Origin of the sequence: Escherichia sp. MOD1-EC6475, assembly GCF_003046645.1 — a bacterium.
GTDB classification, from domain to species: Bacteria; Pseudomonadota; Gammaproteobacteria; order Enterobacterales; family Enterobacteriaceae; genus Escherichia; species Escherichia ruysiae.
Genome location: NZ_PZKQ01000056.1, coordinates 1 through 57,671, shown reverse-complemented (window position 1 = coordinate 57,671; position 57,671 = coordinate 1). Strand labels below are relative to the sequence as shown.

Below are 57,671 nucleotides of genomic sequence, written 5' to 3'. Positions count from 1 at the left end.
GCTGGTGCAGGATATCGGCTCGGCATTAGCCAACAAACCGCCAGCATCGGACGCTGAGATCCAGTTGATTCGTTCGCGTCTGGTGCTTGGTAAAACGGTGGACGATCTCGACCTCGATATTGCGGTGAGCAAAAACACGTTCCCGATTTTCGGTGCGGGCTGGGATCGTCTGATGGGACGTCAGAATGAGACGGTGAAAGTGACCACCTTTAATCGCCCGAAAGAGATGGCGGATCAGGTGTTTACGCTTAATGTTCTGGACAACAAAAACTACACACTGAGTAGCGACGGCGGCTTTAGCGCCCGTGGGCAAGCGGGCCAGATGCTGAAAAAAGAAGGCGTCACGCTGATGGTTGAAGCCATTCACGCCAGCCCGGGCAGTGAGTTTACCGTCACCAAATACTCTACGTTGGGGATGATCAATCAACTGCAAAACAGCCTGACGGTAACGGAGAACGGCAAAGACGCTGGCGTACTGAGCCTCACTTATACCGGTGAAGATCGCGAGCAGATCCGCGACATTCTTAATAGCATCGCCCGTAACTATCAGGAACAAAATATTGAGCGCAAATCGGCGGAAGCGTCGAAAAGCCTCGCTTTCCTCGCACAACAGTTACCGGAAGTGCGCAGCCGCCTCGATGTCGCCGAGAACAAACTGAATGCCTTCCGTCAGGATAAAGATTCTGTCGATCTGCCGCTGGAAGCAAAAGCGGTGCTCGATTCGATGGTGAACATCGACGCGCAGCTGAACGAACTGACCTTTAAAGAGGCGGAAATTTCTAAGCTGTTCACCAAAGTTCACCCGGCGTACCGTACTTTGCTGGAGAAACGTCAGGCACTGGAAGACGAAAAAGCCAAACTTAACGGTCGCGTAACGGCAATGCCGAAAACCCAGCAGGAAATTGTGCGTCTGACTCGCGATGTCGAGTCTGGTCAGCAGGTCTATATGCAACTGCTGAATAAAGAGCAGGAGCTGAAAATCACCGAAGCCAGCACCGTAGGCGATGTGCGCATTGTTGACCCGGCAATCACCCAGCCAGGTGTACTGAAACCGAAGAAAGGGCTGATTATCCTTGGGGCGATTATCCTCGGCCTGATGCTCTCTATCGTGGGTGTGCTGCTGCGCTCGCTGTTTAATCGCGGCATCGAAAGCCCGCAGGTGCTGGAAGAACACGGTATCAGCGTCTATGCCAGCATCCCGCTGTCGGAATGGCAGAAAGCGCGCGATAGCGTTAAAACCATCAAAGGGGTTAAACGCTATAAACAGAGCCAGCTACTGGCGGTGGGGAATCCAACCGATCTGGCGATTGAAGCCATCCGCAGTCTGCGTACCAGCTTGCACTTCGCGATGATGCAGGCGCAGAACAATGTGTTGATGATGACCGGGGTTAGCCCGTCAATTGGTAAAACTTTTGTCTGTGCCAACCTGGCGGCGGTCATTAGCCAGACCAATAAACGGGTGCTGTTGATCGACTGCGATATGCGCAAAGGCTACACCCACGAGTTGCTGGGCACCAATAACGTCAATGGCCTGTCGGAAATTCTGATTGGTCAGGGCGATATTACTACCGCTGCTAAACCGACCTCTATTGCCAAATTTGACCTGATCCCGCGCGGTCAGGTGCCACCGAATCCTTCTGAACTGTTGATGAGCGAACGCTTTGCCGAACTGGTGAGCTGGGCGAGTAAAAACTACGACCTGGTGTTGATTGATACGCCGCCGATTCTGGCAGTGACCGATGCAGCAATTGTCGGGCGTCACGCCGGAACCACGTTGATGGTAGCGCGTTATGCGGTCAACACCTTAAAAGAAGTGGAAACCAGTCTGAGCCGCTTTGAGCAAAACGGTATTCCTGTGAAAGGGGTGATTCTGAACTCCATCTTCCGCCGCGCCAGCGCGTATCAGGATTATGGCTATTACGAATATAAGTCGGACGCGAAATAACGACACCTGCATTCGCATCGCCCCGTAGGCCGGATAAGGCGTTCACGCCGCATCAGGCAAGTAAACCAGCTCATAAGCCGGGAGAACAACCTATGAAAGACAATCCGCTGATCTCAATCTATATGCCGACCTGGAACCGCCAACAACTGGCGATTCGGGCGATAAAATCGGTCCTGCGCCAGGACTACAGCAACTGGGAGATGATCATCGTGGATGATTGCTCCACGTCCTGGGAACAGCTTCAGCAGTACGTCACCACCCTCAACGATCCGCGTATCACCTATATTCACAACGATATTAACAGCGGAGCGTGCGCGGTACGTAACCAGGCAATTATGCGGGCGCAAGGGGAATACATCACCGGGATCGATGATGATGATGAATGGACACCCAACCGCCTGAGCGTCTTCCTCGCCCATAAACAGCAACTGGTTACTCATGCGTTCTTGTATGCCAACGACTACGTTTGCCAGGGCGAAGTCTACTCCCAACCGGCAAGCCTGCCGCTGTATCCCAAATCACCCTATTCACGCCGCCTGTTCTACAAACGCAATATCATCGGTAACCAGGTTTTTACCTGGGCGTGGCGTTTCAAAGAAAGTTTGTTCGATACCGAACTGAAAGCAGCACAGGATTACGACATCTTCCTGCGGATGGTGGTGGAGTACGGCGAACCGTGGAAAGTGGAAGAGGCGACGCAGATCCTGCATATCAATCACGGCGAAATGCAGATCACCTCGTCACCGAAAAAATTCTCCGGATACTTCCACTTTTACCGCAAGCACAAAGACAAATTTGACCGCGCCAGCAAAAAATATCAGCTGTTTACCCTCTACCAGATCCGCAATAAACGCATGACCTGGCGGACTTTGTTGACGCTGCTGTCGGTGCGTAACGGCAAACGTCTGGCTGATGGCATACGGGGGCGCTAAAGATGCTGGAAGATCTGCGTGCCAATAGCTGGAGTTTACGCCCGTGTTGCATGGTTCTTGCCTATCGCGTTGCTCATTTTTGTTCGGTGTGGCGCAAAAAGAACGTCCTCAACAATTTGTGGGCGGCTCCGCTGCTGGTGCTGTATCGCATTATCACCGAAGGCTTTTTCGGTTATGAAATCCAGGCCGCCGCGACCATTGGCCGCCGCTTTACCATTCATCACGGTTACGCCGTAGTGATCAATAAAAACGTGGTAGCGGGGAATGATTTCATCATTCGCCACGGTGTCACTATCGGCAATCGTGGTGCCGACAACATGGCGTGTCCGCAAATTGGCAACGGCGTCGAACTCGGTGCCAACGTCATTATTCTGGGTGATATCACGCTTGGAAACAACGTCACCGTGGGCGCGGGCAGCGTGGTGCTCGATTCTGTCCCGGACAACGCGCTGGTGGTGGGAGAAAAAGCGCGAGTGAAGGTAATTAAATGAATATTCTGCAATTTAATGTGCGACTGGCGGAAGGCGGAGCGGCAGGTGTGGCGTTAGATCTCCACCAGCGCGCGCTGCAACAGGGGCTGGCGTCACATTTTGTCTACGGCTACGGCAAAGGCGGCAAAGAGAGCGTCAGTCATCAACACTATCCGCAGGTAATCAAACATACGCCTCGGATGACCGCGATGGCGAACATTGCGCTGTTTCGTCTGTTTAATCGCGATCTGTTCGGCAATTTCAATGAGTTGTACCGTTCTATTACCCGCACGTCGGGGCCGGTAGTTCTGCATTTTCATGTGCTGCACAGCTACTGGTTGAATCTTAACAGTGTGGTGCGCTTTTGCGAAAAAGTGAAAAACCATAAACCGGATGTCACCCTGGTCTGGACGCTGCACGACCACTGGAGCGTTACCGGACGCTGCGCCTTTACCGACGGTTGCGAAGGCTGGAAAACCGGCTGCCAGAAATGCCCGACGCTAAATAACTATCCGCCGGTGAAGATTGATCGCGCACACCAGCTGGTGGCGGGCAAACGCCAGTTGTTTCGCGAGATGCTGGCGCTGGGCTGTCAGTTTATTTCCCCCAGCCAGCATGTGGCTGACGCTTTCAATAGCCTGTACGGTCCAGGGCGCTGCCGGATTATCAATAACGGCATTGATATGGCAACCGAAGCCATTCTGGCGGAACTGCCACCGGTGCGCGAAACCCAGGGCAAGCCGAAAATCGCGGTGGTGGCGCATGACCTGCGTTACGACGGCAAAACTAACCAGCAACTGGTGCGCGAGATGATGGCGCAGGGCGACAAAATTGAACTGCATACTTTCGGTAAGTTCTCGCCGTTCAACGCTGGCAATGTGGTTAATCACGGCTTTGAAACCGACAAACGTAAGCTAATGAGCGCGCTCAATCAAATGGACGCGCTGGTGTTCAGTTCTCGCGTCGATAACTACCCGCTGATTTTGTGTGAGGCGTTATCGATTGGCGTGCCGGTGATCGCTACCCATAGCGATGCGGCGCGGGAAGTACTGCAAAAATCCGGCGGTAAAACCGTCAGTGAAGAAGACGTGCTGCAACTGGTGCAGTTAAGCAAACCGGAAATCGCGCAGGCAATATTTGGCACCACGCTGGACGAGTTCAGCCAGCGCAGCCGCGCCGCCTACAGTGGACAACAGATGCTGGAGGAGTATGTCAACGTCTATCAGAATCTGTAGCTACCTGTTGCTGCCGCTGATTTACCTGCTGGTTAACGTCAAAATCGCCCAGCTTGGCGAAAGTTTCCCCATTACCATCGTCACTTTTTTACCCGTCTTGTTACTGCTGTTTTTAGAGCGCATCAGCGTTAAAAAATTGATGATTGCCTTAGGGATTGGCGCGGGGCTCACGGCGTTTAACTATTTGTTTGGTCAGTCTTTGGATGCCAGCAAATACGTCACTTCAACCATGCTATTTGTCTATATCGTGATCATTATTGGCATGGTGTGGAGCATTCGCTTTAAAACCATTTCGCCACACAACCATCGCAAGATATTACGTTTCTTTTATCTGGTGGTCGGGCTGGTGGTGGCGCTGGCGGCGGTGGAGATGGCGCAAATTATTTTCACCGGTGGCAGCAGTATTATGGAGTCGATTTCGAAATATCTGATTTACAGCAATAGCTATGTACTGAATTTCATTAAATTCGGTGGCAAGCGCACGACAGCACTTTATTTCGAACCGGCATTTTTCGCTCTGGCATTAATCTCAATTTGGCTCAGTATCAAACAGTTTGGTATCAAAACACCTAAAACAGATGCTATGATTCTCGCAGGGATAATATTATCCGGATCGTTTTCAGGGGTTATGACCTTTATCCTGTTTTATTTGCTGGAGTGGGCATTTCAGTATCTGAATAAAGAGGCGATCAAGAAAAAGTTACCGTTAGCATTGATTTCTCTGTCTGTATTCCTGGTTGGTGTGGTAATCGCGTTTCCTTATATTTCCACCCGTCTGGGTGATTTAGGTACGGAAGGATCGTCATCGTATTATCGTATTGTCGGTCCGCTGGTGATGGTCGGTTATTCTTTGACCCATATTGACGGTGTAGTCAGATTTGGCTCACTTTATGAATATGTCGCATCATTCGGAATATTTAACGGTGCGGATGTCGGAAAAACCATAGACAATGGTTTGTATCTGCTGATTATTTATTTTTCCTGGTTCGCGGTGTTTTTATCGCTGTGGTACATGGGGAAAGTGATAAAAATGATGATCAACGCTTTTGGTGATAACCGCAATTTTCGCGTGCAATTATATCTTTTTACTCCGGTATCGCTGTTTTTTACCGGTTCGATATTTAGCCCAGAATATGCATTTTTAATCGTCTGTCCGTTTATTTTGCGAAAAGCGTTAAATATTACGAGGTAAGAATAAGAACATGTTGCTCAGCATAATCACTGTCGCGTTTCGTAACCTGGAAGGGATAGTCAAAACACACGCCTCGCTGGCGCATCTGGCGCAGGCGGACGATATCTGCTTCGAATGGATTGTAGTCGATGGCGGCTCCAACGACGGCACCCGTGAGTATCTGGAAAATCTCAATGGTATCTATAACCTACGCTTTGTCAGCGAGCCAGATAACGGTATCTACGACGCCATGAACAAAGGTATTGAAATGGCACAAGGCAAGTTTGCGCTGTTTCTCAACTCGGGTGATATTTTTCATCAGGATGCCGCAAATTTTGTTCGTAAGTTAAAAGTGCAAAAAGATAACGTGATGATCACCGGCGATGCGCTGCTGGATTTTGGCGACGGTCATAAAATTAAACGTAGCGCCAAACCTGGCTGGTATATTTATCACAGCCTGCCCGCCAGTCATCAGGCGATATTTTTCCCGGTATCCGGCTTGAAAAAATGGCGTTATGACCTGGAATATAAAGTTTCTTCAGATTATGCGCTGGCGGCCAAAATGTATAAAGCTGGTTATGCATTTAAAAAACTCAATGGCCTGGTGTCTGAATTTTCCATGGGTGGAGTATCTACCACCAATAATATGGAATTGTGTGCCGACGCGAAAAAAGTCCAACGGCAGATATTACATGTGCCTGGCTTCTGGGCAGAATTATCCTGGCATTTACGCCAACGTACTACCTCAAAGACGAAAGCCTTATATAACAAAAGCTGAATATAAGGGAAAACGATGCAGGATTTAAGTGGTTTCTCGGTACCGAAAGGGTTCCGGGGCGGCAACGCTATTAAAGTGCAATTGTGGTGGGCAGTACAGGCAACAATATTTGCCTGGTCGCCACAAATATTGTATCGCTGGCGGGCATTTTTATTACGTTTATTCGGCGCAAAAATAGGAAAAAACGTAGTTATTCGTCCGTCAGTAAAAATTACCTATCCGTGGAAATTAACCTTAGGTGATTACGCGTGGGTCGGCGATGAGGTCAATTTATATACCCTCGGTGAAATAACCATTGGCGCGCATTCGGTGATATCGCAAAAAAGTTATTTATGCACCGGCAGCCACGATCATGCAAGTCGACATTTCATCATTAACGCCACGCCCATTGTGATTGGCGAGAAATGCTGGCTGGCAACCGATGTCTTTGTTGCCCCCGGCGTCACGATTGGCGACGGCACCGTCGTGGGTGCGCGGAGCAGTGTTTTTAAATCGCTTCCGGCAAATGCCATTTGCCGGGGGAATCCCGCAGTGATGATACGCGAACGCGTTGAAACTGAATAAATTCAAAAAATACAGAGGAATAAGACATGTCAAAAGTCGCTCTCATCACCGGTGTAACCGGGCAGGATGGTTCTTACCTGGCAGAACTGTTGCTGGAGAAAGGTTACGAGGTGCATGGCATTAAGCGTCGCGCATCGTCATTCAACACCGAGCGCGTGGATCACATTTATCAGGATCCACACACCTGCAACCCGAAATTCCATCTGCATTATGGCGACCTGAGTGATACTTCCAACCTGACGCGTATTTTGCGTGAAGTACAGCCGGACGAAGTGTACAACCTGGGCGCGATGAGCCATGTCGCGGTTTCTTTTGAGTCACCGGAATATACCGCTGACGTTGATGCGATGGGCACGCTGCGTCTGCTGGAGGCGATCCGTTTCCTCGGTCTGGAAAAGAAAACCCGTTTCTATCAAGCCTCCACTTCTGAACTTTACGGTCTGGTGCAGGAAATCCCGCAGAAAGAGACCACGCCGTTCTACCCGCGCTCTCCGTATGCCGTCGCCAAATTGTACGCCTACTGGATCACCGTTAACTACCGCGAATCCTACGGCATGTACGCTTGTAACGGTATTCTCTTCAACCATGAATCCCCGCGCCGTGGCGAAACCTTCGTTACCCGCAAAATCACCCGCGCAATCGCCAACATCGCCCAGGGGCTGGAGTCGTGCCTGTACCTCGGCAATATGGATTCCCTGCGTGACTGGGGCCATGCCAAAGACTACGTAAAAATGCAGTGGATGATGCTGCAACAGGAACAGCCAGAAGATTTTGTTATCGCTACCGGCGTTCAGTACTCCGTACGTCAGTTCGTGGAAATGGCGGCAGCACAGCTGGGCATCAAACTGCGCTTTGAAGGCACGGGTGTTGAAGAGAAGGGCATTGTGGTTTCCGTCACCGGGCATGACGCGCCGGGCGTTAAACCGGGTGATGTGATTATCGCCGTTGATCCGCGTTACTTCCGTCCGGCTGAAGTTGAAACGCTGCTCGGCGACCCGACCAAAGCGCACGAAAAGCTGGGTTGGAAACCAGAAATCACCCTCAGAGAGATGGTGTCTGAAATGGTGGCAAATGACCTTGAAGCGGCGAAAAAACACTCTCTGCTGAAATCTCACGGCTACGACGTGGCGATCGCGCTGGAGTCATAAGCATGAGTAAACAACGAATTTTTATCGCTGGCCATCGCGGGATGGTCGGTTCCGCCATCAGGCGGCATCTCGAACAGCGCGGTGATGTGGAACTGGTATTACGCACCCGCGACGAGCTGAACCTGCTGGACAGTCGCGCGGTGCATGATTTCTTTGCCAGCGAGCGCATTGACCAGGTCTATCTGGCGGCGGCAAAAGTGGGCGGCATTGTCGCCAACAACACCTATCCGGCGGATTTCATCTATCAGAACATGATGATTGAGAGCAACATCGTTCACGCCGCACATCAGAACGACGTGAACAAACTGCTGTTTCTCGGATCGTCCTGCATCTACCCGAAACTGGCAAAACAGCCGATGGCAGAAAGCGAGTTGTTGCAGGGTACGCTGGAGCCGACCAACGAGCCTTATGCCATTGCCAAAATTGCCGGGATCAAACTGTGCGAATCTTACAACCGCCAGTATGGACGCGATTACCGCTCAGTCATGCCGACTAACCTGTACGGGCCGCACGACAACTTCCATCCGAGTAACTCGCACGTGATCCCTGCATTGCTGCGCCGCTTCCACGAGGCGACTGCACAGAATGCGCCGGACGTGGTGGTGTGGGGCAGCGGTACACCGATGCGCGAATTTCTGCATGTCGATGATATGGCGGCGGCGAGCATTCATGTCATGGAGCTGGCGCACGAAGTCTGGCTGGAGAACACCCAGCCGATGCTGTCGCACATTAACGTCGGCACGGGCGTTGACTGCACTATCCGCGAGCTGGCGCAAACCATCGCCAAAGTGGTTGGTTACAAAGGCCGGGTGGTTTTTGATGCCAGTAAACCGGATGGCACACCGCGCAAACTGCTGGATGTGACGCGCCTGCATCAGCTTGGCTGGTATCACGAAATCTCACTGGAAGCGGGGCTTGCCAGCACTTACCAGTGGTTCCTTGAGAATCAAGACCGCTTTCGGGGGTAATGATGTTTTTATGTCAGGAAGACTTTGCCACGGTAGTGCGCTCCACTCCGCTTGTCTCTCTCGACTTTATTGTTGAGAACAGTCGCGGCGAGTTTCTGCTTGGCAAAAGAACCAACCGCCCGGCGCAGGGTTACTGGTTTGTGCCGGGAGGGCGCGTGCAGAAGGACGAAACGCTGGAAGCCGCATTTGAGCGGCTGACGATGGCGGAACTGGGGCTGCGTCTGCCGATAACAGCAGGCCAGTTTTACGGTGTCTGGCAGCATTTTTATGACGATAACTTCTCCGGCACGGATTTCACCACTCACTATGTGGTGCTCGGTTTTCGCTTCAGAGTCGCGGAAGAGGAGCTGTTTCTGCCGGATGAGCAGCACGACGATTACCGCTGGCTGACGCCGGACGCGCTGCTCGCCAGTGACAATGTTCACGCTAACAGCCGCGCCTATTTTCTCGCTGAGAAGCGTACCGGAGTACCCGGATTATGAAAATACTGGTCTACGGCATTAACTACTCGCCGGAGTTAACAGGTATCGGCAAATATACCGGTGAGATGGTCGAATGGCTGGCGGCGCAAGGTCATGAGGTGCGGGTCATTACCGCGCCGCCTTACTACCCGCAGTGGCAGGTGGGGGAGAACTATTCTGCCTGGCGGTACAAACGTGAAGAGGGAGCCGCCACGGTGTGGCGCTGCCCGCTGTATGTGCCAAAACAGCCGAGCACACTGAAACGCCTGTTACATCTCGGCAGTTTTGCCGCCAGCAGTTTTTTCCCGCTGATGGCGCAACGTCGCTGGAAGCCGGATCGCATTATCGGCGTAGTGCCAACGCTGTTTTGCACGCCGGGAATGCGCCTGCTGGCGAAACTCTCTGGCGCGCGCACGGTGCTGCATATTCAGGATTACGAAGTGGACGCCATGCTGGGGCTGGGTCTTGCCGGAAAGGGCAAAGGCGGCAAAGTGGCACCGCTGGCGACGGCGTTCGAACGTAGCGGACTGCATAACGTCGATAACGTCTCTACCATTTCGCGCTCAATGATGAACAAAGCCGTTGAAAAAGGCGTGGCGGCGGAAAAGGTCATCTTCTTCCCCAACTGGTCGGAAATTGCCCGTTTTCAGCATGTTGCAGAGGCTGATGTTGACGCCCTTCGTAACCAGCTTGGCCTGCCGGATAACAAAAAAATCATTCTTTACTCCGGCAATATTGGCGAAAAGCAGGGGCTGGAAAACGTTATTGAAGCCGCCGATCGCCTGCGCGATGAACCGCTGATTTTTGCCATTGTTGGGCAGGGCGGCGGCAAAGCGCGGCTGGAAAAAATGGCGCAGCAGCGTGGACTGCGCAACATGCAATTTTTCCCGCTGCAATCGTATGACGCTTTACCCGCACTGCTGAAGATGGGCGATTGCCATCTGGTGGTGCAAAAACGCGGCGCGGCAGATGCCGTATTGCCGTCGAAACTGACCAATATTCTGGCGGTAGGCGGTAACGCGGTGATTACCGCAGAAGCCCACACAGAACTGGGGCAGCTTTGCGAAACCTTTCCGGGCATTGCGGTTTGCGTAGAACCGGAATCGGTCGAGGCGCTGGTGGCGGGGATCCGTCAGGCGCTCCTGCTGTCCAGACACAACACGGTGGCACGTGAATATGCCGAACGCACGCTCGATAAAGAGAACGTGTTACGTCAATTTATAAATGATATTCGGGGATAATTATGGCGCAGTCGAAACTCTATCCAGTGGTGATGGCAGGTGGCTCCGGTAGCCGCTTATGGCCGCTTTCCCGCGTACTTTACCCCAAGCAGTTTTTATGCCTGAAAGGCGATCTCACCATGCTGCAAACCACCATCTGCCGCCTGAACGGCGTGGAGTGCGAAAGCCCGGTGGTGATTTGCAATGAGCAGCACCGCTTTATTGTTGCGGAACAGCTGCGTCAACTGAACAAACTTACCGAGAACATTATTCTCGAACCAGCAGGGCGTAACACTGCCCCTGCCATTGCGCTGGCGGCGCTGGCGGCAACACGTCATAGCCCTGAGAGCGACCCGCTAATGCTGGTGCTGGCGGCGGATCATGTGATTGCAGATGAAGACGTTTTTCGCGCCGCCGTGCGTAACGCCATGCCGTATGCCGAAGCGGGCAAACTGGTGACTTTCGGCATTGTGCCGGATCTACCAGAAACCGGTTATGGCTATATTCGTCGCGGCGAAGCGTCTGCGGGCGAGCAGGATGCGGTGGCCTTTGCAGTGGCGCAGTTTGTCGAAAAACCGAATCTGGAAACCGCTCAGGCCTACGTGGCAAGCGGCGAATATTACTGGAATAGCGGTATGTTCCTGTTCCGCGCCGGACGTTATCTCGAAGAACTGAAAAAATATCGCCCGGATATTCTCGACGCCTGTGAAAAAGCGATGAGCGCCATCGATCCGGATCTCGATTTTATTCGTGTGGATGAAGAGGCGTTTCTGGCCTGTCCGGAAGAGTCGGTGGACTACGCGGTCATGGAACGCACGGCAGATGCGGTTGTGGTGCCGATGGATGCGGGCTGGAGCGATGTCGGTTCCTGGTCTTCATTATGGGAGATCAGCGCCCACACTGCCGAGGGCAACGTTTGCCACGGTGATGTGATTAATCACAAAACCGAAAACAGCTATGTGTATGCCGAATCTGGCCTGGTCACCACAGTCGGGGTGAAAGATCTGGTCGTGGTGCAGACCAAAGACGCGGTACTGATTGCCGACCGTAACGCGGTGCAGGATGTGAAAAAAGTGGTCGAGCAGATCAAAGCCGATGGTCGCCATGAGCATCGGGTGCATCGCGAAGTGTATCGCCCGTGGGGCAAATATGACTCTATCGACGCAGGCGACCGCTACCAGGTGAAACGCATCACCGTGAAACCCGGTGAGGGCTTGTCGGTACAGATGCACCATCACCGCGCGGAACACTGGGTAGTGGTGGCGGGAACGGCAAAAGTCACTATTGACGGTGATATCAAACTGCTTGGTGAAAACGAGTCCATTTATATTCCGCTGGGGGCGACGCATTGCCTGGAAAACCCGGGGAAAATTCCGCTCGATTTAATTGAAGTGCGCTCCGGCTCTTATCTCGAAGAGGATGATGTGGTGCGCTTCGCGGATCGCTACGGACGGGTGTAGCAGTTGAATAATCAACCGGATTAATTCTCCGGTAAATAACGACAAAAACAAAATTGGCCGCTTCGGTCAGGGTCAACTATTGCCTGAAAAAGGGTAACGACATGAAAAAATTAACCTGCTTTAAAGCCTATGATATTCGCGGAAAATTAGGCGAAGAACTGAATGAAGATATTGCCTGGCGCATTGGTCGCGCCTATGGCGAATTCCTTAAACCGAAAACCATTGTTTTAGGCGGTGATGTCCGTCTCACCAGCGAAACCTTAAAACTGGCGCTGGCAAAAGGTTTACAGGATGCGGGCGTCGATGTGCTGGATATCGGCATGTCCGGCACCGAAGAGATCTATTTTGCCACGTTCCATCTCGGTGTTGATGGCGGCATTGAAGTCACTGCCAGCCATAATCCGATGGATGACAACGGCATGAAGCTGGTGCGCGAAGGGGCTCGCCCGATCAGCGGCGATACCGGACTGCGCGACGTCCAGCGTCTGGCAGAAGCCAACGACTTCCCGCCTGTCGATGAAACAACACGCGGTCGCTATCAGCAAATCAATCTGCGTGACGCTTACGTTGATCACCTGTTCGGTTATATCAATGTCAAAAACCTCACGCCGCTCAAACTGGTGATCAACTCCGGGAACGGCGCGGCGGGGCCGGTGGTGGACGCTATTGAAGCCCGCTTTAAAGCCCTCGGTGCGCCTGTGGAATTAATCAAAGTGCACAACACGCCGGACGGCAATTTCCCCAACGGTATTCCTAACCCACTACTGCCGGAATGCCGCGACGACACCCGTAATGCAGTCATCAAACACGGCGCGGATATGGGCATTGCTTTTGATGGCGATTTTGACCGCTGTTTTCTGTTTGACGAAAAAGGGCAGTTTATCGAGGGCTACTACATCGTCGGCCTGCTGGCAGAAGCGTTCCTCGAAAAAAATCCCGGCGCGAAGATCATTCACGATCCGCGTCTTTCCTGGAACACCATCGATGTGGTGACTGCCGCAGGCGGTACGCCGGTGATGTCGAAAACCGGACACGCCTTTATTAAAGAACGTATGCGCAAGGAAGACGCCATCTACGGCGGCGAAATGAGCGCGCATCATTACTTCCGTGATTTCGCCTACTGTGACAGCGGCATGATCCCGTGGCTGCTGGTAGCCGAACTGGTGTGCCTGAAAGAGAAAACGCTGGGCGAACTGGTGCGCGACCGGATGGTGGCGTTCCCGGCAAGCGGTGAGATCAACAGCAAGCTGGCGCAGCCCGTTGAGGCGATTAACCGCGTCGAACAGCACTTTAGCCGCGAGGCGCTGGCGGTGGATCGCACTGACGGCATCAGCATGACCTTTGCCGACTGGCGCTTTAACCTGCGCTCCTCCAACACCGAACCGGTGGTGCGGTTGAATGTGGAATCACGCGGTGATGTGCCGCTGATGGAAGCGCGAACGCGAACTTTGCTGACGTTGCTGAACGAGTAATGTCATTACTTTCCCCCTCACTCTGACGCTCTACTGCCTGCGGAGAGAAGAGAGCACGGAACTTTCTTCTCCCCCTCGCCCCTTTGGGGAGAGGGCCGGGGTGAGGCGACAATAGAACAGGAACAACGATGACAAATCTAAAAAAGCGCGAGCGAGCGAAAACCAATGCATCGTTAATCTCTATGGTGCAACGCTTTTCAGATATCACCATCATGTTTGCCGGACTATGGCTGGTTTGCGAAGTGAGCGGACTGTCATTCTTCTACATGCACCTGTTGGTGGCGCTGATTACGCTGGTGGTATTCCAGATGCTGGGCGGCATCACCGATTTTTATCGCTCATGGCGCGGTGTTCGGGCAGCGACAGAATTTGCCCTGTTGCTACAGAACTGGACGTTAAGCATGATTTTCAGCGCCGGACTGGTGGCGTTTAACAATGATTTCGACACGCAACTGACAATCTGGCTGGCGTGGTATGGGCTGACCAGTATCGGACTGGTGGTTTGCCGTTCGTGCATTCGTATTGGTGCGGGCTGGCTGCGTAATCATGGCTATAACAAGCGTATGGTTGCCGTGGCGGGGGATTTAGCTGCCGGGCAAATGCTGATGGAGAGCTTCCGTAATCAACCGTGGTTAGGGTTTGAAGTGGTGGGCGTATACCATGACCCGAAACCGGGCGGAGTGTCTAACGACTGGGCGGGTAACCTGCAACAGCTGGTCGAGGATGCGAAAGCGGGCAAAATCCATAACGTCTATATCGCGATGCAGATGTGCGACGGCGCGCGAGTGAAAAAACTGGTTCATCAACTGGCGGACACCACCTGTTCGGTGCTGCTGATCCCCGACGTCTTTACCTTCAACATTCTCCATTCGCGCATTGAAGATATGAACGGTGTGCCGGTGGTGCCGCTGTATGACACGCCGCTTTCCGGGATTAACCGCCTGATTAAACGTGCGGAAGATATTGTGCTGGCAACGCTGATCCTGCTGCTGATCTCCCCGGTGCTGTGCTGCATTGCGCTGGCGGTGAAACTCAGTTCACCGGGGCCGGTTATTTTCCGCCAGACTCGCTACGGCATGGATGGCAAACCGATCAAAGTGTGGAAGTTCCGTTCGATGAAAGTGATGGAGAACGACAAAGTGGTGACCCAGGCGACGCAGAACGATCCGCGCGTCACCAAAGTGGGGAACTTTCTGCGCCGCACCTCGCTGGATGAACTGCCGCAATTTATCAATGTGCTGACCGGGGGGATGTCGATTGTCGGTCCACGTCCGCACGCGGTGGCGCATAACGAACAGTATCGACAGCTCATTGAAGGCTACATGCTGCGCCATAAAGTGAAACCGGGCATTACTGGTTGGGCGCAGATTAACGGCTGGCGCGGCGAAACCGATACACTGGAGAAAATGGAAAAACGCGTCGAGTTCGACCTTGAGTACATCCGCGAATGGAGCGTCTGGTTCGATATCAAAATCGTTTTCCTGACGGTATTCAAAGGTTTCGTTAACAAAGCGGCATATTGATATGAGCTTACGTGAAAAAACCATCAGCGGCGCGAAGTGGTCGGCGATTGCCACGGTGATCATCATCGGCCTCGGACTGGTGCAGATGACCGTGCTGGCGCGGATTATCGACAACCACCAGTTCGGCCTGCTTACCGTGTCGCTGGTGATTATCGCGCTGGCAGATACGCTTTCTGACTTCGGTATCGCTAACTCGATTATTCAGCGAAAAGAAATCAGCCACCTTCAACTCACCACGTTGTACTGGCTGAACGTCGGGCTGGGGATCGTGGTGTGCGTGGCGGTGTTTTTGTTGAGTGATCTCATCGGCGACGTGCTGAATAACCCGGACCTGGCACCGTTGATTAAAACATTGTCGCTGGCATTTGTGGTGATCCCCCACGGGCAACAATTTCGTGCGTTGATGCAGAAGGAGCTGGAGTTCAACAAAATCGGCATGATCGAAACCAGCGCGGTGCTGGCGGGCTTTACTTTTACGGTGGTTAGCGCCCATTTCTGGCCGCTGGCGATGACTGCGATCCTCGGTTATCTGGTCAATAGTGCGGTGAGAACGCTGCTGTTTGGCTACTTTGGTCGCAAAATTTATCGCCCCGGTCTGCATTTCTCGCTGGCGTCTGTTGCGCCGAACTTACGCTTTGGTGCCTGGCTGACGGCGGACAGCATCATCAACTATCTCAACACCAACCTTTCAACGCTGGTGCTGGCGCGTATTCTCGGCGCGGGCGTGGCGGGGGGATACAACCTGGCGTACAACGTGGCCGTTGTGCCGCCGATGAAGCTGAACCCGATCATCACCCGCGTGCTGTTTCCGGCGTTTGCCAAAATTCAGGACGACACCGAAAAACTGCGCGTGAACTTCTACAAGCTGCTGTCGGTGGTGGGGATTATCAACTTCCCGGCGTTGCTGGGGCTGATGGTGGTATCAAATAATTTTGTGCCACTGGTCTTTGGCGAGAAGTGGAACAGCATTATTCCGGTGCTGCAATTGCTGTGTATTGTGGGGCTGCTGCGCTCGGTGGGTAACCCGATTGGTTCGCTGCTGATGGCGAAAGCGCGGGTTGATATCAGTTTTAAATTCAACGTATTCAAAACATTTCTGTTTATTCCGGCGATTGTTATCGGTGGGCAGATGGCGGGCGCGATCGGCGTCACGCTCGGCTTCCTGCTGGTGCAGATTATCAACACCATTCTGAGCTACTTCGTGATGATTAAACCGGTGCTCGGTTCCAGTTATCGCCAGTACATCCTGAGCTTGTGGCTACCGTTTTATCTCTCGCTGCCGACGCTGGTGGTTAGTTATGCGCTGGGCGTGCTGCTGAAAGGGCAACTGGCGCTGGGGATGCTGCTGGCGGTGCAAATTACCGCAGGCGCGCTGGCGTTTGTGGTGATGATTGTGCTGTCGCGCCATCCGCTGGTGGTGGAAGTGAAACGCCAGTTTTGTCGCAGCGAAAAAATGAAAATGCTTCTACGGGCAGGGTGAAGTGTTGTTTTCGGTTCCGGCTCGGGTTTTGTAGGTCTGATAAGACGCGTCAGCGTCGCATCAGGCAAAAAACAGCAATGAAAACAACAAATACAACCTCACCTGGCATCAAATTTATGAGGAAAAAATGAAATTACTTATTCTTGGCAACCATACTTGCGGCAATCGCGGCGACAGCGCCATCCTGCGCGGCTTACTTGATGCCATCAACATCCTCAATCCACAAGCCGAAGTGGACGTCATGAGTCGCTATCCGGTCAGTTCTTCCTGGCTGCTTAATCGCCCGGTGATGGGCGATCCGCTATTCCTGCAAATGAAACAGCACAACAGCGCGGCGGGCGTTGTCGGGCGCGTTAAAAAAGTTCTCCGTCGCCGCTATCAACACCAGGTATTGCTCTCACGCGTCACCGACACTGGCAAGCTGCGCAATATCGCCATCGCCCAGGGATTCACCGACTTCGTGCGCCTGCTGTCAGGTTACGATGCCATTATCCAGGTCGGCGGATCGTTTTTTGTCGATCTCTACGGCGTGCCGCAGTTTGAACACGCGCTATGCACGTTTATGGCGAAAAAGCCGCTGTTTATGATTGGTCACAGCGTTGGCCCGTTCCAGGATGAGCAATTCAACCAACTGGCGAACTACGTTTTCGGTCACTGCGACGCGCTGATCCTGCGCGAATCGGTCAGCCTTGATCTGATGAAACGCAGCAATATCACCACCGCAAAAATCGAACATGGCGTCGATACCGCCTGGCTGGTCGATCATCACACCGAAGATTTCACCGCCAGCTATGCCGTTCAACACTGGTTGAATGTTGCCGCACAACGCAAAACCGTGGCAATTACTCTGCGCGAACTGGCACCGTTCGACAAACGCCTTGGCACCACTCAACAAGCGTATGAAAAAGCTTTTGCCGGGGTGGTCAATCGCATTCTCGACGAAGGCTATCAGGTGATTGCGCTCTCCACTTGTACGGGCATCGACAGCTATAACAAAGACGACCGCATGGTGGCGCTCAACCTGCGTCAGTACATCAGCGATCCTGCCCGTTACCACGTGGTGATGGATGAACTTAACGATCTGGAAATGGGCAAAATTCTTGGTGCCTGTGAACTTACCGTTGGTACGCGGCTGCACTCCGCCATTATCTCCATGAACTTTGCCACTCCGGCAATTGCCATCAACTACGAACATAAATCCGCCGGGATTATGCAACAACTGGGGCTGTCGGAGATGGCAATTGATATCCGTCATTTATTAGACGGCAGCCTGCAAGCGATGGTTGCGGATACCTTAGGCCAGCTTCCGGCGCTGAATGCACGACTTAGCGAAGCTGTCAGTCGCGAACGTCAGACGGGAATGCGGATGGTGCAGGCTGTGCTTGAGCGCATCGGGGAGGCGAAATGAAGGTCGGCTTCTTTTTACTGAAATTTCCGCTGTCGTCAGAAACCTTCGTCCTCAATCAAATCACTGCGTTTATTGATATGGGATTTGAGGTGGAGATTGTCGCGCTGCAAAAAGGCGACACACAAAACACCCATGCGGCATGGACGAAGTACAACCTTGCTGCCAGAACTCGCTGGTTACAGGACGAACCACGGGGCAAAGTGGCGAAGCTGCGTCACCGCGCAAGCCAGACCTTACGCGGCATTCATCGTAAAAATACCTGGCAGGCGCTCAACCTCAAACTCTATGGTGCCGAATCGCGGAACCTGATTTTGTCTGCCATTTGCGGCCAGGTCGCAACACCGTTTCGTGCCGATGTGTTCATCGCTCATTTTGGTCCAGCAGGAGTAACCGCTGCAAAATTGCGTGAACTGGGGGTGATTCGCGGCAAAATCGCCACAATCTTCCACGGCATTGATATCTCCAGTCGGGAAGTGCTCAATCATTACACTCCCGAATATCAACAACTGTTTCGCCGTGGCGACCTGATGTTGCCAATAAGCGATCTATGGGCGGGGAGATTACAAAAGATGGGCTGCCCGACGGAAAAAATCGCTGTATCGCGCATGGGCGTGGACATGACGCGCTTTAGCCCTCGTCCGGTTAAAGCGCCTGGAACACCGCTGGAGATTATTTCCGTTGCACGTTTAACTGAGAAAAAGGGCCTGCATGTGGCGATCGAATCTTGCCGTCAGCTCAAAGAGCAGGGCGTGGCATTTCGCTATCGCATCCTCGGCATTGGTCCGTGGGAGCGGCGCTTACGCACGCTCATCGAACAGTATCAACTGGAAGATGTGGTAGAGATGCCGGGCTTTAAACCGAGCCATGAAGTGAAAGCGATGCTCGACGACGCGGATGTCTTCCTGTTGCCATCGGTAACGGGCGCGGATGGCGATATGGAAGGGATACCTGTGGCGTTGATGGAAGCGATGGCGGTCGGCATTCCGGTCGTTTCCACTTTGCATAGCGGAATACCAGAACTGGTGGAGGCAGATAAATCTGGCTGGCTGGTGCCGGAAAATGACGCCTATGCACTGGCGCAACGGCTGGCGGCGTTTAGCCAACTGGATACAGACGAACTGGCTCCGGTCGTCAAACGTGCGCGCGAAAAAGTCGAACACGATTTTAACCAGCAGGTGATTAACCGAGAACTCGCCAGCTTGCTGCAAGCTTTATAGAGGAGAACGCATGTCATTTAAAACAATCTCCCGACGCACCTTCCTGACGGCAAGCTCCGCGCTTGCTTTCCTCCATACCCCTTTCGCCCGTGCACTTCCCGCCCGACAAAGCGTTAACATCAACGACTACAATCCGCACGACTGGATCGCCTCATTTAAACAAGCCTTTAGCGAAGGGCAAACGGTCGTCGTGCCCGCCGGATTTGTTTGCGACAACATTAACACCGGCATCTTCATCCCTCCCGGCAAAACGTTACACATCCTCGGTAGTTTGCGCGGCAACGGCAGAGGGCGATTTGTCTTACAGGACGGCAGCCAGGTGACAGGGGTGAAGGGCGGCAGTATGCATAACATCACCCTGGATGTGCGTGGCTCTGACTGCACCATCAAAGGGCTGGCGATGAGCGGCTTTGGTCCGGTAACGCAGATTTATATCGGCGGCAAAAACAAACGGATCATGCGCAACCTGACCATCGATAACCTGACCGTTAGCCACGCTAATTACGCTATCTTACGTCAGGGATTTCATAACCAGATTATCGGTGCCAACATCACCAATTGTAAGTTCAGCGACTTACAGGGCGACGCCATCGAATGGAACGTGGCAATCAACGACCGCGATATTTTAATTTCCGACCACGTAATAGAACGCATAAACTGTACTAATGGCAAAATCAACTGGGGTATCGGCATAGGCCTTGCGGGAAGTACCTACGATAATAACTATCCGGAAGACCAGGCGGTGAAAAACTTTGTCGTGGCGAATATTACAGGATCGGATTGTCGACAGCTGATCCATGTTGAAAATGGCAAACATTTCATTATCCGTAATATCAAAGCGCGTAATATTACGCCTGATTTCAGCAAGAAAGCCGGTATTGATAACGCCACTGTAGCGATATATGGATGTGATAACTTTGTTATTGACAATATAGATATGGTTAATAGTGCCGGGATGTTAATCGGCTACGGCGTCATTAAAGGCAAGTATCTCTCAATACCGCAAAACTTCAGACTGAATAATATTCATCTTGATAATACGGATCTTGCCTGGAAATTGCGTGGAATCCAAATCTCCGCAGGGAATGCTATCTCCTTTGTTGCGCTGACCAATATTGCGATGAAACGTGCTTCTCTGGAGCTACACAACAAGCCGCAGCACCTTTTTATGCGTAATATCAAGGTAATGCAAGAATCTTCGGTTGGCCCGGCATTGACCATGAACTTCGACTTGCGTAAGGATGTCCGTGGGACATTTATGGCAAAGAACGAAACGCTACTGTCACTGGTAAATGTTCATGCGGTAAATGAAACAGGACAAAGCTCGGTCGATATCGGCAGGATTAATCACCATGTCGTTAATGTGGAAAAGATAAACTTCAGGCTACCGAAACGGGAACGATAGATTTGCGACCATTCCTGGAAAAATGGCACCATACTTAAGAATAATGCTACTGCAATCCTGGACAAAGCGGCGTAACATCGGAAGGAAATCAGTAATCAATTCAGGGTAATTGATGCTGGCGAAAAAAATCGAACAAGCTATAATTCAGCAACCATTTTACAGGTGGATGAAATAATGACGAATTTAAAAGCAGTTATTCCTGTAGCGGGTCTTGGGATGCATATGTTGCCTGCAACTAAGGCGATTCCTAAAGAGATGCTACCCATCGTCGATAAGCCAATGATTCAGTACATTGTTGACGAGATTGTGGCTGCAGGAATCAAAGAAATCCTCCTGGTAACTCATGCGTCCAAAAACGCAGTCGAAAACCACTTCGACACCTCTTATGAATTAGAATCCCTCCTTGAGCTGCGCGTGAAGCGACAGCTGCTGGCAGAAGTACAGTCCATCTGCCCACCGGGCGTGACCATTATGAACGTGCGTCAGGGTGAACCATTAGGTTTAGGCCACTCTATTTTGTGTGCCCGACCGGCTATTGGTGATAATCCATTTGTCGTCGTGCTGCCCGATGTCGTTATTGATGATGCCAGCGCCGATCCGTTGCGTTACAACCTTGCAGCAATGATTGCGCGCTTCAATGAAACTGGTCGCAGTCAGGTATTGGCAAAACGTATGCCGGGAGACCTCTCTGAATACTCCGTCATCCAGACTAAAGAGCCGCTGGATCGCGAAGGTAAAGTCAGCCGCATTGTTGAATTTATCGAAAAACCCGATCAGCCGCAGACGCTGGATTCAGACATTATGGCCGTAGGCCGTTATGTGCTTTCTGCCGATATTTGGCCTGAACTGGAGCGCACTCAGCCTGGTGCATGGGGGCGAATTCAGCTAACAGATGCCATTGCTGAACTGGCGAAAAAACAGTCCGTTGACGCAATGCTGATGACTGGTGACAGTTACGACTGTGGTAAGAAAATGGGCTATATGCAGGCGTTTGTAAAATATGGGCTGCGCAACCTGAAAGAAGGGGCGAAGTTCCGCAAAGGCATTGAGAAGTTGTTAAGCGAATAACGAAAATCTGACAGGAAGTGTCGGTCAGTAAGAAATTAAAAACGGCAGTGAAGATTCATAGCATAAGTTTTGCGCATTGAATTTTCCTGCCGTTGTTTTTTTGTGAATTTCAATAATAACAATGAGTTAGCAAACGGGGTCGCGTCAAACTTTTCCAGGATTTTCCTTGTTTCTATGGCTGTTTGGTAAGACAATTAGCGTTTGAATTTTTCGGATTTTGCGCGAGTGAGTAACGCTCGTCACATCGTAGTCATGCACGCAGTGCTCTGGTAGCTGTTAAGCCAGGGGCGGTAGCGTGCACTAATGCCTCTATTAATCAATTCTGGAGCAGTCTATTTCACAGCATGCTCTATAGCTATATGGAATAAAAAAGTGAAGATACTTGTAACTGGTGGCGCAGGGTTTATTGGCTCTGCTGTAGTTCGTCACATTATAAATAATACGCAGGACAGTGTTGTTAATGTCGATAAATTGACTTACGCCGGAAACCTGGAATCACTCGCTGAAGTTTCTGATTCTGAACGTTATTCATTTGAGCATGCAGATATCTGCGATGCCGTAGCTATGGCGCGTATTTTCGCACAGCACCAGCCAGACGCGGTGATGCACCTGGCGGCAGAGAGCCATGTTGACCGTTCAATAACTGGCCCTGCAGCATTTATTGAAACCAATATTGTGGGTACTTATGTTCTATTAGAAGCGGCGCGCAATTACTGGTCTGCTCTGAATGATGAAAAGAAAAAAGGTTTCCGCTTTCATCATATTTCTACTGATGAAGTGTATGGCGATTTACCCCATCCGGATGAAGTAAATAATAACGAAGCGTTACCGCTATTTACGGAAACGACAGCTTACGCGCCAAGTAGCCCATATTCTGCTTCTAAAGCGTCCAGCGATCATTTGGTACGCGCATGGAAGCGGACTTATGGTTTACCGACCATTGTGACTAATTGCTCTAACAATTATGGTCCTTATCACTTCCCGGAAAAATTAATCCCATTGGTTATTCTGAATGCTCTGGAAGGTAAGCCATTACCTATTTATGGTAAAGGGGATCAAATTCGCGACTGGTTGTATGTAGAGGATCATGCTCGTGCGTTATATACCGTCGTAACCGAAGGTAAAGCGGGCGAAACTTATAACATTGGCGGACACAACGAAAAGAAAAATATCGACGTAGTGTTCACTATTTGTGATTTGTTGGATGAGATTGTACCGAAAGAGAAATCTTATCGTGAGCAAATTACTTATGTTGCCGATCGCCCAGGGCATGATCGCCGTTATGCAATTGATGCCGATAAAATTAGCCGCGAATTGGGCTGGAAACCGCAAGAAACGTTTGAGAGCGGTATTCGTAAAACGGTGGAATGGTATCTGGCTAATACAAATTGGGTTGAGAATGTGAAAAGCGGTGCTTATCAGTCGTGGATTGAACAAAACTATGAGGGCCGTCAGTAATGAATATCCTGCTTTTTGGCAAAACAGGGCAGGTGGGTTGGGAACTGCAACGTGCTCTGGCACCGCTAGGTAATCTGATTGCTCTTGATGTTCACTCCACTGATTATTGTGGCGATTTCAGCAACCCCGAAGGTGTGGCTGAAACTGTCAAAAAAATTCGCCCTGATGTTATTGTTAATGCGGCTGCTCACACTGCAGTAGACAAAGCGGAATCAGAATCGGATTTCGCACAATTACTTAACGCGACAAGCGTCGAAGCGATTGCAAAAGCAGCTAATGAAGTCGGAGCCTGGGTTATACACTACTCCACTGATTATGTTTTCCCAGGCAGCGGTGACACGCCATGGCTGGAAACGGATGCAACAGCACCGCTAAATGTCTACGGTGAAACCAAGCTAGCTGGGGAAAAAGCGTTACAAGAACATTGCGCAAAGCATCTTATTTTCCGTACCAGCTGGGTATACGCTGGTAAAGGAAATAACTTTGCCAAAACAATGTTACGTCTGGCAAAAGAACGCGAAGAGTTGGCTGTAATAAACGATCAATTCGGCGCACCAACAGGTGCTGAATTGCTGGCTGATTGCACTGCTCATGCCATTCGTGTGGCAGTAAACAAACCCGAAGTTGCTGGTTTGTACCATCTGGTTGCTGGTGGCACAACAACCTGGCACGATTATGCCGCTCTGGTATTTGAAGAAGCGCGCAAAGCGGGGATCAACCTTGCTCTTAACAAACTCAACGCCGTGCCAACAACGGCCTATCCCACACCAGCCCGTCGACCCCATAACTCTCGCCTCAATACAGAAAAGTTTCAGCAGAACTTTGCGCTTGTCTTACCTGACTGGCAGGTGGGCGTGAAACGTATGCTCAACGAATTATTTACGACTACGGCAATTTAACAAATTTTTGCATCTCGCTCATGATGCCAGAGCGGGATGAATTAAAAGGAATGGTGAAATGAAAACGCGTAAAGGTATTATTTTGGCGGGTGGGTCTGGTACTCGTCTTTATCCTGTAACGATGGCAGTAAGTAAACAGCTGTTACCTATTTATGATAAACCGATGATCTATTACCCGCTCTCTACACTGATGTTAGCGGGTATTCGCGATATTCTGATTATCAGTACGCCACAGGATACTCCCCGTTTTCAGCAATTACTGGGTGATGGTAGCCAGTGGGGCCTGAATCTTCAGTACAAAGTGCAACCGAGTCCAGATGGTCTTGCGCAGGCATTTATCATAGGTGAAGAGTTTATCGGTGGTGATGATTGTGCTCTGGTTCTCGGTGATAATATTTTCTATGGACACGACTTGCCGAAATTAATGGAAGCGGCTGTTAACAAAGAAAGCGGTGCAACGGTATTTGCTTATCACGTTAATGATCCTGAACGTTATGGTGTTGTGGAGTTTGATAATAACGGTACGGCAATTAGTCTGGAAGAAAAACCTCTGGAACCAAAAAGTAACTATGCGGTTACTGGGCTTTATTTCTATGACAATGATGTTGTGGAAATGGCGAAAAACCTTAAGCCTTCTGCGCGTGGTGAACTGGAAATTACCGATATTAACCGTATTTATATGGAACAAGGACGTTTGTCTGTCGCTATGATGGGGCGTGGTTATGCATGGCTGGATACAGGAACTCATCAAAGCCTTATTGAAGCAAGTAACTTCATTGCAACAATTGAAGAGCGTCAAGGGTTGAAAGTTTCTTGCCCGGAAGAGATTGCTTATCGTAAAGGATTTATTGATGCAGAGCAGGTGAAGATATTGGCCGAGCCGCTAAAGAAAAATGCTTATGGTCAATATCTGCTAAAAATGATTAAAGGTTATTAATAAAATGAACGTAATTGAAACTGAAATTCCTGATGTGCTAATTTTTGAACCAAAAGTATTTGGTGATGAACGCGGTTTCTTTTTTGAGAGTTTTAACCAGAAAGTATTTGAAGAAGCTGTAGGGCGGAAAATTAATTTCGTACAAGATAATCACTCGAGATCAGTTAAAGGTGTTTTAAGAGGGCTACATTTTCAAATAAAACCATATTCTCAAGCAAAATTAGTCCGATGTGTTAAAGGTGAAGTTTATGATGTTGCTGTAGATATACGACCTGAGTCAAGTACATACTGTAAGTGGGTCGGTGTATTTCTTTCTGCTCAAAATAAAAAACAATTATGGATACCTGAAGGTTTTGCACATGGTTTTGTAGTAGTGAGTGATGAGGCTGAGTTTTTATATAAAACTACTAATTATTATATGCCAAGTGCTGAAGGTTGTATCAGATGGGATGATCCAGTATTGAACATTGACTGGCCGATGAAAGCAAATGAGCTTATCCTGTCAGATAAAGATAAAAATGCTGAAAGATGTTTTTTTAAAAAGTAAGGGATACATATGATACCATTTAATAAGCCTTATCTTCAGGGAAATGAATTGACATATATTGCGGAAGCAGTGTCTAATGGCAAAATATCAGGTGATGGGATTTTCACCAAAAAGTGTCATGAGTTTTTTGAAAGGAAATACGGATTTAAGAAAGCTTTGTTGACCACTTCTTGTACAGATGCCCTAGAGATGGCTGCTATCCTTTTAGATATAAAACCTGGCGATGAAGTTATAGCTCCTGCTTATACCTTTGTTTCAACTGTCAATGCTTTTGCTCTCAGAGGTGCAAAAATAATTTTTGCTGATAGTTATGATGATAATCCAAATATGGATCCGGAATCTGTAAGCAATCTCATTACAAATAAAACGAAAGCAATAATTGTTGTACACTATGCCGGTGTAGCATGCGATATGGATAGATTTTTAGAGCTTTCGAAAGAATATAAAATTCATATCATCGAAGATGCAGCGCAAGCGATTGATTCTTATTATAAAGATAGACCATTGGGTAGCATTGGTACGTTTGGAACCTTTTCCTTTCATGAAACTAAAAATATAATTTCAGGAGAAGGAGGACTAATTGTTTTAAATAACGATGAATATTTTCATCGGGCAGAAATTATTAGAGAAAAAGGCACGAATAGAGCATCTTTTTTTAGAGGGGAAGTCAATAAATATGGATGGGTTGATATAGGCTCTTCGTTTCTCCCATCTGATATAATAGCTGCTTATCTTTATGCGCAATTGGAAAGTGTAGATGTTATACAAAATAAGAGAAAGGAATTGTGGAAAGAGTATTATAATAATCTAAAAGAGTTGGCCAACTCTGGATATATAAAACTACCGACAATACCTGAGTATGCTACCAATAATGCTCATATGTTTTATATTATATGCAGTGACCTTAAAAAACGCTCAGAACTTATTTCTTATTTAAAGGAGAGTGGAATACATTCCGTTTTTCATTACTTATCGTTGAACAAAAGTGAGTATTATTTAAGGCAAAATAAAAAAATCAGTTTGCAAAATAGTGATAAATTCGCTGATTGTCTGTTAAGGCTGCCAATGTATTATGAACTGGAGTGCAAACAAGTTAACTATATTTCTGAAAAAATAGCTGATTTCTTTAAAAAATATGCATGAAAATACTGTGGTGGTATTATAACCACCACGTTATATTGCTGGGGAAATTTTATACTATGAAAATGGTGTATGAATAGAGAATTTAAGCTTTTAATTTACATATATAGTGTAAGAATATATACGGCATTAGTGACGATTTTTTTAATCCCAATATTAATTGGAGAAATTGGGTTAGAGGCGTATGGTCTGATAGGTTTTTTTGCAGTGCTTCAAGCTTGCCTTAGTATTCTAGATGCGGGGTTAGGGGGAGTAATAACAAGAGAAGCAATAGTATCAAGGAAAAATCAAGAAACATATAAAAAATTTAATATTCTGTATAAGAAAATAGTTATATTTTTTATAGTGGTATCATTGTTATTAGTTACCTGTGGTTGGTGGGTAAGTGATCAATATAGTACTTCATGGTTAAATACAAAGCTTGATGAAGATGTTGTTATCTTTTGCACAACAGCGATGTTTTGGGTGTTCGCATTACGCTATATGCAAGGACCATTCCGTAGCATATTACTTTCAAATGAATCACAAATCATATTGACAACTATTAATCTATTTACCATCACACTATCTCAGCCATTGACTATATTTTTAATGAAATATCTAGATGAAGGGATTAAGTTTTATTTTTCTATGCAACTTATTTCATCAGCTATTGGCTGTGTTTCTATGGTGTTATATAGTGAGAAAATAAGGAGGAAAGTATTATTCTTATGTCCTCTCGAAGAGGATGGCATAAAATCTGATGATGCCTCTGTTAAAAAATTAATAGTTTTCGCATTACAATTATCAACGCTTTCCATTTTATGGGTTTTAGTTAACCAGTCAGACAAATTAGCACTAACAAAATACAGCACATTAACAGAATATGGTATTTATAGTGTCGCAGTATCTATCATAAGTGTGTTAGCTATATTGAGTGATCCGTTGAATCAGTATTTACAACCTAGATTAACAAGATATTATCATCAAAATAAGCTAAAAGAATATTCGAAATTATTTAGTAATGCATTAAGGTTTATATGTATATTAACAATACCTCTAAGTGTATTTTTATTTTTTTATAGCAAGGATGTTTTATTTATATGGAGCGGTGATGAAATATTATCAATTAAAGCTGCGAAGTATTTACCATGGTTATTTATAGGTGGGGTATTTTCAATATACTCTAATTTTGTGTTTTTATTATTATATAGTTTTGGTGAGTTAAGAAAGCACACAGTAGTGTATGCGTTATTTAGTCTTTTCGTAATTCCGGCAAATATCTTTTTGGCAAAACAATATTTAGGTCAAGGGACATCTATTTTCTTCGGTATTAGTTCTATGTTCTTATTTGTTTTATGGGGGGGGTATAATTTTGCAAAATTTTTCGTCAAAGGATTGCGGATCATATATATATATATCATTCCTTTATTTCTGATTGAAATCATATATTTCAAAGTTTCAACAGCTTTCCCGTATAATCATGCTGCAAAATGGCTTTTATTCATTCAATTATTTGGGGTTGGTTTAACAGGGCTTGTTTTGGCTATTATTTACTGCAAGTTGATGGATAAAAAAAATTCACAAGTAATATTAAAGATTGTAAACAAATGAATATATATATTTATGCAAGCTCATATGATGAAAATAGTGGTGGCTCTGTAGTCCTACATAGACTATGCCATATCATAAATAAATATAGTGTCCATAGTGCATATTTAGTTAAATTGGATCCATTTCATTATGGTAAAAAAACAATTAGAAAATATCTGTCAAAATTAAAATGGGAACTTTGTAATAAGTTCAAATTTAAAACTAATGATGATTGGAATACTCCTGTTTGGCACAAATTAAAAAATATTCCTTCAGATTCCGTGGTAATTTATCCGGAAATAATCAATGGTAATCCTTTAAAAATAAATAATGTCGTAAGATGGTTATTACATCAACCTGGTCATCATACTAATGTCATTGATTATGGAAAAAATGAACTATATTTTAAATTTAACTCAGCGATTCATGACTTTGATAATGATGGATCTTATACAGCATCAAATGAACTAAAGGTAATTTACTATCCAATTCAAATATACAATGAAAAGGTAAATCAAGAAAGGGATATAGAGTGTTGTTATCTTATACGGAAGGGGTTTTATAAAAAAAGCATCCATCCTCCTAAAGCAATAAAAATTGACGGATTAACTCATCAAGAAATAGCTGATATTTTTAGACGCTCACAGAAATTTATTTCATATGATGATTATACAGCATATTCTATATTTTCTGTTCTGTGTGGTTGTCCATCTTATGTAGTACCGACAGATGGACAAACTGTTAATGATTGGTATCCTGATGAAAGAGATCGTTATGGGATATCATATGGTTTTACTGATGAGCAAGCTAAATGGGCAGAAGAGACCAAAGATAGAGTTTATAGACATATAATAGATGAGCATAACAAATCAATAGATAGGGTGATTGATTGTTTACAAGAAATTGAATTTTTTTTTGGTAAAAATGGAACTACTAAGTAGTGGGTAAAAATTATTCATTTTATAACAATTGACTGTTTTTAGAAAAATAACATTTAAAAGAGTTAATATTGTATTTTATTAGTAGTATGCAAATAAGACAGGTAAAACATGATAGAACAAAATAAATGTATTATTGCAGTCGTGGTCCTTTTCAAACCTGAAATTGCACGCATACATGGATTGCTGAAAAGTATAATTATGCAAGTTGACAAGGTTGTTCTTATCGACAACACAGACGAGTCTAATTTAACAATACCTGATTCCGAGTTTGAGCCGTACGGAGAAAAAATTGAACATTATCGACTGAACAACAATCTAGGCATTGCAAAAGCTCAGAACATTGGAATTCATTATGCCGAAAAATCGAAAGCATCTCATATTTTATTTTTGGATCAAGACAGTATCGTTTCAGAAGGAATGGTTAAAAAATTGCTAATTAATGAGCGTGATCTTTTAAATAGTGGAAAACAAGTTGCTGCTTTAGGTCCAGCATTTAAGGATGAGAAAACTGGAAAAATAACAGGTGCAATTCATATTAGTCCATTTTATAAAACCACGGTATGTCATGGTGTTCATCCGTTAGAAACAGATTTTCTAATTTCTTCAGGGAGTTTGATTAGAATGGAGGTACTGCAAAAAATCGGATTCATGGATGAGGAGTTGTTTATAGATTTCGTTGACATTGAATGGTGCGAACGGGCGAAGAAAATGGGATTACGATCTTATGTTGTGCCTGATATTGTCATGATGCACAACATTGGAAATGAAGCAAAACGAGTATTGGGTAAAAATGTGATAATGCATAGTGATTTTAGGCATTATTTTATAGTAAGGAATTCAATTTATTTGATTCTTAAAGATAAACTTTCATTTAATCATCGTATATATTTATTTATCCGCTTGCCATTATTTATAGTTGTCCACACACTTAATTCATCTTCAAAGTTAAAAAAAATCAAACTGTTATTGACTGCAATAAAAGATGGTGTTGTAGGTAAAATGGGAAAAGGTTACTTCTCTAATTCTTGATAAATGTATTGGCAATGTAAACTAAACATTAATTTATAATGGCCATTTAATCTAATCATGAAATGAGATTGTAATGTTTTTATACCTCTCGATATTTATATGCATTTCTATTCTATCTTTTCTCCCGAACAAGAAATATTTGTTAAAAGCAATAATGATCTTTTTGTTTTTAATGTGTGCATTCCGTAGTGAGTTTGTCGATAGGGATTATACAAACTATATTACGCTAATTTTTGAGTCAGCAAATAACTTATTCTATCCAATAGAATTATCATTTAAACTAATAAGTTTTATTGCTGTTAATATTCTTGATGGATATTATTTTGTTTTTATTATTTTTGCGCTGATATCTATCTCTCTAAAATATAGTATAATAAAAAAATCTTCACCATTTTTACTGCTATCTGTACTTGTGTATTACTCAAATACATTTTTACTGCAAGATATGACTCAGATTCGAGCTGGAGTTGCAGGTGCTATAGTACTATATTCAGTATTACAATATGCAAAAAACAAAAATATCATGAGTTTTGTGATGTTGATTGTCCTCGCATCGACATTTCATATCACTGCATTGTTATTTTTTATTGTTCTTGCATTTGATACTAATGTAGTTAGCCGAAGGTATATCTTTATTTATTTCTTAACTTTAATTGGGGCATATTGTTGTTATTATTTAGGTGTCAATTTCATAACCTTATTAAGATATATCCCTGTTTCTTATGTACAATATAAATTTAGTGATTATATTAGCCAAGCCCAAGGTGCTGACTTTGTTCCTGTCAATATTTTCTCTGTAATGCAAATATTGCATTTACTTATAGTTATATTATCTTTTGTTTTTTCCAGGAAAAATATCTTATCTCATGATAAGGTGCTTTTTATCAAAATTTATTCATTATCTCCGCTTGCTTTCATTATATTATCTTCTATGCCAGTATTCGCTTTGCGCGTTAGTGAGCTTTTTGCTATTAGTGAAATCATTCTAATTCCATCCTTGCCCCTTCTTTTTAGACAAAAAAAGTTTGCAAAATTAGTGGTTATAGGAATATGTTTTATTATGTTTTATATTAATATATATCATCTTGAGATTTTAAATGAGTATTCGACATTGTAAGCTAAGAATATGCCATATGTGATTATGGCTATTGTTTGGCATCATTGATGGATACAAATCAAAATCAGTGTTAATAATGTGGAAAAAAATGAAATTAAAAAGCATGGCTGTTTTATTATCGAGTTATAATGGGGAGAAATATATTAAAGAACAATTGGACTCAATAATAAAATGCTATAGAGATTTCGATTTACATATTCATATAAGAGATGATGGTTCAGTTGATTCAACATGTGAAATTATTAAAGAGTATATATCAAAAAATAATTCTATATTTTTGTATGAGGGGGATAACGTTGGCGTCATAGCTAGTTTTTTGTGGTTGGTTGAGAATGTTGGAGATTATGACTATTACGCTTTTTGCGATCAGGATGATGTATGGGAACCTCTTAAATTGATTGCAGCTACAACTAATATTATGAAATATAAGCAGGATATAGCAATAGGGTATTGCTCCTCATATAACTATGTTGACAAACAATTAAATCATATCGGTCGTTATAATTCTCAGAGTAATTTTTCTTTAAACAATATTTTGATTGAAAATTGTGCGCCAGGCTGTACTTTTGTCTTTAACCAATCTTTACGTAAATTATACTTGGATATAAATGAAGCCAATATAGCCAATCGTATTGTTATGCATGATTGGTTTTTTTTAATACTGGCAAGAACATTTGGTCATCTAATATATGATTATAATAGCTACCTAAGTTATAGGCAGCATGATAATAACGTTGTAGGTATAAAGTCTGGTTTTAAGAACATTTTATGTAATAGATTAAAACAGTTCAAAAAATATAAGCCAAATGGGAGGCATCTTCTATCTCTTCAGATGGATTTAGTCTCCATATATTGTTTAAAGAATCATAAAGAAGCCGCATATGAAATAAGTCATGGTTTTGTAGCGTCTCAAGCAAGCTTGGTGAAAAGATTGAGGTATGTTTTTTCCGGGTATGTAAAAAGAGTTAAGTTCATTGATGATGTGCTTTTTAAAGTTTTGTTTATTATTGGATGGTTTAAGTAAGGATAAAAGATGCCTCGTAAAAAAATTTTGCTTGTCGCAAATACACTCTGGTCGATATACAATTTCCGAAAAGGATTAATAAAAAGTTTAATTGAAAAAGGATATGATGTTACCATCGTTGCTCCAGAAGATGACCATTTGAAAAAGATTGTCGATTTAGGGTGTAAATTTGAATCAATTTCTGTTTCCTCGCAAGGGAAAAACCCACTTAAAGATTTAATGCTATTATTAAAGCTAATAAAAATATATAAGAAAATAAAACCTCATTTTATTTTTCATTACACAATTAAACTAAATATCTATGGATCTATAGCTGCTGGTATTACGAATTGTAAATCTATAGCGGTAACTACAGGATTAGGGTTTGTATTTAATAAAGAAACACTTCTGACTAAATTCATAACTCAATTGTATGCTTTTTCTTTTCGCTTTGCAAAAGAGGTTTGGTTTCTGAATGAGGATGATAGAAATGTATTTCTGAGAAAAAGAATAATCAATGAGAGTAAATCATTTATTCTGGCAAGTGAAGGCGTTGATACTAGTTATTTCACCCCCAGCCAGGTTTCGTGCAAGACTAAATATAATGATAATATTACATTTCTTCTTATAGCTCGGATGCTATGGGAAAAGGGAATTGGTGTATATATTGATGCTGCTAATATTCTGAAGTCTGAGTTTCCTGGCATTAGATTCCAGCTGCTGGGTGCTTGCGATAGTCAAAACCCCGGAGCGATTACAAGACAGGAAATTGAAAATTGGCAAATTAAAGGTATTATCGAGTATTTAGGTGTTGAAAGTGATGTTAGACCGCACATAATTAGCGCAGATTGTATTGTTTTGCCTTCATTCTATAGAGAGGGGGTACCTCGTGTGTTGATGGAAGCTTCATCAATGTGTAAGCCAATAATTACCACAAACAATGTAGGTTGCAAGGACGTTGTAGTCGATGGTGAAACGGGATACCTTTGCAATGTACGTGATTATATTGGGTTAGCTAATGTAATGCGTAAACTTATTGAGCTCACTCCACAAGAAAGAGAAACTATGGGCAAAAAAGGGCGGGACTATATCATTAAAAATTTTGATGAAAGGAAAATAATAAAAATATACCATGATACATTAACAAAATATATGTCTTAAAGTGTGTTGAAAGTTTTATTTAAAAAATCCAATAGATAGAAATGTATCCTTGAACTGTTGGATATATGTTAAATTTTTTGCTTAAAAAATTTACCTCATGTCATGTGTATCTATAGCTTAAAAAGATGTGCTTTGGGTTAAAGTGAAATTTTTATGATATCATGGTTTTTTGAACTCGCAGTGGAAATTCAACTCAGTAGTTGAGACTAAAAAATATTTTTATTATGATTTTAATATAAAAGAGGATAAAAATGTCATTCTTATCAGATTCAGAACTCAGAAAAATAGGTTTTAAAAAACTTGGAAAAAATGTCAAAATAAGTGAAAAAGCATCAATTTATAACCCTGAAAAAATTGAGATTGGGGATAATTCTCGAATAGATGATTTTTGTCTGTTGTCTGGAAAAATATCTATAGGAAATAATGTTCATATTGCCGCATACTGTAATGTTGCAGGGGGAATAGAAGGCATTACATTTGATGACTTCTCTGGACTGGCATATGGTTGCCATGTCTTTTCTCAATCTGATGATTATACTGGACGTACTCTGACCAACCCAACGATTCCTAAAAAATATAAAAAAGAAATAATTAAGCAAGTTGTAATTGGCAAACATGTGATTGTTGGTACAAATTCATTAATTTTTCCCGGCGTAACAATTGAAGAAGGATGCTCAATCGGAGCTATGACAATGGTTACAAAGTCTACAAAAGCTTGGGGGTGTTATTTCGGGATTCCTGCAAAGAGAATAAAGGAAAGAAAAAAAGATCTGCTGGAGCTTGAACAACTCTTTCATAAAGAAAATAAATGAAAGCAAGTTAGTAGCTCTGTACAATATTTTAGATTTTTCTGTTTAGTTATTGGTTCCGAGAAGAGTTACGTAATGCTGTTTCTTGTATGTACTAGGGAGCCAGGAAAGATCATCAAGCGTACACTTGTTGCACTAAATAATTTGCATTTTATGTTCAATAATTGAAATATTCCTTATTACCTAAAACTGTTTTTCATAGCTTATATATGATCATATACTCCTTTCATAAATAAGGAGAACAAAATGGAACTTAAAACATTGATGTAACATATTTCTATTATCCCCGATTACAGACAATATTGGAAAGTAGAACATAAATTATCAGATATTCTACTGTTGACTATTTGTGCCGTCATTTCTGGTGCAGAAGGCCGGGAAGATATAGAGGATTTTGGTAAAACACATCTCGATTTTTTGAATCAATATGGTAATTTGGAAGTGGTATTCCTGTTCACGATACCATTGCCAGAATTGTATCCTGTATCAGTCCTGCAAAATTTCACGAGTGCTTTATTATGCTTTATTAACTGGATGCGTGACTGCCATTCCTCAAATGATAAAGACGTCATTGCAATTGATGGAAAAACGCTCCGGCACTCTTATGATAAGAGTCGCCGCAAGGGAGCGATTCATGCCATTAGTGCGTTCTCAACAATGCACAGTCTCGTCATCGGACAGATCAAGACGGATGAGAAATCTAATGAGATCACAGCTATCCCTGAACTTATTAACATGTTGGATATTAAAGGAAAAGTTATCACAACTGATGCGATGGGGTGCCAGAAAGATATTGCAGAGAAGATACAAAAACAGGGAGGTGATTATTTATTCGCTGTAAAAGGAAATCAGGGGCGGTTTAATCAATCCTTTGAGGAAAAATTCCCGCTGAAAGAATTAAATAATCCAGAGGATGACAGTTACGCAATTAGTGAAAAGAGTCAAGGCAGAGAGGAAATCCGTCTGCATATTGTTTGCGATGTCCCTGATGAACTTATTGATTTAACGTTTGAATGGAAAGGACTGAAAAATGATGAGTGTAGTCTCCTTTCGGTCAATAATAGCAGAGCAAAAGAATGAGCCAGAAATGACGGTCAGATATTATATCAGTTCTGCTGATTTAACAGCAGAGAAGTTTGCGACAGCGATTCGAAATCACTGGCACGTAGAGAATAAGCTGCACTGGCGTCTGGACGTGGTAATGAATGAAGACGACTGCAAAATAAGAAGGGGAAATGCAGCAGAATTATTTTCAGGGATAAGGCATATCGCCATTAATATTTTGACGAAAGATAAAGTATTCAAGGCTGGGTTAAGACGTAAGATGGGAAAAACAGCTATGGACAGAGACTACCTCGCGTCAGTCTTTGCGGGGAGCCAGCTTTCGTAATCTTGCTCTGGTGATACAATGCTGAATAAATAACATTAAAAATTTCAAATAAAATGGTTTAACCCAACATGAACTTTATGAGTATTATTAGAATAATTTTACCTTTCTGTATTTTTTTGAGTATTTTACTTTACTCTGGAAGGGCGGATTGTGTTTTTTTATTTACTATTGAATACACATTTACAAGTGTGGCAATCTTTCTGATAAAGAGAAAGTTTGTAAGTAATATTTTATGGGGAATTTATCTTTGCATTTTAGGTGTGCAGGCAGCGTCGCTATTTAGTTCAGGACAATATTTGATGCCTCTTGCCTTGTCGAATGCTGCAGAAATTGAATCCCTGGGTATTGGTGAGGTAATTAAAGTTTTTTTTGTTTTTATTTTATTTGTTATAGTTTCATTCATTACAATGCCTTCAGGTGCTCTAATCGAGCGTATTAAATATTATAAGTTTAACCTTCTCTGTATAGTATTATTGCTTGTGTGTTCTTTCATAAGTGCGGGACCAGTATATGCTTTTTATGAAACGGCAAAATTGTTCTATTTACAGCAAACCTTTAAGCCTAGTAAGAAGATCGGAGATGCAGGGAAATCTTTTTTAAAAACAAGTGTTTTTATTAACCCTATAGAAAATAACTACAATTTCAAAGGTCGTAATGTTATTGTAATATTTACTGAGGGATTTTCATCTGAAATTATGGGCAACGCCAAACCAGGAGCATTTTCAGTTACACCTAATTTAAATAAGTTATCTACTGAAGCACTAAGTTTTAAAAATTATTATAACCATACGGCTGCAACCTTTCGAGGGTTAAGAGGCCAGTTAACTTCGGGTTATCAATTTCGGGATGGTTTAACTGACGCTGGTACAGGTATTGCACAATTATCTAACACAGAAATTAATAATATTTACCTTCACCGTCAAACATCTTTACCGGATATATTAAAAGAGTATGGCTATAAAAGTTATTTTATAGCTTCCACCGAAAAAAATAGCCCACTCAATACAATGTTGAAGACACTCAATTTTGATAAAGTTCTTGGTATGGGTGATTTTATTGGTTACCAACGAGACAGAATGACGGATAAGCAAACATTTAATGCACTGCAATATTTTTTACGTTCTCAGGAAAATAAAAAAGAACACTTCTTTATTGGTGTCTATCCATCTGGTACTCATCATGGTCAAGATAGTCCAAATGAAAAATATTTTGATGGTAACAACCCGCTCTACAATAAATTCTATAACTATGATTTTCAGTTAGGGAAATTTGTTGACTTCTTTCGGCGTAGTTCATTTTATAATAATACATTATTAATAATAACGTCAGATCATTCAACATTTCCTTCGACAGAATATAAAAAAGCATTTAATAGCGATTCTCGTTACTTTGTAGGCGAAATACCATTTCTGGTTATTGGAGGAGATATCACTCCTGAAATTTTGGATGCAGACGGTAAAAATTCATTAAGCTTTGCGCCAACAATATTGCACATGTTAGGGATTCAGTATTCAATGAACTATTTTTTGGGATGTTCTCTTTTTGATAAGGAATGCACATCGCCATTTTCACATCTTTCTGCTATTGGTAGTGACTATTTCATTACAAGCAAAGAAAATCATGTTGAACTAATACCAAATAATAGTGATAGTGAATTAATAAAATTTGCTGAACGTTTTTATAATATCAGTGGATAAGTAGATAATTGGGTAAGAAACAATCGATGCCCTAGTTATGAAAAATATGACTGTAAAATAAGATATAAATTAAGCTATTCTTTATCTTAAATAAGCCGCAACCCCGCGGTGACCACCCCTGACAGGAGTAAACAATGTCAAAGCAACAGATTGGCGTCGTCGGTATGGCTGTGATGGGGCGCAACCTTGCGCTCAACATCGAAAGCCGTGGTTATACCGTCTCTATTTTCAACCGTTCCCGTGAAAAGACGGAAGAAGTTATTGCTGAAAATCCAGGCAAAAAACTGGTTCCTTACTATACGGTGAAAGAGTTTGTTGAATCTCTTGAAACGCCTCGTCGCATCCTGTTAATGGTGAAAGCAGGTGCAGGCACGGATGCTGCTATTGATTCCTTGAAACCATACCTCGATAAAGGCGACATCATCATTGATGGTGGTAATACTTTCTTCCAGGACACCATTCGTCGCAACCGTGAGCTTTCCGCAGAAGGTTTTAATTTCATCGGTACTGGTGTTTCCGGTGGTGAAGAGGGCGCGCTGAAAGGGCCTTCCATCATGCCTGGTGGTCAGAAAGAAGCCTATGAACTGGTTGCGCCAATCCTCACCAAAATTGCTGCCGTAGCTGAAGATGGTGAACCGTGTGTTACCTATATTGGTGCCGACGGTGCAGGTCACTACGTAAAAATGGTTCACAACGGTATTGAATACGGCGATATGCAGCTGATCGCGGAAGCCTATTCTCTGCTGAAAGGTGGGCTGAACCTTTCCAACGAAGAACTGGCACAGACTTTCACTGAGTGGAATAACGGTGAGCTGAGCAGCTATCTGATCGACATCACTAAAGATATCTTCACCAAAAAAGATGAAGACGGTAACTACCTGGTCGATGTGATTCTGGATGAGGCAGCTAACAAAGGTACTGGTAAGTGGACCAGCCAGAGTGCGCTGGATCTCGGTGAGCCTCTGTCACTGATCACTGAATCAGTGTTTGCACGTTACATCTCTTCTCTCAAAGAGCAGCGTGTTGCGGCGTCTAAAGTACTGTCCGGTCCGCAAGCACAACCTGCAGGCGACAAAGCTGAATTCATTGAGAAAGTTCGTCGTGCGCTTTATCTGGGTAAGATTGTTTCTTACGCTCAGGGCTTCTCACAGCTACGTGCCGCATCTGAAGAGTACAACTGGGATCTGAACTATGGTGAAATCGCGAAGATCTTCCGTGCTGGCTGTATCATCCGCGCTCAGTTCCTGCAGAAAATCACTGATGCTTACGCTGAAAATCCGAAGATCGCTAACCTGCTGCTGGCTCCGTACTTCAAACAAATTGCCGACGACTACCAGCAGGCATTGCGTGATGTAGTAGCCTATGCGGTACAGAACGGTATCCCGGTTCCGACCTTCGCCGCTGCGGTTGCCTATTACGACAGCTACCGTGCCGCAGTATTGCCTGCGAATCTGATCCAGGCACAGCGTGACTATTTCGGTGCGCATACTTATAAACGCATTGATAAAGAAGGTGTATTCCACACCGAATGGTTGGATTAATCTGATTTAATCAGTAATAAACTAAGGCCCGGCATTTATCGCTGGGCTTTTTTTTGCCATAAATCTTATAGACTAAATTTCATTGCTTAATATTAACTTAATAAATATTAGCTATTCTTATAAAGAAAATCTGAATTGTTTTTCGTTGCGTTGACCACTCATCACCGTAGCGTTAAAACTTTTAACTCTTATCAGGATGCTAAAAACATCATGATTCATAGTTAAGTTAATTCTGAGAGCATGAAATGAAAATCACCATTTCCGGTACCGGCTATGTAGGCCTTTCAAATGGGCTTTTAATCGCACAAAATCATGAAGTTGTCGCATTAGATATTTTACCGTCACGAGTCGCAATGCTGAATGATAGGATATCTCCTATTGTTGACAAAGAGATTCAGCAGTATTTGCAATCAGATAAAATATGCTTTAATGCCACTTTAGATAAAAATGAAGCTTACCGGAATACAGATTATGTGATTATCGCAACTCCGACTGACTATGATCCTAAAACTAATTATTTCAATACATCCAGCGTAGAATCAGTAATTAAAGATGTAACAGAGATAAATCCCCAGGCGGTAATGGTTATCAAATCCACGGTTCCGGTAGGTTTTACCGCCGCTATGCATAAGAAATACCACACCGAAAATATTATTTTCTCCCCAGAATTCCTTCGCGAAGGTAAAGCCCTTTACGATAATCTTCATCCTTCTCGTATCGTGATCGGCGAACGTTCTGAACGTGCAGAGCGTTTTGCCGCGTTATTACAGGAAGGGGCAATCAAACAAAATATTCCAACCCTGTTTACTGATTCAACAGAAGCTGAAGCAATTAAACTTTTTGCTAATACCTATCTCGCGATGCGTGTGGCGTACTTTAATGAACTGGATAGCTATGCAGAAAGTTTAGGATTGAACACACGTCAAATTATTGAAGGCGTTTGTCTTGATCCACGCATCGGCAACCACTACAACAATCCATCATTTGGTTACGGTGGCTACTGTCTACCGAAAGATACTAAGCAGCTGTTGGCAAACTATCAGTCTGTTCCCAATAATATTATCTCTGCCATCGTTGAGGCTAATCGTACCCGGAAAGACTTCATCGCCGATGCTATCTTGTCGCGCAAACCTAAAGTAGTTGGAATATATCGTCTGATAATGAAGAGTGGTTCGGATAACTTCCGCGCTTCGTCCATTCAGGGGATTATGAAACGGATCAAAGCTAAGGGTGTTGAAGTTATCATTTATGAACCAGTGATGAAGGAAGAATCGTTCTTCAACTCGCGACTGGAACGTGACCTCACAACGTTTAAGCAACAGGCTGATGTCATCATTTCTAATCGTATGTCTGAAGAGCTTAAGGATGTAGCAAATAAGGTCTATACCCGTGATCTTTTCGGTAGTGACTAACCTATTGTTACCATGATGGTTTTCTGTACACACGTCATTTAATGCTCGTGGAGTAATTCAGTATTTTTATTGTTACTCCTATGGCATTCATACAGATTATCGCTAAACTATGGCGACCTGAAATTTTCCGTCTGTTAGGGTAATGATGAGAGTTGAAAATAATAATATTCCTGGGCATAACCATGACCCGGAACAGATTGATTTAATTGATTTACTGATGCAGTTGTGGCGTGGGAAGGTGACAATCTTCATCACTGTTATTGTGGCAATCGCTCTGGCTATCGGATATCTGGCGGTCGCGAAAGAGAAATGGACGTCGACAGCCATTGTTACTCAGCCAGATGTGGGGCAAATTGCTGGCTATAACAATGCCATGAATGTTATCTATGGTCAGGCAGCACCGAAAGTGTCGGATTTACAGGAGGCGTTAATTGGTCGCTTCAGTTCTGCCTTCTCTGCATTAGCTGAAACGCTGGATAATCAGGAAGAACCAGAAAAACTGACCATTGAGCCTTCTGTTAAAAACCAGCCGTTACCGTTAGCTGTTTCTTATGTCGGGCAAACTGCGGCGGACGCACAGAAGAAGCTGGCTGAATATATTCAACAGGTTGATGACCAGGTGAATAAAGAGCTGGAAAAGGACCTGAAAGATAATATTGCTTTGGGTATGAAAAACCTGAAAGACTCTTTGAAAACGCAAGAAGTGGTGGCACAGGAGCAAAAAGATCTGCGTATCCGCCAGATTCAGGAAGCGTTGCAATATGCGAATCAGGCGCAGTTGGCAAAGCCACAGATTCAACAGACCGAAGACGTAACGCAGGATACGTTGTTCCTTCTGGGGAGTGATGCACTGGAATCGATGATCAAGCATGAAGCGACCCGTCCGCTGGTTTTCTCTCCTGGCTACTACCAGACTCGTCAAAACCTTTTGGATATCGAAAGCCTGAAGGTTGATGATCTTGATATAAATGCCTACCGTTACGTTATGAAACCCACACTGCCAATTCGTCGCGATAGCCCGAAAAAGGCCATCACACTGATTCTGGCTGTGCTGCTGGGCGGTATGGTTGGCGCGGGGATTGTGCTGGGGCGTAATGCGCTGCGCAATTACAACGCGAAATAATCTTTTTAGCTTTAAAGAAAACGGGCAGAGTGGTGACACCGTGCCCGTTTTTTGTTGCTGGATGTGACAAAAACATCACATCCAGTCAGCCCCAATTCACTGATGCCGCTTGCGTAAGTTCTCAATCACTGTCGTTAAATCCAGATCCTGATCCTGCAACAATACCAGCAGATGATACATCAAATCAGATGCTTCGTTGGTCAGTTCAAAGCGGTCATGTACCGTCGCGGCCAGTGCGGTTTCCACGCCTTCTTCGCCCACTTTCTGCGCAATGCGCTTGGTGCCGCTGGCATACAGTTTGGCGGTGTAGGAGGTTTCCGGATCGGCAGATTTGCGCTCGGCGAGCAGTTGTTCCAGTTGATACAGGAACAGCCACTGGTGAGCGGTGTTGCCGAAGCAACTACTTGTGCCTTTGTGGCAGGTTGGGCCGATGGGATTCGCCAGCACCAGTAGTGTGTCGTTGTCGCAGTCCGGCGCAATGCTCACTACGTTGAGGAAATTGCCCGACGTTTCGCCTTTGGTCCACAGTCGCTGCTTAGTGCGCGAGAAGAAAGTGACTTTGCCGCTTTCGATGGTTTTGTCTAAGGCTTCCGGGTTCATGTAGCCCAGCATTAACACTTCGCCGGATACCGCGTGTTGCACAATCACTGGCATCATCCCGTCGGTTTTTTCCCAGTCCAGTTCGCGACGTTGTTGTTCTGTTAACATATCCTGATCTCCACGCCCTGTGTTGCCAGGTACGCTTTTAATTCACCAATATTGATTATTTGTTTGTGGAATACGGACGCTGCCAGCGCGCCGTCAACGTCGGCATCGCGGAAGGCTTCGAGGAAGTGTTCCATAATGCCCGCGCCACCGGAGGCAATCAGCGGGACGTGGCAAACTTCACGCACTTTTTTCAGTTGTTCGAGGTCGTAACCGTTACGCACGCCGTCCTGATTCATCATATTAAGAACGATTTCTCCGGCACCGCGTTTTTGAACTTCCTGTACCCAGTCGAGCGTTTCCCATTGAGTGACGCGGGTGCGGTTTTCATCGCCGGTATATTGATTCACATGATATTTACCGGTTTCAGCGTCGTACCAGGTATCAATACCGACCACAATACATTGCACGCCAAAGCGATCCGCCAGGCGAGTAATTAATGTTGGGTCTGCCAGCGCAGGGGAGTTGATGGAAATTTTATCCGCGCCAAAGGAAAGAATTTTCGCGGCGTCATCCAGAGACTTAATCCCACCCGCCACACAGAACGGAATGTCGATCACTTCCGCCACGCGAGATACCCAGCTTTTATCTACCACACGTCCATCGCTGGAAGCGGTGATATCGTAGAACACCAGCTCGTCAGCGCCTTCTTCGGCGTAGCGTTTTGCCAGCGGCACGATATCGCCAATGATTTCATGGTTGCGAAACTGTACGCCTTTCACCACCTGACCATCACGAACGTCGAGACACGGGATTATGCGTTTTGCCAGCATGAGATGGCCTCCTTCACGGTGAATTTACCTTCCAGTAATGCCCGGCCAACTATTACGCCGCGCACACCAGTACCACGCAGAGCCGCGACATCATCAATGTCGCCAATGCCGCCGGAGGACTGAAATGCCACCTGCGGATATCTGGCGCATACTTCTTCATATAAAGAGACGTTTGAGCCGGCCAGCGTGCCGTCGCGCGAGATATCGGTACACAGCACATGTTTTAGGCCGACGGGCAGATAGGTTTCCACCAGTTGTTCCAGTGAAACGCCCGAGTTCTCTTGCCAGCCGCTCACTGCCACCTGTTTGTTGCCTTGCTCGTCAATGCGTACATCCAGCGCCAGCACCAGCGCATCGGCACCGAAGCGTTCAAACCAGCCTTTCACCATGTCGGGTGATTTCACTGCGGTGGAGCCGACTACGACGCGCGCAACGCCTGCTTCCAGTAATGCTGCCACGTCTTCTTCGCTACGCACGCCGCCGCCAACCTGCACAGGAACGTTAACGCCTGCGACCAGCGTTTTAATCAGGGGGATTTGGCGTTTAGCCGGATCTTTTGCCCCGGTCAGATCCACCAGGTGCAGCACTTCGGCACCCTGCGCGGCGTAATCCTGTAAGCGCGGCAGCGGGTCGTTACCGTAATCACGCTGTTTGCCGTAATCGCCCTGATGGAGACGCACCACGGTGCCGTCGATTAAATCTAATGCTGGAATAATCATTACATCTCCAGGAAGTTTTTCAGCAACTTAGCGCCAGCGGCACCAGAACGCTCCGGGTGGAACTGCACGCCGTAGAAGTTATCTTTTTGTACCGCAGCGGTGAACGGTTCGCCGTAGTTACACTGGGCGATGGTCCACGGATTGACCGGCATTGCGTAGCTGTGAACAAAGTAAAAGTACGCGCCGTCTTCAATTCCCTGAAAAAGACGGTTGCCCGCCTGCGGGTAAACGCGATTCCAGCCCATATGCGGCAGCGGCAGACCAAAGTCGGTCATTTTCGGTACATCTTCGTCGATGATGCCCAGCAAATCGACGCCGTTGCTCTCTTCGCTGCGTCGTCCCAGTAGTTGCATTCCTAAGCAGATGCCCAGCACCGGTTGGGTACAGGCCTTGATGAGATCAAACAGTTCGCGCTCACGCACCTGATCCATCGCCGCTTGTGCAGTGCCGACGCCGGGTAAAAAAAGTTTATCGGCCAGCAACACTACGTCCGGGTCACGGCTGACTTTCGGTTCATAGCCGTGACGCGCAATGGCTGACTTCACTGAGTTCAGATTGGCGCAGCCGGTATCAAGGATCACCACGTTCATCACAGCACTCCTTTCGACGAGGGCAGGGTGTCGCCTTCCACGCGGATGGCCTGGCGCAGGGTACGACCAAAGGCTTTAAAGAGACTCTCTACACGGTGGTGATCGTTTTTACCTTTGGTTTTCAGGTGCAGCGTCACGCCCATGGTGTATGAGAGCGAACGGAAGAAGTGTTCGATCATTTCAGTGCTGAGATCGCCCACGCGCTGGTAGGTAAACTCGGCTTTATATTCCAGGTGCGGGCGACCTGAGATATCCAGCGCGCAGCGGGCAAGGCATTCATCCATCGGCAGGACAAAACCAAAGCGGCAAATACCGCGTTTGTCACCAAGGGCAATTTTTAATGCTTCGCCCAGCGCCAGGCCGGTATCTTCGACGGTGTGGTGATCGTCGATATAGAGGTCGCCTTTGACGTTGATTTCCATACGGAAGCCGCCGTGGGTGGCAATCTGATCCAGCATGTGATCAAAGAAGCCAACGCCGGTGTTAATCTTGCTGCCACCTTCGCGATCCAGCCACACCTGAACGTCAATCTGCGTCTCTTTGGTGTTGCGTACCACATGAGCGTAACGATCACGTCTGGTGAGTTGTTCGCCAATCATCGGCCAGTTCAGGGTTTCGCGGTCGTAGCGTAAGCCATTAATACCCATGTTTTCTGCGAGTTGAATATCGGTCGCGCGATCGCCAATCACATAACTGTTGGCACGATCCATTGCTTGTTCAGCCAGGTAACGCTCCACCAGTTTTACTTTCGGCTTGCGGCAGTCGCACTCATCTGCGGGCAGGTGCGGGCAAATCAGCACTTCATCAAACTGTACACCTTGCGAGGTGAAGATCTGCATCATCAGATTGTGCGGGCCATCGAAATCCGCCTGCGGGAAACTTTGCGTCCCCAGACCATCCTGATTGGTGATCATCACCAGCTTGTAGCCCGCTTTTTGCAGCTTCAGCAGTTCCGGGATCACGCCTGGTTCAAAGGCGAGTTTGTCAAAACGATCCACCTGAAAATCACTCGGCGGCTCGCTAATCAGGGTTCCATCGCGATCGATAAAAAGATACTTCTGACTCATCAAACTTGCTCCGCACGTAAGGCGTCAATGACGCGCTGGCTTTCTTCACGGGTTCCGACGGTAATTCGCAGGCAGCCGCTTAAAGAGGGTTGTTTATTCTGATCACGTAAGATAATGCCCTGATCCCACAAAGATTTAAACACCGCACTGGAGGCTTTAAAGCGCGCCAGAATGTAGTTGGTTTCGGAGTCGAAAACTTGCTCCACGCAGGGGATTTCTTTCAGAGCGGCAATCAGATATTCGCGTTCTGCAATAATTTGCGCCACCCGTTCGCGCATGGCGACGATTCCCTGCGTGCTTAACGCCTGTGCGGCAATGTCGGCAACCGGCGTCGAGAGCGGGTAGGGGGCGATCACTTTCATTAACAGGTTGATGACTTCTTCATTTGCCAGCGTAAACCCGCAACGAAGCCCCGCCAGAGCGAAAGCTTTCGAAAGGGTACGCAAAATAGCCAGATGTGGATATTCCGCCAGCCAGCCCGCCAGCGATGCCTGCGGACAAAATTCAATATAGGCTTCATCAGCAACCACAATTGCCTTACCGCGAGTTAACTCCAGCAACGTGCGAAAATCCTGCGGGTTGATCAGTTGCCCGGTTGGGTTGTTGGGGCTGCAAACGTAGACCACTTTTACGCCGTCCAGCTTGTCGGAAATCCCCTGCAAGTCCAGTTGCCAGTTTTCCAGCGTCGGCACCGTGCGGCACTCGACGCCAATGGTTTCGGCGCTGACGCTGTACATGCCGTACGTTGGCGGGCAGTAGAGGATGGCGCCTTTGCCCGGTTCGCAAAAAGCGCGAATCAGCAGTTCAATACCTTCGTCCGCGCCACGGCTAACCAGCACCTGTTCCGGTTTCACGCCTGCATACTGTGCATAATTTTCAATGACCGCTTTCGGCTGACATTCCGGGTAACGGTTGAGCGTTTGCTGAGTAAGCTGAAACTCGACGGCTGTGGGATATTCGTTGGCGTTCAGCCAGACATCGCCGTTACCGCCCAGACGACGCGCCGACTGATACGGCGTCAGGTTGCGGACGTTTTCACGCGCTAAATCGGTAATAGTCACGGTGCTCATGCTTGCTCCTTCAGGGCGTTAACACGCAAAGTAACGGCATTTTTGTGGGCGGTCAGGCGCTCGGCGGCGGCCAGTGTTTCAATGGTTGAAGCCAGCGCGGAAAACCCTTCTTTTGACAGTTCTTGCACGGTCATGCGCTTCTGGAAATCCGCCAGGCCGAGACTGGAACAGGTGGCGGTGTAACCGTAAGTCGGCAGCACGTGATTGGTGCCGGAGGCGTAGTCGCCCGCCGATTCCGGTGACCAGTCACCAAGAAATACCGAACCGGCACTGGTGATGCCATCGACCAGTTCACGGGCGTTGCGGGTCTGAATGATCAGGTGCTCCGGGCCGTACTGGTTGGAGATCTCTACGCACTGCGCTAAATCGTTGGTCACGATCAGGCGACTGGCGCTCAGTGCCTGGCGGGCGGTTTCGGCACGCGGCAGTTCTGCCAACTGGCGTTCGACGGCTTCGGCAACGCGACGCGCCATATCAACATCGGGCGTCAGTAAAATCACCTGCGAGTCCGGGCCGTGTTCTGCCTGGGAGAGCAAATCAGAGGCGACAAAATCCGGTGTTGCGCCGCTGTCAGCAATCACCAGCACTTCCGACGGGCCTGCGGGCATATCGATCGCCGCACCGTCCAGACGCTGGCTCACCTGGCGTTTTGCTTCTGTCACAAAGGAGTTACCAGGCCCGAAAATTTTGTCCACTTTTGGCACGGATTCTGTACCGAACGCCAGCGCGGCAATGGCCTGAGCGCCGCCGACGTTAAACACGTCCTGCACGCCACACAGTTGCGCCGCGTAAAGGATCTCATCGGCAATCGGCGGCGGTGAGCACAGCACAACTTTATTACAGCCTGCAATACGCGCCGGAGTCGCCAGCATTAATACGGTTGAGAAGAGCGGGGCGGAGCCGCCAGGAATATACAAACCAACCGAAGCCACCGGGCGCGTGACCTGCTGGCAACGCACGCCTGGTTGAGTTTCGACATCTACCGGAGGCAGTTTTTGCGCAGTGTGGAAGGTTTCAATATTCTTTACTGCCACCGCCATTGCCTGTTTCAGCTCGTCGCTCAGGCGTTCGCAGGCTGCGGCAATTTCCTCTGCAGAAACTTTCAGTGCGGTAACCGTGGTTTTATCAAACTTCGCGCTGTATTCCCGCAGGGCATCATCGCCGCGTGCTTTCACGTTATCTAAAATTTCACGGACGGTACGGGTGATGCTTTCAGAGGCGGAGATCGCCGGGCGCATTAACAGCTGGCGTTGTTGTTCCGCAGTACAGCTATTCCAGTCAATGATTGTGTTAAAGCTCATGGCTATTACTCCATCATCTTCTCAATTGGCAGAACCAGAATCGAGCTGGCGCCCAGTTCCTTCAGTTTTTCCATGGTTTCCCAGAACAGAGTTTCGCTGCTGACCATGTGCATCGCTACGCGCTGTTGGTCACCCGCCAGCGGTAAAATAGTTGGGCGTTCAGCACCTGGCAGCAGGGCGATGACATCATCCAGACGTTCGGTCGGTGCGTGCATCATGATGTATTTTGATTCGCGCGCCTGGATCACTCCCTGAATACGGGTCAGCAGTTTGTCGATCAGTTGCTGTTTGGATTCTTCCATTTCGCCATCGCGCTGGATCAGGCAGGCTTTCGAGCGGTAGATAACTTCGACTTCGCGCAGGCCGTTAGCTTCCAGCGTGGCACCGGTGGAAACCAGATCGCAAATCGCATCCGCCAGTCCGGCGCGCGGGGCGACTTCGACAGAACCGTTCAGTAAGCAGGATTTAAAAGAGATACCTTTCTGGTCGAGATAACGTTTGAGCAGGTGAGGATAAGAGGTGGCAATACGTTTACCGTTTAAGGAGAGCGGGCCGTCCCAGGCTTCATCAACTGGCGTTGCCAGCGAAAGGCGGCAGCCGCCGAAATCGAGACGACGCAGGGTAAAGTAGCGCGGATCTTCACCCTGGGCGCGGCGGTTAAGCAGCTCTTCTTCCAGCACGTTTTCGCCAATAATCCCGAGGTCAACTACGCCGTCCATCACCAGACCTGGAATGTCGTCGTCACGCACCCGCAGAATATCAATCGGCATGTTTTCAGCCATTGCGATCAGGCGCTGGGTGTGAAGATTAATTTTAATGCCACAGCGCGCCAGCAATTCGCGCGAGTCATCACTTAAACGGCCGGATTTCTGCATAGCTATGCGTAAACGAGTGTTGTCTGTCATTTTCTTCTTCCTCTTTAAACCTGTCTGAATCGTTATCAACCGCGCAATAAAAAAGCCCCCGGAAGATGATCTTCCGGGGGCTTTCTCATGCGTTCATGCACCACTGGAAGATCTGAATGTCTTCCAGCACACATCGCCTGAAAGACTAGTCAGGATGATGGTGATGATGGTGGTGTTTAAATTGAACGCGTGTCATAAAATTCTCTGTGAATGTTTATTCAACTGATGCCTTTTAACCTAAACCACTTTCACCTTAGAAAGCAAGGGCTTTTTTATATATTTTGTGACGATAGATTTGTTTAATGAATGAGCGGGGAAAGGAGGGGGCTAAGAGGGCTGTCCTCTAACCTGACGGCACCAAAAATAGCGAAGCCTGGGAGTTTTCTTTTCACTGACCAATGCCTTGATCTGCAGGCTAATTAATAAATAGTTAATTGCCACTCATCATTGTACAATGAACTGTACAAAAGAGGAGGTTGATATGCGTACAATTAGCTACAGCGAAGCGCGTCAGAATTTGTCGGCAACAATGATGAAAGCCGTTGAAGATCATGCTCCGATCCTTATTACTCGTCAGAATGGTGAGGCTTGTGTTCTGATGTCACTCGAAGAATACAACTCCCTGGAAGAGACAGCTTATCTACTGCGCTCCCCCGCTAACGCCCGGAGATTGATGGACTCAATCGATAGCCTGAAATCAGGCAAAGGAACGGAAAAGGACATTATTGAGTGAAACTCATCTGGTCTGAGGAATCATGGGATGATTATCTGTACTGGCAGGAAACAGATAAGCGAATTGTTAAAAAGATCACTGAACTTATCAAAGATACCCGCAGAACGCCATTTGAAGGTAAGGGGAAGCCAGAACCCCTGAAACCTAATTTGTCAGGCTTCTGGTCCCGACGCATTACAGAGGAGCATCGTCTGGTATACGCGGTTACTGACGATTCACTGCTCATTGCAGCCTGTCGTTATCATTATTGAAGAGATTCATTCATAGAATGAATTGTCAGTTTTGATACGCTGGCGTAGCCTTATAGATCTAAGGTGTATCAGGAGAAAACGGATGAAAAAGGTCGCAATTGTCGGGTTAGGGTGGTTAGGTATGCCGCTGGCGATGTCACTTTCAGCGCGAGGCTGGCAGGTCACCGGGAGTAAAACCACACAAGATGGCGTCGAAGCGGCTCGAATGAGCGGGATTGATAGCTATCTGCTTCGTATGGAGCCTGAGTTAGTTTGTGATTCTGACGATCTGGATGCCCTGATGGATGCCGATGCGCTGGTCATTACGCTTCCTGCACGTCGCAGTGGCCCCGGCGATGAGTTCTATTTACAAGCTGTGCAAGAGCTGGTGGATAGCGCGCTGGCTCATCGTATTCCCCGCATTATCTTTACCAGCTCAACGTCTGTCTATGGCGACGCACAAGGCACTGTGAAAGAAACTACCCCGCGTAATCCGGTGACCAATAGTGGACGAGTATTAGAAGAACTCGAAGACTGGCTGCACAATTTACCCGGTACTTCGGTCGATATTCTGCGTCTTGCGGGTCTGGTCGGACCAGGGCGCCATCCCGGACGCTTCTTTGCCGGAAAAACCGCGCCTGACGGTGAGCACGGTGTTAATTTAGTCCACCAGGAAGATGTTATTGGCGCTATCACCCTGTTGTTACAGGCACCTAAAGGCGGACACATCTATAATATATGTGCGCCAGCTCACCCTGCGCGCAATGTTTTCTATCCACAGATGGCTCGTTTATTGGGGCTGGAACCCCCGCAGTTCAGAAACAGTCTGGACAGCGGTAAGGGTAAAATTATTGATGGCAGTCGGATTTGCAATGAACTGGGATTTGAATACCAGTATCCCGATCCGCTGGTAATGCCGCTGGAGTAAACGATCACGCCAGCAGGACGCCGCATACACTGCAAGGGGGCGTGTATGAAACCACTGCTGGATGTGTTGATGATCCTCGATGCCTTAGAAAAGGAAGGCAGTTTTGCGGCGGCGTCGGCCAAACTCTACAAGACGCCGTCCGCTCTGAGTTATACCGTTCACAAGCTGGAAAGCGACCTTAATATTCAATTACTCGATCGTAGCGGACACCGCGCTAAATTCACCCGTACCGGAAAAATGCTATTAGAGAAAGGGCGGGAAATACTCCACACTGTTCATGAACTGGAAAAGCAGGCGATCAAACTTCATGAAGGCTGGGAAAACGAGCTGGTGATTGGGGTAGATGATACGTTTCCTTTTTCTCTGCTTGCGCCGCTCATTGAAATCTTTTATCAACATCACAGCGTGACGCGGTTGAAATTTATCAATGGCGTGCTCGGTGGTTCCTGGGAGGCGCTGACTCAGGGGAGGGCGGATATTATTGTCGGCGCGATGCATGAGCCGCCGTCCTCCAGCGAATTTGGCTTTTCTCGTCTGGGTGATCTGGAGCAAGTTTTCGCTGTGGCACCCCATCATCCGTTAGCACTGGAAGAAGAACCGTTAAACCGACGAGTTATTAAACGATACCGGGCAATAGTGGTAGGCGACACGGCACAGGCAGCCGCGTCCACAGCCTCGCAAATACTCGACGAACAAGAAGCCATAACCGTATTCGATTTTAAAACCAAGCTGGAGCTACAAATCAGCGGTCTTGGTTGTGGCTATTTACCCCGCTATCTGGCGCAACGTTTTCTCGATAGTGGCGCGTTAATTGAGAAGAAAGTGGTCGCCCAGACTCTTTTTGAACCGGTCTGGATTGGCTGGAACGAACAGACCGCAGGGCTTGCCAGCGCATGGTGGCGGGATGAGATTTTAGCAAATAGTGCGATTGCTGGAGTTTATGCAAAATCTGATGACGGAAAATCAGCCATTTAAATAAAAAATTTTATGACAAGCCTCTCATTCTCTTGTCATTTACCCCCCATTTAGGCACAATGCGCCGCTGTCAAAAAATGACTAAAAACCGACGTTTTATCCGCGTCGGTTATTTTTTGCTTCAAACCAATCATTCATACCAAGAGGCCGGGCTTCGTACCGGATAGATATTTACTAAAAATCGACAGTTGTTGTCGCTGAGGAATCCAAAAAAATGGGGCAATTTTTTGCTTACGCGACGGTTTTCACCGTAAAGGAGAATGACCATGTCGCATAACGTTACTCCAAACACCTCTCGCGTGGAATTGCGTAAAACGCTTACGTTAGTTCCGGTTGTAATGATGGGTCTTGCCTATATGCAGCCGATGACGCTGTTTGATACTTTTGGTATCGTTTCAGGCCTCACGGATGGTCATGTGCCGACAGCCTATGCGTTCGCATTAATTGCGATCCTGTTTACGGCTCTGAGCTACGGGAAGCTGGTTCGCCGCTATCCTTCTGCTGGCTCTGCATACACTTACGCCCAGAAATCCATTAGCCCGACCGTTGGCTTTATGGTGGGTTGGTCTTCTCTGCTCGACTATTTGTTCGCGCCGATGATCAACATTCTGTTGGCGAAAATCTATTTTGAAGCCCTGGTGCCTTCCATCCCATCGTGGATGTTTGTGGTGGCGCTGGTGGCCTTTATGACCGCCTTTAACCTGCGTAGTCTGAAATCCGTAGCGAACTTCAACACGGTAATCGTAGTGTTGCAGGTTGTGCTGATCGCGGTGATTCTGGGCATGGTAGTTTACGGCGTATTTGAAGGTGAAGGCGCTGGTACGCTGGCGAGCACCCGTCCGTTCTGGTCTGGCGATGCGCATGTTATCCCAATGATTACCGGTGCGACGATCCTGTGCTTCTCCTTTACAGGTTTTGACGGCATCAGCAACCTGTCGGAAGAAACCAAAGATGCAGAGCGCGTGATCCCGCGTGCGATTTTCCTGACCGCGCTGATCGGCGGCATGATCTTCATCTTTGCAACTTACTTCCTGCAGCTGTACTTCCCGGATATCTCTCGCTTTAAAGATCCGGATGCGTCACAGCCTGAAATCATGCTGTACGTTGCGGGTAAAGCGTTCCAGGTTGGCGCGCTGATTTTCTCCACCATTACCGTACTGGCGTCCGGTATGGCGGCGCACGCAGGCGTAGCGCGTCTGATGTACGTAATGGGTCGTGACGGCGTGTTCCCGAAAAGCTTCTTCGGTTATGTACACCCGAAATGGCGTACCCCGGCAATGAACATTATCCTGGTTGGCGCGATTGCTCTGCTGGCAATCAACTTTGACCTGGTAATGGCAACGGCGCTGATTAACTTTGGTGCGCTGGTAGCATTTACCTTCGTTAACCTGTCGGTCATTTCGCAGTTCTGGATCCGTGAGAAGCGTAACAAAACGCTGAAAGATCACTTCCAGTATCTGTTCCTGCCGATGTGTGGTGCTCTGACTGTAGGTGCGCTGTGGGTTAACCTGGAAGAAAGCTCAATGGTTCTGGGGCTGATCTGGGCGGCAATCGGTCTGATTTACCTGGCTTGCGTGACGAAGAGCTTCCGCAACCCGGTTCCGCAGTACGAAGACGTTGCATAATCCTATCAAGCCGGATGGCATAACCATCCGGTAATTCACTAAAAACCGGAGTTTATCGCTCCGGTTTTTTCTTTTCAGACGATCTCTTCCGCGTACTGCCAAAGCGCCTTTAACAGCGACACTTTCTCTTTATCATCGGCATATTGTTGTGCCAGCATTTGCAATTCATCAGCATAATCTTGCAAAAACTCTGGCGTGAAGACCTGGCGACGGTGCTCCAGCCAGCGTTGCTGTTCGGCGTAGTCCAGCGTTCCTGGGAAGTTACGCGCACGATAATTGAACAACAGTTTCTCAATGCGTTTATCGACAAAGGTGATATCCAGTGCTGGTAAATTACGCGGCTCGGTTTCCAGTACAATTTTCATTGCTGCACGATCGGCGTCGCTGAAAAAGCCGTTATAAAGCTGGGCATCCACGTTATCTGAAGGCGTAAATGGTTCGGCTTCAGCAAAGATCGCCACCACTTTTTCACGCACTTGCGGATTTTCACGCAGAATTTTCAGGTTATCGAGACAATGCTGGCGATTAATGCCCAGCCGATCGGCGTCTTCCGGGCGAAGCGTATTCGCCTGTGCTAATACCGGACATTTATTAATATGCACCAGCTTAACCGGAACGGCGGCGTTATCGCCCAGATCGGCTTTCGCGGTATACAGGCGCTCGCGCAGCGTGTCGCTATCCAGTTCCAGTAATGGCGAAATATCTCCTGCTAAATCCACCATAATCACGGCATTACGATTTTCAGGATGCCATGCCAGCGGCGCAACCCAACTGGTATTGCCGCGCCATGCACCAAACATACCGGAAACGTGTACCAGTGGTTTCATCTGTGGCACATCAATCAACGCCATCAATTTGTGCTTGTTGCGATGGCTGTAGAGATAATCAAACAGGCGTGGCTGACGCGTTTTTACCAGTTTTGCCATCGCAATAGTGGCGTACACATCAGCCATCGCATCGTGGGCGTTGCTATGTTCAATACCATTCGCTTTGGTTAAATGTTCAAGGCGAAAACTCGGTAGACCGTCATCATTTTCAGGCCAGTTAATCCCCTCTGGACGCAGGGCATAACAGGCACGCATGACGTCCAGCAGATCCCAGCGAGAGTTATCATGCTGCCAACTCCAGGCGTAGGGATCGTAGAAATTACGATAAAAAACGTTGCGTGTGACTTCGTCATCAAAACGTACATTGTTGTAGCCCAGAATACAGGTCTTCGGGACGGTAAAAAGCGAATGAATGCGAGCGGCAAACGCGGCTTCGTTTTCTCCTTTCGCCCGCGCTTCCTGCGGGGTAATACCAGTGATTAATACTGCTCCTGGCTGGGGTAAATAATCATCCGCAGGCTTGCAATAAAAAACCTCTGGTTCGCCGATGATATTGAATTCGCTATCGGTGCGAATGGCAGCGAACTGCGCAGGGCGATCTAACGCAGGGTGCGTGCCAAAGGTTTCATAATCGTGAAAGAGGAAGGTAGGTTGTTTATCTGTGTCTGTCATTGTCTAGCATTGTCCACTGTAGTTAATTAACTGTCTGTTATAACTCGAAAAACAACCATTTTTTCACCTGAGTATGTCTACGAACGTCAAATATAGTTGTTTACTGTGCGCTGTTGTCCATGTGATATTGTGTACCAGATGTGTACCAAACCATTATTTCTGAGCGTACCAAATATTATTTATGGCTATAAGCGACACAAAACTGCGTACTATTTATGGTAAACCATATTCGGGCCCACAAGAAGTGGCTGATGCTGATGGCCTCAGCGTACGAATTTCACCGAAGGGGGTCATCCAGTTCCAGTACCGCTATCGCTGGCATGGCAAGCCTAATCGACTTGGGCTTGGTCGATACCCATCCCTGTCTTTGAAGGATGCCAGACAGATCACTGCTGACTTGCGAAAGCTCTATTTCTCAGGAACGGATCCACGCACTTATTTTGAAGAGAAGGTGGATAACTCCATGACGGTCGCCCAGTGTCTCGACTACTGGTTCGACAACTACGTCTCTACAACTCTCAGAGAAAAGACCCAGGCACTTTACCGATCAACGGTTATGAAGCGCATGCATGACGCCTTCCCTAATCGACCGGCATCTTCTATCACGGTTAAGCAATGGGTTGACCTGCTTACCGAAGAAGAAAAAGATAATCCACGCCGAGCAAGGCAGGTGCTAAGTCAACTAAGATCAGCAATTAGTTGGTGCATGCGGCGTCAGTTGATAGATAGTTGCGCAATTATGAGCATCCAGCCAAGGGACTTCGGCTCCCGCGCTGAGGTAGGGGATCGGGTACTGTCGTATCACGAACTGGCTAAGATTTGGCTTGCTATTGAAAGAAGCCGTGCGTCTACGTCAAATAAGCTCCTTCATCAGATGCTTATGCTGTGGGGGGCGAGGCTCTCAGAGCTTAGGCTGGCAACAAAGACAGAATTTGACCTGCTGGACAACGTATGGACCGTACCGAAAGAGCATAGCAAGATGGGTAACGTTATCCGCCGTCCAATCTTCGAACAAATTAAGCCTTTTCTCGAAAAGGCCATGACAACGTACAATGATGTTATTTTCCCTGGAGAAGACATAAACAAACCGATCAGCATCGCTGCAGCCAACCGATTCGTAAACAGAATAAGGGGAGGGATGGATCTAGGTTACTGGCGAACACATGATTTCAGAAGAACGCTTGTTACACGTCTGTCCGAGATGAATGTCGAGCCTCATGTCACTGAGCGAATGCTCGGTCATGAACTTGGCGGGATAATGTCCGTGTACAATAAACACGACTGGATAGAGGCTCAGCGTAAAGCGTATGAGCTTCACGCTGATAAATTGTTCTGGCACATCAGGAGCATTTCTGATTAACGCCACCGTTAAGAATCCACCCTTCAACAGCTTCACGAAGGTATGATTTGGGGTGGGTTCTGACTGGCTTCGGAAATCCGTGCCGTTTGGTATAGTTCCAGATTGTCTGACGTGATGAAACACCGAGCTTGTTCATCACTTCTTTCTCAGGAATCAGGCTGGTATCGGTCATCTTAATTCTCCAGGCAAAAAGAAACCGCCATCAGGCGGTTTGGTGTTCTTTCAGTTCTTCAATTCGAATATTGGTTACGTCTGCATGCGCTATCTGCGCCCATATCATCCAGTGGTTATAGCAGTCATTGATGTCCTCTGCTTCGATAACTCTGTCGAATGGCTCTCCATTCCATTCACCTGTGACTCGGAAGTGCATTTATCATCTCCATAAAACAAAACTCGCCGTAGCGAGTTCAGATAAAAGAAATCCCCGCGAGTGCGAGGATAGTTACTTGTTCATATTATTAATCGTCAATGTACTTTGAGCATTGTGGGCAATCATCAATCCCACAATACGATTCATATGCATCCTTTATTGCGTCGCGGGCTTCAGTAAGAGTATTGAATAAGTTGCAGCTATTATCTTTTTGATATAGGTAAGTTCCTAATTTATAAGCAGAAGAAGCATCATTTCCGCTGTCTAAAATTACATCGTTATGGATTCTGCACCTTGCAAGAACTCCTGATCCCATAAGGGTCTGCATAGCCCATTGCTCTTGATCTTCACACAAATCATGAATGCTCATTTCAACACCTCTCTTCACGTTTCACACACGTTAAGATTAACAGTGTTTTTACATGCTTTGGAAGATTTATTTTATAAAAACTCTTTTAATACAAATAGATATAATAGTTCACTATTATAGCTCCTTTAATCTAGGCGGTTCTGGTAGTGGCATCCAGTGTGACGGCTCACATACCCCCTCAACACCATTCATGTAAAAGAATTGAAATAACCCTTTACCTTTGTGAAACCCTACCATCTGCTCTTTTGTGTCTGAGCAATAAACCAAAACATCTTCTTCGTTCGGCATTCGCTCACTACAGCTTATCCAACCATCCGGAGTTACCGGATATGGGCGCTGCTTCGCAGACAGGCCGAACTTGATGGTATGCCTGCGATCAATGCCAAACGTGTTTACCGGATCATGCGCCAGAATGCGCTGTTGCTTGAGCGAAAACCCGCTGTACCGCCATCGAAACGGGCACATACTGGCAAAGTGGCCGTGAAAGAAAGCAATCAACGATGGTGCTCTGACGGGTTTGAGTTCCGCTGTGATAACGGAGAAAAACTGCGGGTCACGTTCGCGCTGGACTGCTGTGACCGTGAGGCACTGCACCGGGCGGTCACAACGGGAGGCTTAGACAGTGACACAGTACAGGACGACATGCTGGGACCAGTGGCACGCCGCTTAGGCAGAGAGCTTCCGGCGTCTCCAGTGGAGTGGCTGACGGTTACTTGCTCATGGTCCCCGGCGCTTGACATACGTCTGTTT

Annotated in this window: 58 protein-coding genes, 1 pseudogene and 1 other annotated feature (1 of these 60 running past the window's edge); of the genes and pseudogenes, 45 read left to right on the top strand and 14 right to left on the bottom strand. The window is 46.6% G+C overall.

Translation table 11 applies throughout. The features are described from left to right. From wzc to wzzB, 37 genes are all read left to right on the top strand, one after another. Nucleotides 1–1,945 carry the 3' portion of a tyrosine-protein kinase Wzc gene (gene wzc, locus A7589_RS18415; protein ID WP_000137137.1) on the top strand. 212 nt of this gene lie to the left of the window's left edge, so the window shows 1,945 of its 2,157 coding nt (coding positions 213–2,157); its start codon lies off the left edge, out of view; its stop codon occupies nt 1,943–1,945. Nucleotides 1,946–2,037: 92 nt separating this feature from the next. Beyond that, on the top strand, nt 2,038–2,877 hold the full coding sequence (gene wcaA, locus A7589_RS18410; RefSeq protein ID WP_000654514.1) for a colanic acid biosynthesis glycosyltransferase WcaA: 840 nt from the start codon (nt 2,038–2,040) through the stop codon (nt 2,875–2,877). Nucleotides 2,878–2,879: 2 nt separating this feature from the next. Further along, complete coding sequence (gene wcaB, locus A7589_RS18405) at nt 2,880–3,368, top strand: colanic acid biosynthesis acetyltransferase WcaB (protein WP_108188952.1); 489 nt, start codon at nt 2,880–2,882, stop codon at nt 3,366–3,368. Further along, complete coding sequence (wcaC, locus tag A7589_RS18400; RefSeq protein WP_001023859.1) at nt 3,365–4,582, top strand: colanic acid biosynthesis glycosyltransferase WcaC; 1,218 nt, start codon at nt 3,365–3,367, stop codon at nt 4,580–4,582. The genes wcaB and wcaC overlap by 4 nt, the downstream gene beginning before the upstream one ends. After that, a complete protein-coding gene (wcaD, locus tag A7589_RS18395; RefSeq protein ID WP_000107800.1) occupies nt 4,557–5,774 on the top strand; it encodes a colanic acid polymerase WcaD in 1,218 nt (405 codons plus the stop codon). The genes wcaC and wcaD overlap by 26 nt, the downstream gene beginning before the upstream one ends. Nucleotides 5,775–5,784: 10 nt before the next feature. Beyond that, a complete protein-coding gene (wcaE, locus tag A7589_RS18390) occupies nt 5,785–6,531 on the top strand; it encodes a colanic acid biosynthesis glycosyltransferase WcaE (protein ID WP_000927024.1) in 747 nt (248 codons plus the stop codon). 15 nt (nt 6,532–6,546) lie between these two features. After that, the gene (wcaF, locus tag A7589_RS18385) at nt 6,547–7,095 is read left to right on the top strand and encodes a colanic acid biosynthesis acetyltransferase WcaF (protein WP_001153541.1); all 549 of its coding nucleotides are present in this window, start codon (nt 6,547–6,549) and stop codon (nt 7,093–7,095) included. A gap of 26 nt (nt 7,096–7,121) precedes the next feature. Next, nucleotides 7,122–8,243: a GDP-mannose 4,6-dehydratase gene (gene gmd / locus A7589_RS18380; protein WP_000048207.1), complete on the top strand. Its 1,122-nt coding sequence runs from the start codon at nt 7,122–7,124 to the stop codon at nt 8,241–8,243. Between the two features lie 2 nt (nt 8,244–8,245). Next, nucleotides 8,246–9,211 (top strand): GDP-L-fucose synthase, encoded by a 966-nt coding sequence (fcl, locus tag A7589_RS18375; protein ID WP_000043597.1) that lies wholly within the window; start codon nt 8,246–8,248, stop codon nt 9,209–9,211. 2 nt (nt 9,212–9,213) lie between these two features. Continuing rightward, nucleotides 9,214–9,693, top strand: a complete 480-nt coding sequence (gene gmm, locus A7589_RS18370; RefSeq protein ID WP_024257385.1) for a GDP-mannose mannosyl hydrolase — start codon at nt 9,214–9,216, stop codon at nt 9,691–9,693. After that, entirely contained in the window at nt 9,690–10,913 is a 1,224-nt protein-coding gene (gene wcaI, locus A7589_RS18365; protein WP_108188951.1) for a colanic acid biosynthesis fucosyltransferase WcaI, read from the top strand. The genes gmm and wcaI overlap by 4 nt, the downstream gene beginning before the upstream one ends. Before the next feature lie 2 nt (nt 10,914–10,915). Next, nucleotides 10,916–12,352 (top strand): mannose-1-phosphate guanyltransferase, encoded by a 1,437-nt coding sequence (gene cpsB, locus A7589_RS18360; RefSeq protein ID WP_105282789.1) that lies wholly within the window; start codon nt 10,916–10,918, stop codon nt 12,350–12,352. Nucleotides 12,353–12,453: 101 nt separating this feature from the next. After that, complete coding sequence (cpsG, locus tag A7589_RS18355; protein WP_105282788.1) at nt 12,454–13,824, top strand: colanic acid biosynthesis phosphomannomutase CpsG; 1,371 nt, start codon at nt 12,454–12,456, stop codon at nt 13,822–13,824. Between the two features lie 128 nt (nt 13,825–13,952). After that, a complete protein-coding gene (gene wcaJ, locus A7589_RS18350) occupies nt 13,953–15,347 on the top strand; it encodes an undecaprenyl-phosphate glucose phosphotransferase (RefSeq protein WP_105282787.1) in 1,395 nt (464 codons plus the stop codon). Nucleotide 15,348: 1 nt separating this feature from the next. Then, nucleotides 15,349–16,827 carry a colanic acid undecaprenyl disphosphate flippase WzxC gene (gene wzxC / locus A7589_RS18345; RefSeq protein ID WP_105282786.1) on the top strand — a complete coding sequence of 493 codons (1,479 nt, stop codon included), beginning with the start codon at nt 15,349–15,351 and terminating at the stop codon, nt 16,825–16,827. Nucleotides 16,828–16,954: 127 nt separating this feature from the next. Then, entirely contained in the window at nt 16,955–18,235 is a 1,281-nt protein-coding gene (gene wcaK / locus A7589_RS18340; RefSeq protein ID WP_105282785.1) for a colanic acid biosynthesis pyruvyl transferase WcaK, read from the top strand. Then, on the top strand, nt 18,232–19,452 hold the full coding sequence (gene wcaL, locus A7589_RS18335) for a colanic acid biosynthesis glycosyltransferase WcaL (protein ID WP_016158512.1): 1,221 nt from the start codon (nt 18,232–18,234) through the stop codon (nt 19,450–19,452). Before wcaK ends, wcaL begins: the two co-directional genes overlap by 4 nt. Nucleotides 19,453–19,462: 10 nt before the next feature. Next, a complete protein-coding gene (gene wcaM / locus A7589_RS18330) occupies nt 19,463–20,857 on the top strand; it encodes a colanic acid biosynthesis protein WcaM (protein ID WP_105282784.1) in 1,395 nt (464 codons plus the stop codon). Nucleotides 20,858–21,031: 174 nt separating this feature from the next. Then, entirely contained in the window at nt 21,032–21,925 is an 894-nt protein-coding gene (galF, locus tag A7589_RS18325) for a UTP--glucose-1-phosphate uridylyltransferase GalF (protein WP_000183032.1), read from the top strand. 372 nt (nt 21,926–22,297) lie between these two features. Then, a complete protein-coding gene (rfbB, locus tag A7589_RS18315) occupies nt 22,298–23,383 on the top strand; it encodes a dTDP-glucose 4,6-dehydratase (RefSeq protein WP_000699454.1) in 1,086 nt (361 codons plus the stop codon). Continuing rightward, nucleotides 23,383–24,282, top strand: coding sequence for a dTDP-4-dehydrorhamnose reductase (gene rfbD / locus A7589_RS18310; RefSeq protein ID WP_001023626.1), 900 nt, complete (start codon nt 23,383–23,385; stop codon nt 24,280–24,282). The genes rfbB and rfbD overlap by 1 nt, the downstream gene beginning before the upstream one ends. Nucleotides 24,283–24,340: 58 nt before the next feature. After that, nucleotides 24,341–25,219 (top strand): glucose-1-phosphate thymidylyltransferase RfbA, encoded by an 879-nt coding sequence (gene rfbA, locus A7589_RS18305; RefSeq protein WP_000857527.1) that lies wholly within the window; start codon nt 24,341–24,343, stop codon nt 25,217–25,219. Between the two features lie 4 nt (nt 25,220–25,223). Further along, nucleotides 25,224–25,766, top strand: coding sequence for a dTDP-4-dehydrorhamnose 3,5-epimerase (gene rfbC, locus A7589_RS18300; protein ID WP_001100713.1), 543 nt, complete (start codon nt 25,224–25,226; stop codon nt 25,764–25,766). A 9-nt stretch (nt 25,767–25,775) separates the two neighbouring features. Next, nucleotides 25,776–26,909 (top strand): dTDP-4-amino-4,6-dideoxygalactose transaminase, encoded by a 1,134-nt coding sequence (gene rffA / locus A7589_RS18295; protein WP_105282783.1) that lies wholly within the window; start codon nt 25,776–25,778, stop codon nt 26,907–26,909. A gap of 69 nt (nt 26,910–26,978) precedes the next feature. Next, nucleotides 26,979–28,499 carry an oligosaccharide flippase family protein gene (locus A7589_RS18290; RefSeq protein WP_105282782.1) on the top strand — a complete coding sequence of 507 codons (1,521 nt, stop codon included), beginning with the start codon at nt 26,979–26,981 and terminating at the stop codon, nt 28,497–28,499. Beyond that, entirely contained in the window at nt 28,496–29,419 is a 924-nt protein-coding gene (locus A7589_RS18285; protein ID WP_001028918.1) for a hypothetical protein, read from the top strand. The genes A7589_RS18290 and A7589_RS18285 overlap by 4 nt, the downstream gene beginning before the upstream one ends. 108 nt (nt 29,420–29,527) lie before the next feature. Further along, nucleotides 29,528–30,448, top strand: a complete 921-nt coding sequence (locus A7589_RS18280; protein WP_000572559.1) for a glycosyltransferase family 2 protein — start codon at nt 29,528–29,530, stop codon at nt 30,446–30,448. A gap of 73 nt (nt 30,449–30,521) precedes the next feature. After that, nucleotides 30,522–31,565, top strand: a complete 1,044-nt coding sequence (locus tag A7589_RS18275) for an EpsG family protein (RefSeq protein ID WP_105282781.1) — start codon at nt 30,522–30,524, stop codon at nt 31,563–31,565. A gap of 88 nt (nt 31,566–31,653) precedes the next feature. Next, nucleotides 31,654–32,589, top strand: coding sequence for a glycosyltransferase (locus A7589_RS18270; RefSeq protein WP_108188950.1), 936 nt, complete (start codon nt 31,654–31,656; stop codon nt 32,587–32,589). 9 nt (nt 32,590–32,598) lie between these two features. Further along, a complete protein-coding gene (locus A7589_RS18265) occupies nt 32,599–33,729 on the top strand; it encodes a glycosyltransferase family 4 protein (protein WP_001137508.1) in 1,131 nt (376 codons plus the stop codon). Between the two features lie 251 nt (nt 33,730–33,980). Then, nucleotides 33,981–34,541 (top strand): acyltransferase, encoded by a 561-nt coding sequence (locus tag A7589_RS18260; protein ID WP_000009082.1) that lies wholly within the window; start codon nt 33,981–33,983, stop codon nt 34,539–34,541. A gap of 270 nt (nt 34,542–34,811) precedes the next feature. Then, entirely contained in the window at nt 34,812–35,618 is an 807-nt protein-coding gene (locus tag A7589_RS18255) for an ISAs1 family transposase (protein ID WP_353616342.1), read from the top strand. Continuing rightward, nucleotides 35,569–35,928: an ISAs1 family transposase gene (locus A7589_RS23535; RefSeq protein WP_286174548.1), complete on the top strand. Its 360-nt coding sequence runs from the start codon at nt 35,569–35,571 to the stop codon at nt 35,926–35,928. The genes A7589_RS18255 and A7589_RS23535 overlap by 50 nt, the downstream gene beginning before the upstream one ends. 77 nt (nt 35,929–36,005) lie before the next feature. Continuing rightward, entirely contained in the window at nt 36,006–37,625 is a 1,620-nt protein-coding gene (locus tag A7589_RS18250; protein ID WP_235613318.1) for an LTA synthase family protein, read from the top strand. 134 nt (nt 37,626–37,759) lie between these two features. Beyond that, a complete protein-coding gene (gene gnd, locus A7589_RS18245; RefSeq protein ID WP_000043468.1) occupies nt 37,760–39,166 on the top strand; it encodes an NADP-dependent phosphogluconate dehydrogenase in 1,407 nt (468 codons plus the stop codon). Between the two features lie 245 nt (nt 39,167–39,411). Further along, nucleotides 39,412–40,578: a UDP-glucose 6-dehydrogenase gene (ugd, locus tag A7589_RS18240; protein ID WP_000704899.1), complete on the top strand. Its 1,167-nt coding sequence runs from the start codon at nt 39,412–39,414 to the stop codon at nt 40,576–40,578. Between the two features lie 145 nt (nt 40,579–40,723). After that, nucleotides 40,724–41,701, top strand: coding sequence for an LPS O-antigen chain length determinant protein WzzB (wzzB, locus tag A7589_RS18235; RefSeq protein WP_016158499.1), 978 nt, complete (start codon nt 40,724–40,726; stop codon nt 41,699–41,701). 96 nt (nt 41,702–41,797) lie between these two features. Here wzzB and hisIE read toward each other — a convergent pair whose 3' ends face one another. The 9 genes from hisIE to hisL form a co-directional block, all read right to left on the bottom strand. Then, the gene (gene hisIE, locus A7589_RS18230; RefSeq protein WP_000954929.1) at nt 41,798–42,409 is read right to left on the bottom strand and encodes a bifunctional phosphoribosyl-AMP cyclohydrolase/phosphoribosyl-ATP diphosphatase HisIE; all 612 of its coding nucleotides are present in this window, start codon (nt 42,407–42,409) and stop codon (nt 41,798–41,800) included. After that, nucleotides 42,403–43,179 (bottom strand): imidazole glycerol phosphate synthase subunit HisF, encoded by a 777-nt coding sequence (gene hisF, locus A7589_RS18225; protein ID WP_000880152.1) that lies wholly within the window; start codon nt 43,177–43,179, stop codon nt 42,403–42,405. The genes hisIE and hisF overlap by 7 nt, the downstream gene beginning before the upstream one ends. Then, a complete protein-coding gene (hisA, locus tag A7589_RS18220) occupies nt 43,161–43,898 on the bottom strand; it encodes a 1-(5-phosphoribosyl)-5-[(5-phosphoribosylamino)methylideneamino]imidazole-4-carboxamide isomerase (protein ID WP_000586434.1) in 738 nt (245 codons plus the stop codon). Before hisA ends, hisF begins: the two co-directional genes overlap by 19 nt. After that, nucleotides 43,898–44,488 carry an imidazole glycerol phosphate synthase subunit HisH gene (gene hisH / locus A7589_RS18215; protein ID WP_001103560.1) on the bottom strand — a complete coding sequence of 197 codons (591 nt, stop codon included), beginning with the start codon at nt 44,486–44,488 and terminating at the stop codon, nt 43,898–43,900. The genes hisA and hisH overlap by 1 nt, the downstream gene beginning before the upstream one ends. Further along, on the bottom strand, nt 44,488–45,555 hold the full coding sequence (hisB, locus tag A7589_RS18210; RefSeq protein WP_000080096.1) for a bifunctional histidinol-phosphatase/imidazoleglycerol-phosphate dehydratase HisB: 1,068 nt from the start codon (nt 45,553–45,555) through the stop codon (nt 44,488–44,490). Before hisB ends, hisH begins: the two co-directional genes overlap by 1 nt. Beyond that, nucleotides 45,555–46,625, bottom strand: coding sequence for a histidinol-phosphate transaminase (hisC, locus tag A7589_RS18205; protein ID WP_000108982.1), 1,071 nt, complete (start codon nt 46,623–46,625; stop codon nt 45,555–45,557). Before hisC ends, hisB begins: the two co-directional genes overlap by 1 nt. After that, nucleotides 46,622–47,926 (bottom strand): histidinol dehydrogenase, encoded by a 1,305-nt coding sequence (gene hisD, locus A7589_RS18200; RefSeq protein ID WP_000009602.1) that lies wholly within the window; start codon nt 47,924–47,926, stop codon nt 46,622–46,624. Before hisD ends, hisC begins: the two co-directional genes overlap by 4 nt. A 5-nt stretch (nt 47,927–47,931) precedes the next feature. Further along, on the bottom strand, nt 47,932–48,831 hold the full coding sequence (gene hisG / locus A7589_RS18195) for an ATP phosphoribosyltransferase (RefSeq protein ID WP_000131781.1): 900 nt from the start codon (nt 48,829–48,831) through the stop codon (nt 47,932–47,934). 46 nt (nt 48,832–48,877) lie between these two features. After that, nucleotides 48,878–49,001 (bottom strand) — a sequence feature (His leader region). Beyond that, nucleotides 48,977–49,027, bottom strand: a complete 51-nt coding sequence (gene hisL / locus A7589_RS18185; protein WP_001364200.1) for a his operon leader peptide — start codon at nt 49,025–49,027, stop codon at nt 48,977–48,979. It overlaps the preceding feature by 25 nt. Nucleotides 49,028–49,312: 285 nt before the next feature. Between hisL and yefM the strand changes: the two genes are divergently transcribed. The 6 genes from yefM (at nt 49,313) to plaP (ending at nt 53,322) form a co-directional block, all read left to right on the top strand. Further along, nucleotides 49,313–49,564 (top strand): YoeB-YefM toxin-antitoxin system antitoxin YefM, encoded by a 252-nt coding sequence (gene yefM / locus A7589_RS18180; RefSeq protein WP_001259255.1) that lies wholly within the window; start codon nt 49,313–49,315, stop codon nt 49,562–49,564. Further along, nucleotides 49,561–49,815: a type II toxin-antitoxin system mRNA interferase toxin YoeB gene (yoeB, locus tag A7589_RS18175; RefSeq protein ID WP_000767834.1), complete on the top strand. Its 255-nt coding sequence runs from the start codon at nt 49,561–49,563 to the stop codon at nt 49,813–49,815. The genes yefM and yoeB overlap by 4 nt, the downstream gene beginning before the upstream one ends. Before the next feature lie 82 nt (nt 49,816–49,897). Next, entirely contained in the window at nt 49,898–50,722 is an 825-nt protein-coding gene (locus A7589_RS18170) for an SDR family oxidoreductase (protein WP_000754742.1), read from the top strand. A 45-nt stretch (nt 50,723–50,767) separates the two neighbouring features. After that, nucleotides 50,768–51,697 carry a LysR substrate-binding domain-containing protein gene (locus tag A7589_RS18165; protein ID WP_105282879.1) on the top strand — a complete coding sequence of 310 codons (930 nt, stop codon included), beginning with the start codon at nt 50,768–50,770 and terminating at the stop codon, nt 51,695–51,697. A 214-nt stretch (nt 51,698–51,911) separates the two neighbouring features. Then, a complete protein-coding gene (gene yoeI / locus A7589_RS18160) occupies nt 51,912–51,974 on the top strand; it encodes a membrane protein YoeI (RefSeq protein ID WP_105279388.1) in 63 nt (20 codons plus the stop codon). Further along, nucleotides 51,964–53,322 (top strand): putrescine/proton symporter PlaP, encoded by a 1,359-nt coding sequence (plaP, locus tag A7589_RS18155; protein WP_000019197.1) that lies wholly within the window; start codon nt 51,964–51,966, stop codon nt 53,320–53,322. The genes yoeI and plaP overlap by 11 nt, the downstream gene beginning before the upstream one ends. Before the next feature lie 74 nt (nt 53,323–53,396). On the opposite strand, the gene sbcB is transcribed toward plaP, so the two are convergent. Beyond that, a complete protein-coding gene (gene sbcB / locus A7589_RS18150; RefSeq protein WP_108188949.1) occupies nt 53,397–54,821 on the bottom strand; it encodes an exodeoxyribonuclease I in 1,425 nt (474 codons plus the stop codon). A 181-nt stretch (nt 54,822–55,002) separates the two neighbouring features. Between sbcB and A7589_RS18145 the strand changes: the two genes are divergently transcribed. Beyond that, nucleotides 55,003–56,181, top strand: coding sequence for a tyrosine-type recombinase/integrase (locus A7589_RS18145; RefSeq protein ID WP_108188948.1), 1,179 nt, complete (start codon nt 55,003–55,005; stop codon nt 56,179–56,181). Here A7589_RS18145 and A7589_RS18140 read toward each other — a convergent pair. From A7589_RS18140 to A7589_RS18125, 4 genes are all read right to left on the bottom strand, one after another. Continuing rightward, the gene (locus tag A7589_RS18140) at nt 56,162–56,353 is read right to left on the bottom strand and encodes a helix-turn-helix transcriptional regulator (protein ID WP_000132739.1); all 192 of its coding nucleotides are present in this window, start codon (nt 56,351–56,353) and stop codon (nt 56,162–56,164) included. The two genes, A7589_RS18145 and A7589_RS18140, sit on opposite strands and share 20 nt — an antisense overlap. A gap of 30 nt (nt 56,354–56,383) precedes the next feature. Then, entirely contained in the window at nt 56,384–56,551 is a 168-nt protein-coding gene (locus tag A7589_RS18135; RefSeq protein WP_032320906.1) for a hypothetical protein, read from the bottom strand. 88 nt (nt 56,552–56,639) lie between these two features. Next, nucleotides 56,640–56,921: an Ea8.5 family phage-derived protein gene (locus A7589_RS18130; protein WP_000022062.1), complete on the bottom strand. Its 282-nt coding sequence runs from the start codon at nt 56,919–56,921 to the stop codon at nt 56,640–56,642. Nucleotides 56,922–57,035: 114 nt separating this feature from the next. Then, entirely contained in the window at nt 57,036–57,209 is a 174-nt protein-coding gene (locus tag A7589_RS18125) for a DUF551 domain-containing protein (protein ID WP_235613317.1), read from the bottom strand. Between the two features lie 36 nt (nt 57,210–57,245). Here A7589_RS18125 and A7589_RS18120 point away from each other — a divergent pair. Beyond that, a pseudogene (locus A7589_RS18120) lies at nt 57,246–57,671 on the top strand (transposase family protein); the annotation flags it as partial.

What these genes read in the sequence shown, in the direction of transcription:
- rfbD (WP_001023626.1), top strand. Translation starts at nt 23,383, where the DNA reads ATGAATATCCTGCTTTTTGGCAAAACAGGGCAGGTGGGTTGGGAACTG.
- A7589_RS18130 (WP_000022062.1), bottom strand. Translation starts at nt 56,921, where the DNA reads ATGAGCATTCATGATTTGTGTGAAGATCAAGAGCAATGGGCTATGCAG.
- rfbA (WP_000857527.1), top strand. Translation starts at nt 24,341, where the DNA reads ATGAAAACGCGTAAAGGTATTATTTTGGCGGGTGGGTCTGGTACTCGT.
- wzxC (WP_105282786.1), top strand. Translation starts at nt 15,349, where the DNA reads ATGAGCTTACGTGAAAAAACCATCAGCGGCGCGAAGTGGTCGGCGATT.
- cpsB (WP_105282789.1), top strand. Translation starts at nt 10,916, where the DNA reads ATGGCGCAGTCGAAACTCTATCCAGTGGTGATGGCAGGTGGCTCCGGT.
- yefM (WP_001259255.1), top strand. Translation starts at nt 49,313, where the DNA reads ATGCGTACAATTAGCTACAGCGAAGCGCGTCAGAATTTGTCGGCAACA.
- hisA (WP_000586434.1), bottom strand. Translation starts at nt 43,898, where the DNA reads ATGATTATTCCAGCATTAGATTTAATCGACGGCACCGTGGTGCGTCTC.
- wcaC (WP_001023859.1), top strand. Translation starts at nt 3,365, where the DNA reads ATGAATATTCTGCAATTTAATGTGCGACTGGCGGAAGGCGGAGCGGCA.
- hisB (WP_000080096.1), bottom strand. Translation starts at nt 45,555, where the DNA reads ATGAGTCAGAAGTATCTTTTTATCGATCGCGATGGAACCCTGATTAGC.
- hisIE (WP_000954929.1), bottom strand. Translation starts at nt 42,409, where the DNA reads ATGTTAACAGAACAACAACGTCGCGAACTGGACTGGGAAAAAACCGAC.
- A7589_RS23535 (WP_286174548.1), top strand. Translation starts at nt 35,569, where the DNA reads ATGATGAGTGTAGTCTCCTTTCGGTCAATAATAGCAGAGCAAAAGAAT.
- A7589_RS18250 (WP_235613318.1), top strand. Translation starts at nt 36,006, where the DNA reads ATGAGTATTATTAGAATAATTTTACCTTTCTGTATTTTTTTGAGTATT.
- wcaL (WP_016158512.1), top strand. Translation starts at nt 18,232, where the DNA reads ATGAAGGTCGGCTTCTTTTTACTGAAATTTCCGCTGTCGTCAGAAACC.
- A7589_RS18270 (WP_108188950.1), top strand. Translation starts at nt 31,654, where the DNA reads ATGAAATTAAAAAGCATGGCTGTTTTATTATCGAGTTATAATGGGGAG.
- wcaJ (WP_105282787.1), top strand. Translation starts at nt 13,953, where the DNA reads ATGACAAATCTAAAAAAGCGCGAGCGAGCGAAAACCAATGCATCGTTA.
- hisD (WP_000009602.1), bottom strand. Translation starts at nt 47,926, where the DNA reads ATGAGCTTTAACACAATCATTGACTGGAATAGCTGTACTGCGGAACAA.
- wcaF (WP_001153541.1), top strand. Translation starts at nt 6,547, where the DNA reads ATGCAGGATTTAAGTGGTTTCTCGGTACCGAAAGGGTTCCGGGGCGGC.
- rfbC (WP_001100713.1), top strand. Translation starts at nt 25,224, where the DNA reads ATGAACGTAATTGAAACTGAAATTCCTGATGTGCTAATTTTTGAACCA.
- galF (WP_000183032.1), top strand. Translation starts at nt 21,032, where the DNA reads ATGACGAATTTAAAAGCAGTTATTCCTGTAGCGGGTCTTGGGATGCAT.
- sbcB (WP_108188949.1), bottom strand. Translation starts at nt 54,821, where the DNA reads ATGACAGACACAGATAAACAACCTACCTTCCTCTTTCACGATTATGAA.
- A7589_RS18165 (WP_105282879.1), top strand. Translation starts at nt 50,768, where the DNA reads ATGAAACCACTGCTGGATGTGTTGATGATCCTCGATGCCTTAGAAAAG.
- fcl (WP_000043597.1), top strand. Translation starts at nt 8,246, where the DNA reads ATGAGTAAACAACGAATTTTTATCGCTGGCCATCGCGGGATGGTCGGT.
- A7589_RS18285 (WP_001028918.1), top strand. Translation starts at nt 28,496, where the DNA reads ATGAATATATATATTTATGCAAGCTCATATGATGAAAATAGTGGTGGC.
- A7589_RS18280 (WP_000572559.1), top strand. Translation starts at nt 29,528, where the DNA reads ATGATAGAACAAAATAAATGTATTATTGCAGTCGTGGTCCTTTTCAAA.
- rffA (WP_105282783.1), top strand. Translation starts at nt 25,776, where the DNA reads ATGATACCATTTAATAAGCCTTATCTTCAGGGAAATGAATTGACATAT.
- wcaB (WP_108188952.1), top strand. Translation starts at nt 2,880, where the DNA reads ATGCTGGAAGATCTGCGTGCCAATAGCTGGAGTTTACGCCCGTGTTGC.
- A7589_RS18170 (WP_000754742.1), top strand. Translation starts at nt 49,898, where the DNA reads ATGAAAAAGGTCGCAATTGTCGGGTTAGGGTGGTTAGGTATGCCGCTG.
- ugd (WP_000704899.1), top strand. Translation starts at nt 39,412, where the DNA reads ATGAAAATCACCATTTCCGGTACCGGCTATGTAGGCCTTTCAAATGGG.
- gmm (WP_024257385.1), top strand. Translation starts at nt 9,214, where the DNA reads ATGTTTTTATGTCAGGAAGACTTTGCCACGGTAGTGCGCTCCACTCCG.
- hisG (WP_000131781.1), bottom strand. Translation starts at nt 48,831, where the DNA reads ATGACAGACAACACTCGTTTACGCATAGCTATGCAGAAATCCGGCCGT.
- A7589_RS18125 (WP_235613317.1), bottom strand. Translation starts at nt 57,209, where the DNA reads ATGCCGAACGAAGAAGATGTTTTGGTTTATTGCTCAGACACAAAAGAG.
- cpsG (WP_105282788.1), top strand. Translation starts at nt 12,454, where the DNA reads ATGAAAAAATTAACCTGCTTTAAAGCCTATGATATTCGCGGAAAATTA.
- wcaD (WP_000107800.1), top strand. Translation starts at nt 4,557, where the DNA reads ATGTCAACGTCTATCAGAATCTGTAGCTACCTGTTGCTGCCGCTGATT.
- wcaE (WP_000927024.1), top strand. Translation starts at nt 5,785, where the DNA reads ATGTTGCTCAGCATAATCACTGTCGCGTTTCGTAACCTGGAAGGGATA.
- wcaI (WP_108188951.1), top strand. Translation starts at nt 9,690, where the DNA reads ATGAAAATACTGGTCTACGGCATTAACTACTCGCCGGAGTTAACAGGT.
- hisC (WP_000108982.1), bottom strand. Translation starts at nt 46,625, where the DNA reads ATGAGCACCGTGACTATTACCGATTTAGCGCGTGAAAACGTCCGCAAC.
- A7589_RS18260 (WP_000009082.1), top strand. Translation starts at nt 33,981, where the DNA reads ATGTCATTCTTATCAGATTCAGAACTCAGAAAAATAGGTTTTAAAAAA.
- A7589_RS18275 (WP_105282781.1), top strand. Translation starts at nt 30,522, where the DNA reads ATGTTTTTATACCTCTCGATATTTATATGCATTTCTATTCTATCTTTT.
- A7589_RS18135 (WP_032320906.1), bottom strand. Translation starts at nt 56,551, where the DNA reads ATGCACTTCCGAGTCACAGGTGAATGGAATGGAGAGCCATTCGACAGA.
- hisF (WP_000880152.1), bottom strand. Translation starts at nt 43,179, where the DNA reads ATGCTGGCAAAACGCATAATCCCGTGTCTCGACGTTCGTGATGGTCAG.
- wcaK (WP_105282785.1), top strand. Translation starts at nt 16,955, where the DNA reads ATGAAATTACTTATTCTTGGCAACCATACTTGCGGCAATCGCGGCGAC.
- wcaM (WP_105282784.1), top strand. Translation starts at nt 19,463, where the DNA reads ATGTCATTTAAAACAATCTCCCGACGCACCTTCCTGACGGCAAGCTCC.
- wzzB (WP_016158499.1), top strand. Translation starts at nt 40,724, where the DNA reads ATGAGAGTTGAAAATAATAATATTCCTGGGCATAACCATGACCCGGAA.
- A7589_RS18140 (WP_000132739.1), bottom strand. Translation starts at nt 56,353, where the DNA reads ATGACCGATACCAGCCTGATTCCTGAGAAAGAAGTGATGAACAAGCTC.
- A7589_RS18145 (WP_108188948.1), top strand. Translation starts at nt 55,003, where the DNA reads ATGGCTATAAGCGACACAAAACTGCGTACTATTTATGGTAAACCATAT.
- hisH (WP_001103560.1), bottom strand. Translation starts at nt 44,488, where the DNA reads ATGAACGTGGTGATCCTTGATACCGGCTGCGCCAATCTGAACTCAGTG.
- wcaA (WP_000654514.1), top strand. Translation starts at nt 2,038, where the DNA reads ATGAAAGACAATCCGCTGATCTCAATCTATATGCCGACCTGGAACCGC.
- gnd (WP_000043468.1), top strand. Translation starts at nt 37,760, where the DNA reads ATGTCAAAGCAACAGATTGGCGTCGTCGGTATGGCTGTGATGGGGCGC.
- A7589_RS18290 (WP_105282782.1), top strand. Translation starts at nt 26,979, where the DNA reads ATGAATAGAGAATTTAAGCTTTTAATTTACATATATAGTGTAAGAATA.
- gmd (WP_000048207.1), top strand. Translation starts at nt 7,122, where the DNA reads ATGTCAAAAGTCGCTCTCATCACCGGTGTAACCGGGCAGGATGGTTCT.
- plaP (WP_000019197.1), top strand. Translation starts at nt 51,964, where the DNA reads ATGTCGCATAACGTTACTCCAAACACCTCTCGCGTGGAATTGCGTAAA.
- A7589_RS18265 (WP_001137508.1), top strand. Translation starts at nt 32,599, where the DNA reads ATGCCTCGTAAAAAAATTTTGCTTGTCGCAAATACACTCTGGTCGATA.